This window comes from Cellulosimicrobium sp. MI9406 (assembly GCF_040595865.1).
Lineage (GTDB): Bacteria > Actinomycetota > Actinomycetes > Actinomycetales > Cellulomonadaceae > Cellulosimicrobium > Cellulosimicrobium funkei.
Map to the genome: position 1 here is coordinate 342,901 of NZ_JALIZI010000001.1, position 55,722 is coordinate 398,622.

52 protein-coding genes (2 of these 52 cut by a window edge) are annotated in these 55,722 nt (G+C 75.5%); 25 read left to right on the plus strand and 27 right to left on the minus strand.

From position 1 onward, the window contains the following. The 3 genes from MT994_RS01470 to MT994_RS01480 all read left to right on the plus strand — a co-directional run. A protein-coding gene (locus MT994_RS01470; RefSeq protein ID WP_354804792.1) for a phosphatase PAP2 family protein crosses the window boundary here: on the plus strand, positions 1 to 517 show its end. The gene continues 1,142 nt to the left of window position 1, outside the view; the window shows 517 of its 1,659 coding nt (coding positions 1,143-1,659); its start codon lies beyond the left edge, outside the window; the stop codon is at positions 515 to 517. A gap of 170 nt (positions 518 to 687) precedes the next feature. Further along, positions 688 to 987 (plus strand): hypothetical protein, encoded by a 300-nt coding sequence (locus MT994_RS01475; protein ID WP_354804793.1) that lies wholly within the window; start codon positions 688 to 690, stop codon positions 985 to 987. Between the two features lie 194 nt (positions 988 to 1,181). Then, complete coding sequence (locus MT994_RS01480) at positions 1,182 to 2,273, plus strand: LLM class flavin-dependent oxidoreductase (RefSeq protein WP_083711540.1); 1,092 nt, start codon at positions 1,182 to 1,184, stop codon at positions 2,271 to 2,273. A 55-nt stretch (positions 2,274 to 2,328) separates the two neighbouring features. On the opposite strand, the gene MT994_RS01485 is transcribed toward MT994_RS01480, so the two are convergent. Continuing rightward, positions 2,329 to 3,384: an NAD-dependent epimerase/dehydratase family protein gene (locus MT994_RS01485; protein WP_354804794.1), complete on the minus strand. Its 1,056-nt coding sequence runs from the start codon at positions 3,382 to 3,384 to the stop codon at positions 2,329 to 2,331. Positions 3,385 to 3,533: 149 nt separating this feature from the next. On the opposite strand from MT994_RS01485, the gene MT994_RS01490 reads away from it, so the two are divergent. Together MT994_RS01490 and MT994_RS01495 are read left to right on the plus strand one after the other, a co-directional pair. Beyond that, a complete protein-coding gene (locus tag MT994_RS01490) occupies positions 3,534 to 3,788 on the plus strand; it encodes a type II toxin-antitoxin system prevent-host-death family antitoxin (RefSeq protein WP_021483636.1) in 255 nt (84 codons plus the stop codon). Further along, positions 3,785 to 4,177, plus strand: coding sequence for a type II toxin-antitoxin system VapC family toxin (locus MT994_RS01495; RefSeq protein ID WP_061267944.1), 393 nt, complete (start codon positions 3,785 to 3,787; stop codon positions 4,175 to 4,177). The genes MT994_RS01490 and MT994_RS01495 overlap by 4 nt, the downstream gene beginning before the upstream one ends. Positions 4,178 to 4,190: 13 nt before the next feature. On the opposite strand, the gene MT994_RS01500 is transcribed toward MT994_RS01495, so the two are convergent. Then, positions 4,191 to 5,054: a siderophore-interacting protein gene (locus MT994_RS01500; protein WP_354804796.1), complete on the minus strand. Its 864-nt coding sequence runs from the start codon at positions 5,052 to 5,054 to the stop codon at positions 4,191 to 4,193. A 105-nt stretch (positions 5,055 to 5,159) separates the two neighbouring features. Next, a complete protein-coding gene (locus MT994_RS01505) occupies positions 5,160 to 6,299 on the minus strand; it encodes an epoxide hydrolase (RefSeq protein ID WP_354804798.1) in 1,140 nt (379 codons plus the stop codon). A 140-nt stretch (positions 6,300 to 6,439) separates the two neighbouring features. Between MT994_RS01505 and MT994_RS01510 the strand changes: the two genes are divergently transcribed. Together MT994_RS01510 and hrpA are read left to right on the plus strand one after the other, a co-directional pair. After that, entirely contained in the window at positions 6,440 to 7,390 is a 951-nt protein-coding gene (locus MT994_RS01510; protein ID WP_354804800.1) for a WYL domain-containing protein, read from the plus strand. Between the two features lie 378 nt (positions 7,391 to 7,768). Next, a complete protein-coding gene (hrpA, locus tag MT994_RS01515) occupies positions 7,769 to 12,403 on the plus strand; it encodes an ATP-dependent RNA helicase HrpA (protein WP_354805091.1) in 4,635 nt (1,544 codons plus the stop codon). A 58-nt stretch (positions 12,404 to 12,461) separates the two neighbouring features. On the opposite strand, the gene MT994_RS01520 is transcribed toward hrpA, so the two are convergent. Continuing rightward, on the minus strand, positions 12,462 to 13,310 hold the full coding sequence (locus tag MT994_RS01520) for an endo alpha-1,4 polygalactosaminidase (protein ID WP_354804802.1): 849 nt from the start codon (positions 13,308 to 13,310) through the stop codon (positions 12,462 to 12,464). A 282-nt stretch (positions 13,311 to 13,592) separates the two neighbouring features. Between MT994_RS01520 and MT994_RS01525 the strand changes: the two genes are divergently transcribed. From MT994_RS01525 to MT994_RS01535, 3 genes are all read left to right on the plus strand, one after another. Next, positions 13,593 to 14,798, plus strand: a complete 1,206-nt coding sequence (locus MT994_RS01525; protein ID WP_137280954.1) for a beta-ketoacyl-[acyl-carrier-protein] synthase family protein — start codon at positions 13,593 to 13,595, stop codon at positions 14,796 to 14,798. A 102-nt stretch (positions 14,799 to 14,900) separates the two neighbouring features. Continuing rightward, on the plus strand, positions 14,901 to 15,479 hold the full coding sequence (locus MT994_RS01530) for an O-acetyl-ADP-ribose deacetylase (RefSeq protein WP_354804804.1): 579 nt from the start codon (positions 14,901 to 14,903) through the stop codon (positions 15,477 to 15,479). Positions 15,480 to 15,572: 93 nt separating this feature from the next. Continuing rightward, complete coding sequence (locus tag MT994_RS01535) at positions 15,573 to 15,791, plus strand: PspC domain-containing protein (RefSeq protein ID WP_021482897.1); 219 nt, start codon at positions 15,573 to 15,575, stop codon at positions 15,789 to 15,791. 74 nt (positions 15,792 to 15,865) lie between these two features. Here MT994_RS01535 and MT994_RS01540 read toward each other — a convergent pair whose 3' ends face one another. Next, positions 15,866 to 16,846, minus strand: coding sequence for a hypothetical protein (locus MT994_RS01540; RefSeq protein WP_354804805.1), 981 nt, complete (start codon positions 16,844 to 16,846; stop codon positions 15,866 to 15,868). A gap of 600 nt (positions 16,847 to 17,446) precedes the next feature. Here MT994_RS01540 and MT994_RS01545 point away from each other — a divergent pair. Beyond that, on the plus strand, positions 17,447 to 19,708 hold the full coding sequence (locus tag MT994_RS01545; RefSeq protein WP_354804807.1) for a hypothetical protein: 2,262 nt from the start codon (positions 17,447 to 17,449) through the stop codon (positions 19,706 to 19,708). A 136-nt stretch (positions 19,709 to 19,844) separates the two neighbouring features. Here MT994_RS01545 and MT994_RS01550 read toward each other — a convergent pair whose 3' ends face one another. The 3 genes from MT994_RS01550 to MT994_RS01560 all read right to left on the minus strand — a co-directional run bounded on the left by MT994_RS01550 (position 19,845) and on the right by MT994_RS01560 (position 23,756). Next, positions 19,845 to 20,525, minus strand: a complete 681-nt coding sequence (locus MT994_RS01550; protein ID WP_354804809.1) for a hypothetical protein — start codon at positions 20,523 to 20,525, stop codon at positions 19,845 to 19,847. 71 nt (positions 20,526 to 20,596) lie between these two features. Next, complete coding sequence (locus tag MT994_RS01555; protein ID WP_354804810.1) at positions 20,597 to 22,315, minus strand: tetratricopeptide repeat protein; 1,719 nt, start codon at positions 22,313 to 22,315, stop codon at positions 20,597 to 20,599. A gap of 19 nt (positions 22,316 to 22,334) precedes the next feature. After that, positions 22,335 to 23,756, minus strand: a complete 1,422-nt coding sequence (locus MT994_RS01560; protein ID WP_354804811.1) for an ATP-binding protein — start codon at positions 23,754 to 23,756, stop codon at positions 22,335 to 22,337. Between the two features lie 160 nt (positions 23,757 to 23,916). Here MT994_RS01560 and MT994_RS01565 point away from each other — a divergent pair, with 160 nt between their 5' ends. The 4 genes from MT994_RS01565 (at position 23,917) to MT994_RS01580 (ending at position 26,947) form a co-directional block, all read left to right on the plus strand. Then, on the plus strand, positions 23,917 to 24,369 hold the full coding sequence (locus tag MT994_RS01565; protein ID WP_354804812.1) for a hypothetical protein: 453 nt from the start codon (positions 23,917 to 23,919) through the stop codon (positions 24,367 to 24,369). Further along, positions 24,366 to 24,722, plus strand: coding sequence for a transcriptional regulator (locus MT994_RS01570; RefSeq protein ID WP_354804813.1), 357 nt, complete (start codon positions 24,366 to 24,368; stop codon positions 24,720 to 24,722). Before MT994_RS01565 ends, MT994_RS01570 begins: the two co-directional genes overlap by 4 nt. Positions 24,723 to 24,808: 86 nt before the next feature. Next, on the plus strand, positions 24,809 to 25,447 hold the full coding sequence (locus MT994_RS01575) for a DNA-3-methyladenine glycosylase I (RefSeq protein WP_354804815.1): 639 nt from the start codon (positions 24,809 to 24,811) through the stop codon (positions 25,445 to 25,447). 57 nt (positions 25,448 to 25,504) lie between these two features. Further along, the gene (locus tag MT994_RS01580) at positions 25,505 to 26,947 is read left to right on the plus strand and encodes an L-serine ammonia-lyase (protein WP_354804816.1); all 1,443 of its coding nucleotides are present in this window, start codon (positions 25,505 to 25,507) and stop codon (positions 26,945 to 26,947) included. Positions 26,948 to 27,073: 126 nt separating this feature from the next. On the opposite strand, the gene MT994_RS01585 is transcribed toward MT994_RS01580, so the two are convergent. Together MT994_RS01585 and MT994_RS01590 are read right to left on the minus strand one after the other, a co-directional pair. Further along, complete coding sequence (locus MT994_RS01585) at positions 27,074 to 27,616, minus strand: DapH/DapD/GlmU-related protein (protein WP_354804818.1); 543 nt, start codon at positions 27,614 to 27,616, stop codon at positions 27,074 to 27,076. 20 nt (positions 27,617 to 27,636) lie between these two features. Next, on the minus strand, positions 27,637 to 28,941 hold the full coding sequence (locus tag MT994_RS01590) for a glycosyltransferase (RefSeq protein ID WP_354804820.1): 1,305 nt from the start codon (positions 28,939 to 28,941) through the stop codon (positions 27,637 to 27,639). Between the two features lie 152 nt (positions 28,942 to 29,093). Here MT994_RS01590 and MT994_RS01595 point away from each other — a divergent pair, with 152 nt between their 5' ends. From MT994_RS01595 to MT994_RS01610, 4 genes are all read left to right on the plus strand, one after another. After that, positions 29,094 to 29,744 (plus strand): helix-turn-helix domain-containing protein, encoded by a 651-nt coding sequence (locus tag MT994_RS01595; RefSeq protein WP_244985556.1) that lies wholly within the window; start codon positions 29,094 to 29,096, stop codon positions 29,742 to 29,744. Positions 29,745 to 29,783: 39 nt separating this feature from the next. After that, positions 29,784 to 30,383, plus strand: coding sequence for a sulfite oxidase-like oxidoreductase (locus MT994_RS01600; RefSeq protein WP_354804821.1), 600 nt, complete (start codon positions 29,784 to 29,786; stop codon positions 30,381 to 30,383). Then, positions 30,376 to 31,236 carry a ferredoxin reductase gene (locus MT994_RS01605; RefSeq protein WP_194521471.1) on the plus strand — a complete coding sequence of 287 codons (861 nt, stop codon included), beginning with the start codon at positions 30,376 to 30,378 and terminating at the stop codon, positions 31,234 to 31,236. Before MT994_RS01600 ends, MT994_RS01605 begins: the two co-directional genes overlap by 8 nt. A 115-nt stretch (positions 31,237 to 31,351) precedes the next feature. Next, positions 31,352 to 32,683 (plus strand): serpin family protein, encoded by a 1,332-nt coding sequence (locus tag MT994_RS01610; RefSeq protein WP_354804823.1) that lies wholly within the window; start codon positions 31,352 to 31,354, stop codon positions 32,681 to 32,683. On the opposite strand, the gene MT994_RS01615 is transcribed toward MT994_RS01610, so the two are convergent. Both MT994_RS01615 and MT994_RS01620 read right to left on the minus strand, forming a co-directional pair. Next, the gene (locus MT994_RS01615) at positions 32,664 to 33,242 is read right to left on the minus strand and encodes a pyridoxamine 5'-phosphate oxidase family protein (RefSeq protein ID WP_354804825.1); all 579 of its coding nucleotides are present in this window, start codon (positions 33,240 to 33,242) and stop codon (positions 32,664 to 32,666) included. The two genes, MT994_RS01610 and MT994_RS01615, sit on opposite strands and share 20 nt — an antisense overlap. Positions 33,243 to 33,336: 94 nt before the next feature. Then, positions 33,337 to 33,795 (minus strand): hypothetical protein, encoded by a 459-nt coding sequence (locus MT994_RS01620; RefSeq protein ID WP_340697866.1) that lies wholly within the window; start codon positions 33,793 to 33,795, stop codon positions 33,337 to 33,339. Between the two features lie 139 nt (positions 33,796 to 33,934). Here MT994_RS01620 and MT994_RS01625 point away from each other — a divergent pair, with 139 nt between their 5' ends. Beyond that, a complete protein-coding gene (locus tag MT994_RS01625; protein ID WP_354804827.1) occupies positions 33,935 to 35,005 on the plus strand; it encodes a phosphatase domain-containing protein in 1,071 nt (356 codons plus the stop codon). An 88-nt stretch (positions 35,006 to 35,093) separates the two neighbouring features. Here MT994_RS01625 and MT994_RS01630 read toward each other — a convergent pair whose 3' ends face one another. Further along, positions 35,094 to 36,299: a putative sulfate exporter family transporter gene (locus MT994_RS01630; RefSeq protein ID WP_194521475.1), complete on the minus strand. Its 1,206-nt coding sequence runs from the start codon at positions 36,297 to 36,299 to the stop codon at positions 35,094 to 35,096. Beyond that, a complete protein-coding gene (locus MT994_RS01635) occupies positions 36,299 to 36,463 on the minus strand; it encodes a hypothetical protein (protein ID WP_021483057.1) in 165 nt (54 codons plus the stop codon). The genes MT994_RS01630 and MT994_RS01635 overlap by 1 nt, the downstream gene beginning before the upstream one ends. 293 nt (positions 36,464 to 36,756) lie before the next feature. On the opposite strand from MT994_RS01635, the gene MT994_RS01640 reads away from it, so the two are divergent. Further along, entirely contained in the window at positions 36,757 to 37,614 is an 858-nt protein-coding gene (locus tag MT994_RS01640) for a hypothetical protein (protein WP_354804829.1), read from the plus strand. A 13-nt stretch (positions 37,615 to 37,627) separates the two neighbouring features. On the opposite strand, the gene MT994_RS01645 is transcribed toward MT994_RS01640, so the two are convergent. The 6 genes from MT994_RS01645 to MT994_RS01670 form a co-directional block, all read right to left on the minus strand. Next, positions 37,628 to 38,572 carry an aldo/keto reductase gene (locus MT994_RS01645; protein ID WP_354804830.1) on the minus strand — a complete coding sequence of 315 codons (945 nt, stop codon included), beginning with the start codon at positions 38,570 to 38,572 and terminating at the stop codon, positions 37,628 to 37,630. A gap of 33 nt (positions 38,573 to 38,605) precedes the next feature. Continuing rightward, a complete protein-coding gene (locus MT994_RS01650; RefSeq protein WP_354804831.1) occupies positions 38,606 to 39,022 on the minus strand; it encodes a MerR family transcriptional regulator in 417 nt (138 codons plus the stop codon). Between the two features lie 79 nt (positions 39,023 to 39,101). Beyond that, positions 39,102 to 40,271 (minus strand): hypothetical protein, encoded by a 1,170-nt coding sequence (locus MT994_RS01655; protein ID WP_354804832.1) that lies wholly within the window; start codon positions 40,269 to 40,271, stop codon positions 39,102 to 39,104. Between the two features lie 137 nt (positions 40,272 to 40,408). Next, complete coding sequence (locus tag MT994_RS01660; RefSeq protein WP_009864071.1) at positions 40,409 to 40,855, minus strand: MauE/DoxX family redox-associated membrane protein; 447 nt, start codon at positions 40,853 to 40,855, stop codon at positions 40,409 to 40,411. Between the two features lie 36 nt (positions 40,856 to 40,891). After that, a complete protein-coding gene (locus MT994_RS01665; protein ID WP_354804833.1) occupies positions 40,892 to 41,539 on the minus strand; it encodes a response regulator transcription factor in 648 nt (215 codons plus the stop codon). Positions 41,540 to 41,565: 26 nt separating this feature from the next. Then, the gene (locus MT994_RS01670; RefSeq protein ID WP_354804834.1) at positions 41,566 to 42,861 is read right to left on the minus strand and encodes a histidine kinase; all 1,296 of its coding nucleotides are present in this window, start codon (positions 42,859 to 42,861) and stop codon (positions 41,566 to 41,568) included. Between the two features lie 106 nt (positions 42,862 to 42,967). On the opposite strand from MT994_RS01670, the gene MT994_RS01675 reads away from it, so the two are divergent. Further along, a complete protein-coding gene (locus MT994_RS01675) occupies positions 42,968 to 43,717 on the plus strand; it encodes a ZIP family zinc transporter (RefSeq protein ID WP_034654794.1) in 750 nt (249 codons plus the stop codon). A 6-nt stretch (positions 43,718 to 43,723) separates the two neighbouring features. Here MT994_RS01675 and MT994_RS01680 read toward each other — a convergent pair whose 3' ends face one another. The 3 genes from MT994_RS01680 to MT994_RS01690 all read right to left on the minus strand — a co-directional run bounded on the left by MT994_RS01680 (position 43,724) and on the right by MT994_RS01690 (position 47,718). Beyond that, on the minus strand, positions 43,724 to 44,368 hold the full coding sequence (locus MT994_RS01680) for a lysophospholipid acyltransferase family protein (RefSeq protein WP_061268954.1): 645 nt from the start codon (positions 44,366 to 44,368) through the stop codon (positions 43,724 to 43,726). A 54-nt stretch (positions 44,369 to 44,422) separates the two neighbouring features. After that, on the minus strand, positions 44,423 to 45,940 hold the full coding sequence (locus MT994_RS01685) for an amino acid permease (protein ID WP_354804836.1): 1,518 nt from the start codon (positions 45,938 to 45,940) through the stop codon (positions 44,423 to 44,425). 143 nt (positions 45,941 to 46,083) lie between these two features. Further along, positions 46,084 to 47,718, minus strand: a complete 1,635-nt coding sequence (locus MT994_RS01690) for a nucleobase:cation symporter-2 family protein (RefSeq protein WP_083711527.1) — start codon at positions 47,716 to 47,718, stop codon at positions 46,084 to 46,086. A 222-nt stretch (positions 47,719 to 47,940) separates the two neighbouring features. On the opposite strand from MT994_RS01690, the gene MT994_RS01695 reads away from it, so the two are divergent. Beyond that, positions 47,941 to 48,438 carry a GNAT family N-acetyltransferase gene (locus MT994_RS01695; RefSeq protein WP_354804837.1) on the plus strand — a complete coding sequence of 166 codons (498 nt, stop codon included), beginning with the start codon at positions 47,941 to 47,943 and terminating at the stop codon, positions 48,436 to 48,438. Between the two features lie 51 nt (positions 48,439 to 48,489). On the opposite strand, the gene MT994_RS01700 is transcribed toward MT994_RS01695, so the two are convergent. Then, entirely contained in the window at positions 48,490 to 49,866 is a 1,377-nt protein-coding gene (locus MT994_RS01700; protein WP_354804838.1) for an 8-oxoguanine deaminase, read from the minus strand. A gap of 141 nt (positions 49,867 to 50,007) precedes the next feature. Here MT994_RS01700 and MT994_RS01705 point away from each other — a divergent pair, with 141 nt between their 5' ends. Beyond that, positions 50,008 to 51,330: a cation:proton antiporter gene (locus MT994_RS01705; RefSeq protein WP_354804839.1), complete on the plus strand. Its 1,323-nt coding sequence runs from the start codon at positions 50,008 to 50,010 to the stop codon at positions 51,328 to 51,330. Positions 51,331 to 51,390: 60 nt separating this feature from the next. Here MT994_RS01705 and MT994_RS01710 read toward each other — a convergent pair whose 3' ends face one another. Both MT994_RS01710 and MT994_RS01715 read right to left on the minus strand, forming a co-directional pair. Continuing rightward, a complete protein-coding gene (locus tag MT994_RS01710; protein ID WP_354804840.1) occupies positions 51,391 to 52,698 on the minus strand; it encodes a family 16 glycosylhydrolase in 1,308 nt (435 codons plus the stop codon). 224 nt (positions 52,699 to 52,922) lie between these two features. Continuing rightward, positions 52,923 to 53,492 carry a TetR/AcrR family transcriptional regulator gene (locus tag MT994_RS01715; RefSeq protein ID WP_137281287.1) on the minus strand — a complete coding sequence of 190 codons (570 nt, stop codon included), beginning with the start codon at positions 53,490 to 53,492 and terminating at the stop codon, positions 52,923 to 52,925. A gap of 110 nt (positions 53,493 to 53,602) precedes the next feature. Here MT994_RS01715 and MT994_RS01720 point away from each other — a divergent pair, with 110 nt between their 5' ends. Then, positions 53,603 to 54,445: an alpha/beta hydrolase gene (locus MT994_RS01720; RefSeq protein WP_354804842.1), complete on the plus strand. Its 843-nt coding sequence runs from the start codon at positions 53,603 to 53,605 to the stop codon at positions 54,443 to 54,445. 94 nt (positions 54,446 to 54,539) lie between these two features. Here the strand turns inward: MT994_RS01720 and MT994_RS01725 are convergent, their stop codons facing one another. Then, on the minus strand, positions 54,540 to 55,722 hold the 3' portion of the coding sequence (locus MT994_RS01725; protein WP_354804843.1) for an NYN domain-containing protein. 89 nt of this gene lie beyond the right edge of the window; 1,183 of the gene's 1,272 nt are visible here — the last part of the coding sequence; its start codon lies off the right edge, out of view — the gene reads right to left on this strand; its stop codon occupies positions 54,540 to 54,542.

Consider the following 55,722-nt stretch of genomic DNA (forward strand, 5'->3'; position numbering starts at 1 on the left):
CGCGCACCGGGTGCGCATGGAGGTGGACGGGCACGAGGGCGAGTACTGGTCGCTGTTCGCGGGCGTCAACCGCTACTACCCGCAGAGCCTCGCGCCGGTCGAGCGGCACCGCCTCGACGACGGCGTGCTCGACGTCCGCACGGCCCGGGCCGAGCGGCGCGCGAGCCGGCTGCGCACGTTCCTCGAGGTCGCGGCGGGCGACGCGGGGACCCGCGTCGCGCGGCGCGTGCCCGGGGTGCGGGGTCACCTCGTGGTCGACGCGACGTCCGTCCCGGCCCTGGAGCTCCGCTTCCCCGCGCGCGGCGCGGTCGTCGGGCCCGACGGCGAGGCCGTCACGACGGACCGCTCCCCCGACGCCGAGCACGGGCACCCCGGGTCGCCGCCCGTGGTGCTCGCGCACGACGGCGAGACGCTCTCGCTCGACGACGTCGCCCCCACCGGGCCGGTCACCGTCCGTCTCACCATGCGGCGCGGAGCGCTGCGTCTCTACGCCCCGAGCGACCCGACGGCGGGTTGATCCGCCCGGCCTGTCCGGTATGTCCCGTGTTCACGGCACCCGGGGAGAACTCCCCCTGTTCACGCACAGGCGTCATGCCCCACAATGAGCCCCGCAGTCGCGCGGACGGCACCCCGTCCGCGCCCCGTCCGGACTCGACCACGTCGGCCCCACCAGAAAGCAGAAGAACCATGGCCCAGCAGTACCCCGCCGCCCCGCAGGCCCCCGCCGGCTACTCGGCCCCGATCGAGGACCCGGGCAAGACCCTCGGCATCGTCGGCTTCGTCCTCGCGTTCGTCTTCGCGGTCGCGGGCATCGTCGTCAGCGCGATCGCGCGCAAGAAGAGCAAGGAGGCGGGCTTCGACAACCAGCTCGCCAAGTGGGGTCTCATCCTCAGCATCATCTTCACCGTGCTCGGCGCCATCGGCTTCGTCATCTACATCGTCGCCATCGCAGCGCTCGTCGCGAACGGCGACGTCGCGACGTACTGACGTCCCCGCCGGCCCGCCGGCGCGGCACCGACGGCCGCCGTCCCACCCGGGGCGGCGGCCGTCGTCGTCCCTGCCGGCCGCCCGCGGACGGGTCGCGGAAGATCCGCGGACCGGGCACGGTTGAGACGCGCACGACCGCGCCACCGGTGAGAGCACCGGTCCCCCCGACGGTCGCCCGACCGCAGGAGCAGATCATGACCGACGAGACGACCTCCCCGATCCCCACCGAGAGCGCGACGGCCGAACCGGACCCCGCGACGGTCGAGCTCGGGCTCGACACCTTCGGCGACGTGACCGCCGGGCCGGACGGCGTGCTGCTCAGCGGGGCGCGCACGATCCGCGACGTCGTCGAGGAGGCGGAGCTCGCGGACCAGGTCGGCGTCGACTTCTTCGGCGTCGGGGAGCACCACCGCGCGGACTTCGCCATCAGCGCGCCCGAGGTGGTGCTCGCCGGGATCGCGACGCGGACGTCGCGCATCCGCCTCGGCTCCGCGGTGACCGTGCTCAGCTCCGACGACCCGGTGCGCGTCTTCGAGCGGTTCTCCACGCTGGACGCGCTGTCCGGCGGGCGTGCGGAGGTCATCCTGGGGCGCGGGTCGTTCATCGAGTCGTTCCCGCTGTTCGGCTACGACCTCGCCGACTACGAGGTGCTGTTCGAGGAGAAGCTCGACCTGTTCGTCCACCTGCTCGACGAGGGCCCGGTCACGTGGTCGGGCACGACGCGCGCCGGGCTCGCCGACCAGGAGGTCTGGCCCAAGACCGAGAGCGGGCGCCTGCGCACGTGGGTCGGGGTCGGCGGCTCGCCCGAGTCGGTCGTGCGGACCGCGCGGCACGGGCTGGGCCTCATGCTCGCGATCATCGGCGGCGAGCCCGAGCGGTTCCGCCCCTACGTGGACCTCTACCACCGCGCGGTCGAGGAGCTCGGCACCCCGGTGCTGCCGATCGGCGTGCACTCGCCCGGCCACGTCGCCGAGACCGACGAGCAGGCGCAGGAAGAGGTCTACGAGCACTTCGCGGCGATGAACAACCGGATCGGGCGCGAGCGCGGCTGGCCCGCGTACCACCGCGGGCGGTTCGCCCACGACGTGCGCGACGGCTCGCTCTACGTCGGCTCGCCCGAGACCGTGGCCCGCAAGATCGCCCGCACCGTCCGCCTCCTGGGCGCGGGCCGGTTCGACCTCAAGTACTCGACCGGCACGCTCCCCCACTCGACGATGCTGCGCAGCATCGAGCTGTACGGCACCCAGGTGATCCCCCGCGTCCGCGAGCTCCTCGCGGAGCACTGACCCCCCACTGATCGCTGCGCGGCCAACCCCCTCGCCGACGAGCCGCGTCGGCGGGTCAGCCGCGGCCGGCGGCGCGCAGCGCGGCGGCCTCGAGGTCCGGCGGGAGCCCGACGGCGGGGCGGTCCGCGCGCTGCGGCGTCGTCTCTCCCGTGGCGTCGAGGGCGCAGAGCCATGCCCACGTGTCGCGCACCGTCTCGCGCACGTCGCGCGTGCGCAGGCCGAGCGCCGCCGCGCGCGACGTGTCGGAGCCGTGGAGCGCGTCGTGCAGCTCGCCCGGCGGCAGCCAGACCGGGAGCTGGGTCCACGGCTCGATCCCGGCCGCGAGGACGGCCTCCGGCTCGACCCACACGAGCTCGGCGGGCGGGTCGCCCGCCGCTGCCGCGTCGTCGGCGGTCGCCTCGACGCACGCGGCGAGCAGCTCGCCCATGGTCGTGTGCCCGGGAGCGCTGACGACGTCGACCGGCCCGGACGCGCCCGCGAGCGCCACGTCGAGCGCGAACGCCGCGAGGTCGCGCGCGTCGACGTACTGCAGCGACAGGTCCGCGGGCCCGGGGGCGAGCACCGGGCCGCCGCGCGCGACGCGCCGCAGCCACCACGGCAGGCGGCCGACGTTCTCCCGCGGCCCGAGGACGAGGCCCGCGCGCAGCAGGATCGCCCGGTCGCCGAGCGCGTCGGTCACGGCGATCTCCGCGCCGCGCTTGGCGCGGGCGTAGTCGTCGGAGGTCGTGTCGTCCGGGTCGCCGTCGACGAGCTCCGACGTCTCGTCGGCCCCGCGCGGCCGCGGGAACGGGTACACCGAGCGCGACGACACGTAGACGTACCGGTCGTCGCCCGGCACCCGGCCGGCGAGGAGCCGGGCGGCGTCGCGCGCCGCCGCGGGCGCCCAGGACCACGTGTCGACGACGACGTCCCACTTCTGCGGGACGTCCTCCGCGCGCAGCGCGCCCAGGCCGTCGGGCCGGGTGCGGTCGCCCACGAGCTGCCGGACGCCGTCGGGCACGGGCGTGGTGCCCCGGTTGAGGACGGTGACGTCCCAGCCGCGGGCGAGGGCGTCGTCGACGACGGCGCGCCCCACGAAGTCGGAACCGCCGAGCACGAGGAGTCGGGTCATGGGCCCACTGTGGCGCGCCGTCGGTCCGCTTGCAGCCCGTTACGCCGCCCGCAGACGCCCGCGGGAGGGGACCTCACGGCCCTCGCGAGCCTTCCGCAGAGCACCCTGGCCAGGTATCCTGGCCAGGATACCCGACCCGAGGAGCGGCGATGCAGGTCAACGTGCTGGAGGCCAAGAACAACCTCTCTCAGCTCGTCAATCGAGCCGCAGCCGGCGAGGACGTGGTCATCGCGCGGCGTGGCGTCCCGCTCGTGCGGCTCGTGCCGGTCCGGGCCGACCTCGCGCACGGGACCGGGGCGGCGATCGTCGAGTGGCTCGACGACCACCCGCCGTCGCGACGGACCGCCCGCTCGGCGAGCCAGATCGACGCCGACATCGAGGCCGCGCGCGAGGGCTGGGAGTGATCTACCTCGACACGTGCCTCGTCATCTACCTGGTCGAGGACGCCGAGCGCGGCCCGCACGTGCGCGAGCTGCTGGCCCGGCACGGGCACGAGGAGTTCGCGATCAGCCCGCTCGTCCGGCTGGAGTGCCTCGTGGGACCGTTGCGGTCCGGAGACCCGGAGCTCGAGGACCGGTACCGGGGCGCGCTCGACCTGTTCGTCGGGCTTCCCCTCGACACGGCGGCCTTCGAGCGGGCGGCACGCCTGCGCGCCTCCTCGTCGCTCCGGACGCCCGACGCGCTGCACCTCGCCGCCGCGCAGGTCCACGGGTGCTCCGCCCTGTGGACGAACGACTCGCGGCTCGCCGTCGCCGGACGCGGGCTCGCCGTCGACGTCCTGCACGGCAGGTGACCCGGGCGCGGGGTCAGTCGGGGTCGGTCGGGTCCAAAGGAGCCTCGGGGTCGAGGTTGACGACGCCGCGGCGCCAGTAGCCGTGGACGGCGAGCTGGTCGGGCCGTGCCCCGGAGCCGCGCAGCGCGTGGCGCACCGCGACGAGGTCGGTCGCCTCGCCCGCGGCGAACACGTACTCGTCGGCGTCGAGCGGACCGAGCGCGCGGACGGCCTCGGCGAGCTGCCCGGGCCCGTCGGTGCGGTAGAGGAGCTCGGTCGTCGCGCGCCCGAGCTCGTCCTCGACGAACGCCTCGTCGACGTCGTCGCCGATCTCCACGATCGCGGTCACGGGCACGTCGGCCCCGACCGCCTCCACCCAGCGCGCGAGCGCAGACAGGCCCGTCTCGTCCCCGGCGAGCAGGAGCCGCCCGACGCCGTCCGGCGCGGCGCGGCTCGTCGTCGGGCCGGCGAGCACGACCTCGTCGCCCACCGCCGCCCGTGCGGCCCACGCCGACGCCGGGCCACCCTGGCCGGTGGGCGGCGCACCCGGGCCGGTGCCGCCGTGGAGCACCCAGTCGACGTCGACCTCCGGAACCCCGTCGACGGTCCGCGTCGCCCGGACGGTCAGCTCGCGCGAGATCGACACGACGCCTGCCGGGCGCTGGAGGGCGCCGTCGTCGGTGAGCGTCGGGGCGTGCAGGACGCCGGTGGCCGGGTCCGGGAGGAACACCTTGACGTGGTCGTCGGGGCCGGGCGCGCGCAGCGTCGCGAGCGAGGCGTCGCCCGGGGCGGCGTCGCGGAAGGTGAGGCGGCGCAGCGCGCCGGACGTCTCCCGGACGGCGTGCACGCGGACGCGGCGCGGGACGAGGTCGAGGCGGGTCACGGGTCGGGAGAACACCGCCCCATTCTGCGCCGAGCACGACGTCGCCGTCGTCATCGGCCGGATGACGACGGCGACGTCGTGGTCGAGCGCGCGGTACCCCGTTCTCGAAGGCCGCGGGCCTCAGGCGAAGAAGATCCGGAGGTCGGCGACGACGTCGAGCGGGACCTCGAGCGCCGCGTAGTGACCGCCGCGCGGGTGCTCGGACCAGTGCTCGATCCGGGCGTTGTCGCGCTCGGCGAACGCGCGGATCGTCTGGAAGTCGTCGGCGAAGACCGCCACGCCGATCCGACCCCGGCTCACGACCGGCTCGGCGCCCGAGCGCTGCTCCGCGTAGTGGTAGCGCGCGGCGGTCGCGTAGGAGTTGGTCAGCCAGTAGAGCGTCGCCTGGGCGAGCACCTGGTCGGCGCTCACGAGGCTCGTCCCGTTGCCGAAGCTCTCGAACAGCTCGTGGTAGGCGAGGACGGCGACGGGCGAGTCGGCGAGGCCCGCGGCCATCGTCTGCGGCCGCGACGCGTTCATCGTGTTGTAGGCACCCACCGACTGGAACCACTGGAGGTGCCCGAGCGCGGCGAACTCCTTCTCGCCGAAGCCGTCCATCTCGCCGGGAGCGCCCGACGGGAAGGAGAAGAGCTGGAGCACGTGGGCGCCGAGGAAGCCCTCGGGGTCGAGGACCGCGAGCTCGCGGCCGACCATCGCGCCGCCGTCGCTGCCGTGGATCCCGTAGGAGTCGTACCCGAGGTCGCGCATGAGGACGTCGTAGGTGCGGGCGACGCGCGCCATCGTCCAGTCCGTGTCCCCGACGACGGGCGTCGAGAATCCGAAGCCCGGCATGGAGGGGATGACGAGGTGGAACGCGTCCTCGGGCCGGCCGCCGTGGGCGACGGGGTCGACGAGCGGGTCGATCATGTCGAGGAAGTCGAGGAACGAGCCCGGGTAGGTGTGCGCGAGCAGCAGCGGCGTCGCGTCGTCGTGCCGGGAGCGCACGTGGAGGTAGTGGATCGGCTGGCCGTCGATCTCGGTGCGGAAGCCCGGGTACGCGTTGACCCGGTCCTCGACGGCCCTCCAGTCGAAGTTCGTCCAGCGCCCGACCATGTCGCGCAGGTAGGACTCGGGCGTCCCGTAGTCCCAGGAGTCCCCGGGGGCGGCGGGCGCGAACCGGGTCCGCCCGAGGCGCGACCGGAGGTCGTCGAGGTCGGCCTGCGGGACGGCGACGGAGAACGGGCGGTGCTCGAGGGACGGGGAGAGGTGTGACGCGGTCATGGTGGTCTCCTCGGTCGGGCGGGGCCTCGTGCCCTGCTCTGCTCCCGACTCTAGGAAAGGTTCAGGAACGGTTCATTCCGTTATTCTGGCGGTGCTCCGAGAAGTTCTCCCGCGTCGTCCGTCGACCCCAGGAGGGACCCGTGGCCTCCACCTCGGCCCGCATGCTCGCGCTGCTCGGCCTGCTCCAGTCGCGCCCCGACTGGTCGGGCGCCGAGCTCGCCGAGCGCCTCGACGTCAGCGACCGCACGGTCCGCAACGACGTCGCCCGCCTGCGCGAGCTCGGCTACCCCGTCGACGCGGTGCGCGGCCCGGGCGGCCGGTACCGGCTCGGCGCCGGGGCGCGGCTGCCCCCGCTCCTGCTCGACGACGCCGAGGCCGTCGCGGTCGCCGTCGGGCTGCGGGCCGCGACCGGCACGGCGGGCTTCGAGGAGTCCGGGGCGTCCGCGCTCGCCAAGCTGGAGCAGGTCATGCCGGACCGCCTGCGCCGTCGTCTCGCCGCGCTCCGGTCCGCGAGCGCCGCCGGCCCCGCGAACACGGACTCGAACGTCGAGGACCCGGTCGTCGACCCGGACACGCTCACCGCCCTGGCCGACGCCGTGCGCGACCACCAGGGCCTGCGCTGCTTCTACCGCGACGAGCCGCTCGAGCTCGAGCCCTACCGCCTCGTCGCGTGGCAGCGCCGCTGGTTCCTCGTGGCCCGCGACCCGGCGACGGGCGCGTGGGCCCCCTACCGCGTCGACTGGCTCGTGCTGCGCGTGCCGGGTGGGCGGCGGTTCGCGCCGGTGGACTTCCCCGGCGACCTGACCGACTTCGTCGTGCGCGAGGTCGCGCGCGCCGGCTGGGCCGTGCACGCCCGGATCGTCGTCGACGCGCCCGCCGACGAGGTGCTGCGGCGCATCAACCCGACGGTCGGCACGGTCGAGCCGCTCGCCGACGACCGCTGCGTCCTCGTCACCGGCGGCGACAGCGTGGAGGTCGTCGCGGTGTGGGTCGGGATGCTGGGCCTCGACTTCCACGTGGCGGAACCGCAGGCCCTCGTCGACCACGTGCGCACCCTGGCCACCCGCTACGCCCGCGCGACCCCGCCGTGACCCACCCCACCCCCGCTCCCCTCCCCCCTCCCCCCGACCGGCATCGAACACGGGGTTGGAGACCTGTTCTCGACGAGAACGGTCGCTGATCCCGTGCTCGGCGCCAGTGGGCACCGTTCGGTCAGCACCCCGGAGCAATGAAGTTGCGACGGGTTGAGAGAATGGACCGTCGTGAGTACCGAGCCCGCAGCGAACCAGCCTGACGCGCGCCCTCCCCAGCGGGACGGCGCCGCCGAGGGCACCCCGCGCGAGGGCCGCCGACGCCGAGGGAACCGCCGCGGGCGCGGTCGGGGCGAGCGGACGGCGTCGGGCACCTCGACGACCACGGAGCCGACGCGTCGCGGGCGGGGCGCGCGGACGACGTCGGGCCCGCGGCAGGTGAGCCGGGCGCAGCTCGACCGGGCCGCGCAGGCGCGCGAGAACGTGACGGTCCCGCCCATCACGTACCCCGAGCAGCTCCCGGTCAGCGCCCGACGCGCGGACATCGCCGCCGCGATCCGCGACCACCAGGTCGTCATCGTGGCGGGCGAGACGGGCTCCGGGAAGACGACGCAGCTCCCCAAGATCGCGCTCGAGCTCGGCCGAGGCCGCTCGGGTCAGGTCGGGCACACGCAGCCCCGCCGCATCGCCGCGCGCACGGTCGCCGAGCGCATCGCGGAGGAGCTCGGCACGGAGCTGGGCGGCGTCGTCGGGTACCAGGTGCGGTTCACCGACACCTCCAGCGAGGACACGCTCGTCAAGGTCATGACGGACGGCATCCTGCTCGCGCAGATCCAGCGCGACCCGGAGCTCCTCGCGTACGACACGATCATCGTCGACGAGGCGCACGAGCGGTCCCTCAACATCGACTTCCTGCTCGGCTACCTCGCGCGGCTCCTGCCGCGCCGCCCCGACCTCAAGCTGATCATCACGTCGGCGACGATCGACTCCGAGCGCTTCGCGCAGCACTTCTCCCCCGCGCACCTCGCCCAGCTCGGCGGCGCGCCGGACTACGTGGTCGACGCGCTGCCCGACGCCGCGCCCGTCGTCGAGGTGTCCGGCCGCACCTACCCGGTCGAGATCCGGTACAGGCCGCTGTCCCCGGACGTCGACCCCGGCGCCTCCACCGGCAGCGCCACGAAGGCGAAGGGCCGCGCGAGCGCCGAGGAGAAGGACCTCGTGACCGGCATCGTCGACGCGTGCGACGAGCTCATGCGCGAGGGGCACGGCGACATCCTCGTGTTCCTCTCCGGCGAGCGCGAGATCCACGACGCCGCCGACGCGCTCACCGGCCACCTCAAGGACCGCGTCACCGACCCGAAGCACCCGCAGCGCGTCGAGATCCTGCCGCTGTACGCGCGGCTGTCGTCAGCCGAGCAGCACCGCGTGTTCCAGGCGCACTCCTCGCGGCGCATCGTGCTCGCGACGAACGTCGCCGAGACGTCGCTCACCGTGCCGGGGATCCACTACGTCGTCGACCCCGGCACGGCCCGCATCTCGCGCTACTCCAAGGCGACCAAGGTCCAGCGCCTGCCCATCGAGCCCGTCTCGCAGGCGAGCGCGAACCAGCGCTCCGGCCGCTCCGGGCGCGTCGCCGACGGCATCGCGGTGCGCCTCTACTCCGAGGACGACTTCCTCTCCCGGCCCGAGTTCACCGAGCCGGAAATCCTGCGCACCTCCCTCGCGTCGGTGCTGCTCCAGATGATCTCCGTCGGCGTCGTCGAGACCCCCGACGAGGTCGCGCGCTTCCCGTTCGTCGAGCCCCCGGACACGCGCGCCGTGCGCGACGGCGTCCAGCTCCTCACCGAGCTCGGCGCCCTCGCCACGTCCGACGGCGTCACGCGCCTCACCGAGGTCGGCCGCGTCCTCGCCCAGCTCCCCATGGACCCGCGCCTCGCCCGCATGATCTGGGAGGGCTCGAGGCTCGGCGTCGCGCGCGAGGTCGCGATCATCGCCGCCGTCATGTCGATCCAGGACCCGCGCGAGCGCCCCGCCGAGGTCCGCGCGCAGGCCGACCAGGCGCACGCGCGCTTCACCGACCCGCACTCCGACTTCCTCACCTACCTGAACGTCTGGGAGTACGTCCGCGAGCAGCAGCACGAGCTCTCGTCGTCGGCCTTCCGCCGCCTGTGCAAGGCCGAGTACCTCAACTTCCTGCGCATCCGCGAGTGGCAGGACGTCGTCGCCCAGCTCCGCGAGATGTCCAAGCCCCTGGGCATCGACATGTCGTACAAGCCGCGCGCACGCGGCGCGGCCGGTGACGACGCGCGGCGAGCTCCAGGACGAGCGGCGGCTGCGCCCGAGGATGCGAAGGGCGTGGCGGGCCTGGCGGGAGCGACGCGAGGAACGAGCGGCGCGGATGGTAGCCCGAGCACCTCGGGGGCAGCCGCCGCGGACCCGACCACCGCCCCCGACGCGACCCCCGACACCCAGGCCTACAAGCGCGCCTGGGACGGCGACACGATCCACAAGGCGCTCCTGTCCGGCCTGCTGTCGCAGATCGGGATGCAGGACACGGGCGAGGTGAAGGCGTCGTCGGTCGCGCACCTCAAGGGCGAGGCCCGCGCCAAGGCGTTGCGGCGCGCGCAGAAGCAGGCCCGCAACGAGTACACCGGCGCGCGCGGCGCGCGGTTCGCGATCTTCCCCGGCTCGCCGCTGAGCAAGAAGCCGCCGGCGTGGATCATGGCGGGCGAGCTCGTCGAGACGTCGCGGCTGTGGGCGCGCGACGTCGCCCGGATCCAGCCCGAGTGGGCCGAGGACCTCGCGGGCGACCTCGCGCGGCGCACGTACTCCGAGCCGCACTGGTCGACCAAGCGCGGCGCGGCGATCGCGACCGAGAAGGTGCTGCTGTACGGCGTGCCGATCGTCGCGGACCGCAAGGTCCTCTACGCGAAGGTCGACCCCGAGGCCGCGCGCGAGATGTTCGTGCGGCACGCGCTCGTGCAGGGCGAGTGGACGACGCACCACCGGTTCTTCCACGACAACCGCAAGCTCCTCGCCGAGGCGGAGGAGCTCGAGGCGCGCTCGCGCCAGCGCGGGCTCGTCGTCGACGACGACGTGCTGTTCGACTTCTACGACGAGCGCGTGCCCGACGACGTCGTGTCCGCCGCGCACTTCGACCGCTGGTGGAAGACGGCGCAGCGCCGCGACCCCGACCTCCTCACCTTCACGCTCGAACAGCTCGTGCCCGACGCCGAGCAGGTCGACACGTCGCAGTTCCCGGAGACCTGGCCGCAGGGCGAGCTGACGCTCCCGCTCACGTACCAGTTCCAGCCCGGGACCGAGGCCGACGGCGTGACCGTGCACGTCCCGATCTCCGTGCTCAACCGCGTCGTCCCCGACGGGTTCGACTGGATGGTGCCGGGCCTGCTCGACGAGCTCGCCACGGCGACGATCCGCTCGCTGCCCAAGCCGGTCCGCGTCCAGCTCGTGCCGGCACCGGACGTCGCGCGCGACGTCGTCGCCTGGCTCCGCGAGCACACGCCCGCCTGGGAGGACATGGCTCGCGCGGGCGACATGGCCGAGCCGTTCCACGTCGCGTTCACGCGCGCCGTCCGGGCGCTGCGCGACGTCGTCATCCCCGACGACGCGTGGGGCCCCGAGCAGGAGGCGCGGCTGCCCGCGCACCTGCGCATGACGTTCCGCGTCGAGGACACCCGCGGGCGCGGCGGCTCCGTCGTGCTCGACGAGTCGAAGGACCTCCTCGCGCTCCAGCGCCGTCTCGCCGCCCAGAACCAGGCGGCGGTGCGGGCAGCGGTGAAGGGCGCGGTGGGGGCGGCGCTGCGCGAGGCTGCCGCGGGGTCCGGATCGGAGCTCGCGGGGTCGGGTCCGGCGGCGGAGGGGGCGTCGGTGCTCGGGCTACCGTCCGCGCCGCTCGTTCCTCACGGCGCTCCCGCCAGGCCCGCCACGCCCTTCGCATCCGACGCCCCCTCCCCCGCCTCTGCGTCCGGCTCACCCGGGCGAGGTGCAGGACGAGCGGGCGGCGCGTCGTCGGGCGCGACGGGCGTCGAGGCCGCGCACGGACACCGACGGCCGACCGCACCAGGTGACGGCGCGGTCGGTCCGAGCACCGACGGCGCACCGCCCGCGGGCTCGACCACGAGCCTGGTGAGCGAGCGCACCGACCTGACCACCTGGCCCGACGACCTCACCGACGGGCGGCTGCCAGCGACGGTGTCGACCGACCTCGGGGGTGGGGTCGTGGTGCGGGGGTACCCGGCGGTCGTCGAGGAGCAGGACGCGAAGGGCAAGCCGGTCGTCGCGCTGCGCGTGCTGGCCGACGCGACCGCGCAGGCGCGGGAGCACGCGCGGGGCGTGCGGCGTCTGCTGCTGACGGAGACGGCGCTGCAGACCGGGCGCATCACGAGCCGGTGGAACGGCACGCAGTCGCTCACGTTGGCGGCTAGCCCGTACCGGAACACGGACGCGCTCGTCGCGGACCTGCAGCTCGCCGCGGTGATCGCGCTGACGAGCGGGGGCAGCGGGCAGCCGGACGCGGCGACGGTCCGCGACGCCGAGGCCTACGCGGCCGCGCGCACGTTCGTCCGCGCGCACCTGGAGGAGCACGTGCACCAGGTGGTCGGGCACGTGGTCGCCGCGCTCACCGCGTCGCGCACCCTCGACGCGGAGATCCGCGCGTCGAACAGCCTCGCGCTGCTCAACACGCTCACCGACCTGCGCGACCAGGCCGCGGGTCTGATCCACGACGGCTTCGTCTCGCAGACCCCGCCCCGACGCCTGCCGCACCTGACGCGCTACCTGCGGGCGGCGTCGTACCGGTTGGAGAAGGCGCAGTCGAACCCGAACCGCGACGCCGAGCTCGCGTGGCGCGTGCACGACGTCGAGGACGCCTACCAGCGCGCCCGTGCCGCGTACGCCCAGGGCCCGGCCGACCCGGTCCGCGCCGCCGACCTGGCCGAGGTGCGGTGGCTGATCGAGGAGCTACGCGTGTCGCTGTTCGCGCAGCAGCTCGGCACCGACGGCCCGGTGAGCGAGAAGCGCATCCGCAAGCTCCTCACGCCCGACGGCTGGTGACGCGCGGCGCGGGAACCCACGGTCACGCTCGTGAAGAACGGGCGCTCGTGCCGCGCCGTCAGCAGACGTCGTAGGCGTAGCCCGGCTCGTCCGGGCCGACGAGGTCGCGGTCGCGCAGGACGGTGAGCGGGGCGCGGTCGTCGCGGGCGCAGACGTCGTCGAAGGTCAGGCCGGCGTCGGCGAGCGCGTCGGGGTACTCGACCTCGAGCACGTGGTCGCCGTAGACGTCGGTGTACGCGGCGCACTCGTCGAAGACCGCGCACTCCTCGGTGACGGCGAGGTCGAAGCCGAGGTCGTCGTGCGCGACGGTCGCGATCTCCGCCGCGTTCTTCTGCGCGACGGCGAGCCCGGCGTCGTGCGCGAGGTCGACGTACGCGCGGGCGAGGGCGTGGGCGCCGTCCTCGTCGATGGCGTCGAACCGCGTCCAGGTGTCGAGGTTGTCGAGCTCGACGGCGTCGAAGCCCTCGTCGGCGCAGCCCGTGACGACGGGCCCGAGGATCGCGAGGATGCCGTCGCGCTGCTCGGGCGTGGAGGGGTCGAGGACGTGCTCGTCCGGCCAGTCGGGGTCGACGACGAGCGTCCCGTCGGCGTCGTGCAGGAGCAGGTCCTCGTGGCCCTCGAGCCACCGGTCGGCCTCTCCGGGCTGGGTCTGGAAGCCGTTGACGTAGCAGACCGAGTACGCGCCCGGCAGCGGTGCGGCGGTCGCGTCCCGCACGACGACGTCCGGCCGCACGGGCCCGTCCCCCGCGTCGACCTCGTCGTACGCGGCGCCGAGCTGGTAGTCGAGCACGCCGTGGGTGGGCGGCAGGGCGGGCGTCTCCGCCCGGGCAGAGGTCGCGGGCGCCGGGGGCGCGGGCGCGGTGCACGACCCGGTCCCGAGCACGACGACGCCCACGGCGACCGCCACCACGGCGCGGTGCGCGCGCCGTCGGGCAGCAGGCCCTCGCGTCCCCGCACGTCGCACCGTCGCTCCCCCGCCCTCGTCCCACGGCCTCCCCGACGGCGGCCGCTGTGCCGACCGTACGCGGCCGGCGGGCGCCCGCGGGAGTCGTCCGCCGCTGCTGCCGGGATGTGGGCGTGCGCACCGTCACACCTGCGAGGGCGACAAAGGCCGCCGCGATGACTTGGAATAAGACCCATCGACCACACCCGTCGCCGTTCTCGGCGGCTCGGCTGCAAGGGGCACACCATGACACGAGTCGTCGTCAGCGGGTACGGGGCGGTGACCCCGGTCGGGCGCACCGCCCCCGACACGTGGGAGGCGCTGCTGCGCGGGGAGCCGGGCGTGCGGGCGATCGACGACGACTGGGCGGCCGAGCTGCCCGTGCGCATCGCCGCGCGCGTCGACGACGCCTTCGCCGAGGCGCTCTCCGTCCGGGAGCGGCGTCGCACCGACCGGGCGGAGCAGCTCACGCTCGTCGCGGGCCGGGAGGCGTGGGCGTCCGCCGGGTCGCCCGACGTCGACCCGACGCGTCTCGCCGTCGTCGTCGGCTCCGCGAACGGCGGGATCGCGACGACGCTCGACCAGTCGCGCGTCCTGCACGAGCAGGGCCACCGGCGCGTCTCCCCGCACACCGTGACGATGCTCATGGCCAACGGCCCGGCCGCGTGGCTGTCGATCGACCTCGGCGCCAAGGCCGGCGCGCGCGCCCCGATCAGCGCGTGCGCGGCGGGCTCTGAGGCGATCACGATGGGCCGCGAGATGATCCTGGCCGGCTCGGCGGACGTCGTCGTGTGCGGGGGCGTCGAGGCGGGCGTCCAGCCGTTCTCGCTCGCGGCCTTCGCCGCGGCCCGCGCGATGTCGACCCGCAACGACGAGCCGGAGCGCGCGTCCCGGCCCTTCGACGTGGACCGGGACGGGTTCGTCATGGGCGAGGGCTCGACGCTCCTCGTGCTCGAGCGCGAGGACCACGCCCGGGCCCGCGGGGCGGTCGTGCACGGCGTCGTCTCGGGTGCGGCCCTGACGTCGGACGCGTACGACATCGTCGGCGGCGACCCCGAGAACCAGGCCCGCACGATCACGATGGCGCTGCGCTCGGCGGGCCTCTCCCCCGAGGACGTCGGGCTCGTCCACGCGCACGCGACGGCGACCCCCGTCGGGGACGTCAACGAGGCGGACGCACTGCGCGCCGCCCTCGGGATGCCGCCGCCCGTCACCAGCACGAAGGGCGCGACGGGCCACCTCCTCGGCGCGTCGGGCGCGCTGGGCGTCCTCGTCGCGCTCCTCGCCCTGCGCGACGGCCGCGTGCCGCCCACGCTCAACGTCGACACGCTCGACCCCGCGATCGACCTCGACGTCGTGCGGGAGGCGGCCACGACGTCGGCCCGGCACGCGCTCGTCGACGCGTTCGGGTTCGGCGGGCACAGCTCGAGCGTCGTGGTCTCGCGCGACTGACCGGGATCGCCGAGCACGAGGTCGCCGTCGAGAAAGGCGGCCAGGCCGCCACGGACCCCGTGGTCGACGGCGAGCGACCCCGTCCCCGGGCACGATGGAGCGATGGACCTCGACGCACGCCTCGCCGACATCACGACGCTCGACGTCGACGCGATCGTCAACGCCGCGAACTCGTCCCTGCTGGGCGGCGGCGGGGTGGACGGCGCGATCCACGCCGCGGCCGGGCCGCGGCTCCTGGAGGAGTGCCGTCGGCTCCGGCGCACGACCCTCCCCGACGGCCTGCCCGTGGGCGACGCCGTCGCCACCGACGCCTACGACCTCCCCGCCCGCTGGGTCGTGCACACCGTCGGGCCGAACCGCTACCGCGGCGAGACGGACCCCGCGCTCCTCGCGTCGTGCTTCGCCCGCTCGCTCGACGTCGCGGACGACCTCGGCGCCACGACCGTCGCCTTCCCCGCGATCAGCGCGGGCGCGTACGGCTGGGACGTCGAGGAGGTCGCCCGCGTGGCGGTGGACGCCGTCCGCGGCTGGTCCGCACCCGACCTCTTCGACGAGCCCGCCGACCCGGCGGCAGCCCGGGACCGGGACGGGTCGCGCCGCGGGCCGGGCGTCGCCGCCGTCACGTTCGCCCTCGCGACGCCGCGGGCGCTCGCGGCGTTCCAGGCCGCCCTCGCCCGCTGAGCCCCGACCCTCGGGGTCGCCGCCCCGAGGATCAGGGTCGGGTCGGGGGACCTCCGGATACCGGGGCGCCCGGGACGCTCGTACCGTCGAGGCATGAGCACCTCAGACGCCTCCACCGCCGCGTACCGCCCGACGCTGTCCCGCCCGCGCCACGGCCGGATGATCGCCGGCGTGTGCGCCGGGATCGCCCGCCGGTTCGGCTGGGACCCGACCGTCGTCCGCATCGTCGCCGCGGTCTCGATCCTGCTCCCCGGCCCCCAGGTCATCGCGTACCTGGTCCTGTGGGCCCTCATGCCGAACGACCGCGACTGACCACGGTCCACGCGCCGGTCGGGCAAAGCCCCTGGCGGTCGTTCGACCGACTCGTCCCGGCGGGCCGGGACGCCTCAGTCGAGCTCGACGACGACGGCGCCGGACGGGTCACGCAGCACGGTGCCCTCGACCCTCACGGTGACCTCCAGCGGGCCCTGCGGCCATCGAGCACTCACCGTGTACGGGGCGGACGCGCGCACCTCCTCGCCAGCCACGAGGGAGAGCGGCTCCGCCTGGACCCAGACGGCGGACGCCACGTCCACCCCTGCGTACCCGCGGAAGATCCCGTCCGCGACGCTCTGCGGGCAGTCGTCGCCCGTGAGCCCGGCGGCGGTGCACGAGGCGAGCAGCTCGTCGATGCGCGCCTCGGCCTCGGTGGCCACCTCGGCGCGGAGCACCGGGTCGACGTGCAGCATCTGCGAGCGCAGCTCCGCTCCCGGAGGAGGCTGGATCGCGTCCGGGTCCACGGGGAACTCCACCGTGAACGGCTCGCTGTCGCCGCCGTCGGGATCGATCGTCGTGAGGTCCTGCGGCCCGGCGAGCTCGAGGTCGTAGATCCCGGGAAGCAGCCGCAGGGGCCCCGACGTCGCGAGGTCGAACGCGCCCGACCCCTCGACCACGATCTCCACCGGGACGCCCGGATGGACGACCGGGAGCCCGTGGTCGGACCAGAGCGCGACCCTCGGCTCCCCTCCGACGGTCTCCGTGCTGACCACGAGGGTGCGCGTCTCCTCCTCGCCGTCGAGCCGGTACTCGACGTCCACCGAGGACTCCGGGCCCGACCCGGTCACGGAGGTGACACGGGCCTCGACGGGGCGCACCGCCTCGGCGTAGACCGCGTCGTCGAGCGCGACCGGGCTGACCACCGACGGATCGCTCAGCAGCTCGCCCGCGCCCGTGGCGTCGCCGTCGACGAGGCGGTCGAAGAAGGTCGTGACCACCTGCTCCGCAGCCCTCTCCTCGGAGCTCTGGAACGAGCACCCCGCCACCGCCAGCGGGACGACCGCGGTCGTGAGGCCGGCGGCCCACCGCGCCGCGCGTGACGACGCCCTCACCGGATCACCGCCCCTGCTCGCGGACGGCTCCGGAGCCGTCGACGGTGGTCCCGGGCTCGGCGTCGGTCTTCCACGCCCTTCCCCGGAGGGACGACACGCCGGTCGGCGCACTGCACTCCATGCTGTTCCTCTTCCCCTTCTGCCCTACCCTCGTTCCGCCCCGGTCCCAGCACCGTCCGGAGCGTCACCGTCGAGCCCCGCTGGTCGGGCGCGTCGTCGAGCACCGCCCTACCTTCGCCGATGAGCGCCGAGATCGCCTCATGAGCGGCGCGGCTCCCGCTCCGGACGGCAGCGCTCGGGCTCGTCTCCGGCGCCCCGGACGGGCGGCCGTTGCTCCGAGCGACGGACTCGCGCACGGAGTACCTGATACTTCGGACCCGTGACCGAATCGTGACGGCGAAAGTACCTAGTACTCGCTGTCCGTGGTGTCCGGGGCGTTGCTAGCGTCGCTGGGGATCTACCTGCTACTCCACGTCCCGCCAACGGTGGCGGGCGCACCGGCGCACTCCCGCGCCGAACAGACCGGTACCCGCCTCTCCCGCAGCTCTCCCCTCGTGCCGACCGCCCCGCGACGACGCCGGGCGTGAGGAAGGACGACAGATGACGCAGCACGCTCTCCGACCGTCACGCACGCACACGGTCCTCACCTCCGTCGCGCTCGCCGTGCTCGCCCTCGCGGTCGCCGGCCTGGTCGCGTTCCTCCTCGTGTACAACGGCAAGGTCGCCGACGGCGCGACCCGCCTCGACGACGGCGCGGCCGAGCTCGACGCGGGCGCCGCGACCCTCGCCGACGGCACGACCGAGGCCCAGGCCGGCGCGCAGCGTCTCGCCGCCGGCGCGGACGACCTCGAGGCCGGCGCGGGCGACCTCTCCGCCGGGGCGCGGAAGGCGTCCGACGGCGCCACCCAGCTCGCCACGGGCGGCGCCACCGCGCTGGACGGCGCGACCGAGCTCGCCGCCGGGGCGGACGAGCTCAACGCCGGGGCGGCACGCCTCGCCGCCGGGGCGGGCGACGCCGCGAGCGGCGCGGCCCGGCTCGCCGCGGGCAGCAAGGACCTCGACTCCGGGGCGGCACGCCTCGCCGCGGGCAACGCCCGGGCGGCCGACGGCGCGTCCCAGATCGCGGCGGGTGCGGGCACCCTCAAGGACGGTGCGGCCGAGCTCTTCGCCGGGAACGCGACGGCCGCGCAGGGTGCCGGGCTGCTCGCCGAGGGCACCTCGGCGCTCGCCAGCGGCGCGTCCGACCTCGCCGACGGCACGGCACGGCTCGCCGTCGGGGCGAGCACCGTCGCGGACGGCGCGTCGACGGTCACCACGGGACTCACCGGCGCCGCGTCCGGCGCGCGCGATCTCGCGACCGGGGCGAGCAGCGTCTCGGCGGGCGCGTCGACCCTGCGCGACGGCGTCGCCGCCACCGCCCGGGGCGCGGGCTCGCTCGCACCGGGCGCGGCGACGGTCGCGGCGGGCGCCGAGCAGCTGTCCGCCGGAGCGAGCTCGTTGCAGGCCGGCACGGCGCTCCTGGCGCCGGGCGCGCAGCAGGTCGCGGCGGCGTCCGCCCAGCTCCGGGACGGCGCGACCGGACTCGCGGCGGGTCTGTCCACGGCTCGCGACGGCGCCGTCCGCCTGGCCGACGGGACGCGTTCCGTGGCCGAGGGCGCCGACCGGGTCCACGCGGGAGCGGACTCCCTCGCCGCACAGCTCCAGGGCCTGGCCGCGGCGACCGACGACCCGGCCCTCAAGGCGAGGCTCGACGCGCTCGCGGGTGCGGCGGGCTCGGTGCGCGACGGTGCGGCGAGGGTCGACGCCGGCGCAGGAGGGCTCGTCGCCGGCGCGTCCGCCCTGCGCGACGGGCTCGCGGGCGACTCCGGCGCCGCGGCGGGAGCGGCCCGGCTCGAGGCGGGTCTTCGGGACCTCAGCACCGGAGCCGCACGGGTGTCCACCGGCGCCCAGGAGGCGGACGCGGGCGCGACGCGGCTCGCGGAGGGCGCGGCCGGGCTCGCCACCGGCGCCGCCGCGGTCTCCGGCGGGGCACAGAGCCTCGCCGCCGGGACGGCGCAGCTCTCCGGAGGGGCCGACGCTCTCGCTGCTGGCGCGAGCACGGTCTCGGCCGGCAACGCCTCGCTCGCCGGGGCGACCCGCGCCCTCGCCGACGGCGCCGCGAAGGTGTCGGGCGGCGCGACGACCTTGGCCGCCGGGAACGCGGCGTCGGCAGACGGCGCCGCCCGTCTCGCCGCCGGGAACACCGACGCGGCCGACGCCTCGGCAGCGCTCGCCGAGGGCACGGCTCGCCTGGCCGACGGCGCCTCGCGGGTCGCTGGCGGCAACGCCCAGCTCGCCACCAAGACCTCCGAGCTCGCCGCAGGCGCGTCGGAGCTCGCGTCCGGCGCCGCCGACCTCAAGGCCGGGACGGCGAGGGCCGCGACCGGCGCGAGCGACCTCTCCGCCGGCACGGTGCGGCTGCGCACGGGCGCGGGCGACCTGTTCGGCGGGACCACGCGGCTGGAGGACGGGACGCTGCGCCTGCAGAACGGGCTCACGACCCTCTCGACGGGCGCGACGACCCTCGCGGCGGGCAACGCGGCGCTGGCCGAGGGTTCCGCGACGCTGCACGCCGGCACGACGACGCTCGCCGACGGCGCGTCCGACCTGCACGACGGCAGCACCCGCATCGCCGACGGCGCGGCCACGCTCGCGGACGGCACGGGCACCCTCTCCGACGGCACGACGGAGCTCAAGGACAGCGTCGAGAACAGCCCCGTCGGACGGGTGTCGCTCGGCATGTCGGCGCTGGTCGGCGGGTCCGTGCTCGCGGGCGTCGCGGGCGTCGGGCTCGGGCTGCGCCGTCGGCTCGCGGCGGTCTGACGGACCGACGCGCACGGCCGGGCGGCGTCCTCGCCGCCCGGCCCTCGGCTCGGGGGCGGCCTCACGTCGACGGTGCCGCCCTCGCGGGCGGCGGTCCCGGTGGACAGGACTCCGGGGTCGCCGCCCTTTTCTCTCGCTACCGGGCTGCGGGCCCGCCGCCACGGCGCGCGGCCGCGTAGCCGCGAGCGCGCAGCGCGTCCTCCCAGCCATACGTGCCGAGGTGGCGCGGCGCGTGACCGGTGGGGTCGAAACGCACCTCGGGGTCGTCGCCGTCGTGCGCGGACCCCGTCTCGGGTCCGTGCAGCTCGACCGCGCCGAACCGGTGCCAGGCGCCGAGCGGGGTCGCCTCGAGCACCTCGAGCACCGGCGTGCCGACGACCCGCGCCGCGTCGCGGTCCGGCCGCAGGGCGAGCACGCGGGGACCGTGCGGCGACCGCAGCGGCATGAGCGTCGACAGCCAGCCGCGCAGCAGCGCGCGGCGCGGCACGAGGAGGAAGCGCGTGAGCCGCCCCCTCCCCGAGGAGGCGAACAGGACGTCCTGGGGCACGCCGTCGTCGGTCCAGCGCACGGCGATCCCGACGACGTCCGGGAGCCCGCTCGGGAGGCCTGCCCCGAGGGACACGCGCACCGTGACGGGCGTGCGGCCCTGCGGGACGCTGACCGCGCCCGCCTCGTCCTCCGCGACGACGAGCGTGCCGCGGAGCAGCACGCCGCGCGCGTGCATCGGGCGGCCGCCGCGCAGGCGCGCGACCGTGCCGGTCACGGCCGCGAGCGCCGCGCCGACGGGTCGAGAGAGCGTCTCCACGAGTCCTGCCACGCGGCCACGGTCGCACCGCCCCGGGCCACCCGCACGGCCGCGGGCTCGTCACCCGCCCGGGGTGCCGGGGATCAGGGGGTCTGCTGCCCCGTGGAGCCCGGCGCCTGGAGATCCGAGAGATCCGGGAGGTCCGGCACGTCGAACGTGGGGACGTCGATCGTCGGGACGTCGAGCTCACCCATCCGCTCCTGGAGCTCCTCCTGGCGGACCCGGTTGTTCTCCTGGAGGCACGCGAGGCGCGCGGCGGGGCGCCCGGTGCACTCCTGCACGGCCGAGCCCGGGTCGCGCGGGGCGCGCTCCTCCTGGGCGTAGCGACCGTCGGCGTCGTGCTCGTCGGGGGCGACGGGCAGCGCGGCGAGCGCGGCCGCCTCGGCGAGCAGCAGCAGGACCGTGACGAGGACGAGGACGGCGCCGCCCAGCCCCGCGCGGACCGCGGCGGCCGTGCTCACGGGCGGGCGCTCGTCGGACACCGCGCGCTGCCGGGCCGCGACGCGCCACGCGGCCCACATCCCGACGACGAGCGGCAGCACGTACGCCACCGCGGCGAGGGCCGCCACGGGCCGGGCGTCCTCGCGCGCGACCGCGCCCGGGCCGATGCTCCCGACGACGACCGCGACGATCCCGAGGACGACGGCACGGCGCACGACGGCGCCCCGCAGGCTCGCGCGCAGGGCCGCGATCCGCACGGCTCCCGCCGTCCCGGCCGGCAGGTACCCGAGCTCGCGCGCCTGCGTGAACATCGCCGCGTGCAGCACGGCCGAGGTCACGGTCGTCAGGGCCAGCACCACCCCGAGCCCGACGAGGAACCAGCGGACGGCGACGGCGTCGCGCACGACGTAGAGCAGGGCGAGGCCCGCGAGGACGCCCGCCCACCCGACGGCGATCGCCACGACGGTTCCGTCGCGGAACGGGGTCCGGTGCAGGGTGCGGCGCAGCAGCCCGCGCGGGACCTGGAGCAGGACGGGCAGGACGCGCAACGCGGTCACGCCCGTCCACAGGAGCACGACGACCCCCCAGACCGGCACGCTGCCCACGTGGGCGTCGCTCATCGCGAAGGCGACGACGAGGGCGACCGCCCCGACGAGCAGGACCGGCATCTCGACGAGCCGCAGCACCTGCTGCCACACGCTGAGGTGCAGCAGGTACCCGGCCTCTGCGTGCTCGGGGTTCATGGCGAGGACGCCGCTGTACCCCTGGGCGCTGCGGCTCGCGTCGAGCGCGAGGGCCGCGTCGAGGTAGAGGAGGTCCTCGTGCTCCGGCGCGACGGCGAGCCCCTGCCGCACCAGGGCGCGCGCCCGGTCGTCGTCCCCGAGGCGCGACCACAGCCGGGCCGCCTGCGCGAGCCGGTCCGGGGCCTCGGGGGCGAGCTCGAGCGCCGAGGCGATGCGCTCGCGCGCGAGCCGCCGGTCGGCGCCGCGCACGCGCCCCGAGAGAAGGGCGTCGGCGAGCTGGAGGTGGTAGCGCGCGTCGTCGGGGTCGAGCTCGAGCGCGCGGCGTGCGGCGTCGCGCGCGCCCGGGACGTCACCGGTGTTCTGGCGCGCGACCGACAGCAGGTAGAGCGCGCCGTCGGCCGCGGGCTGGGCGGCGACCACCTGCTCCAGGAGGGGCAGCGCGTCGGCGGAACGCTGGAGGTGCAGCCGCACCCACGCGGCGGCGAGGAGGAGCCGCGGGTCGTCGGGGACGGCCGCGAGCGCCTCGTCGACCTCGTCGAGCGCGCGCTCGGGCCGCCCCATCTGGACGAGCATCTCGACGCGCGCGCCGACGGCGCGCGGGTCGGTGGTCGTGGTCACCGTCGGCTGCCTCACCCTCTCAGAGCATGCGCCGCGCGCGCAGGTACGCGGCGAGCTCGTCGTAGCGGCCGTCGTTGTTCGCGAACGTCACGACGTTGCGCGCGGACTGGAGCCACGCCGTCGTGGACGGCCGCACGTCCGCGAGCGCCGACTCCATGTCGGCCATCGTGACGGGCCGCACCTGGCCGGACGCGATGGAGTCCATCATCGCCTTCTCGGCCGCCGTGGCCGCCAGGTGCTCCAGGTCCGCACCGGAGAATCCCTCGGTGCGCCGCACGACGGCGCCCAGGTCGATCCCGGCGACGGGCCGCCCCGCGAGGTGGTGGCGCAGGATGGCCTCGCGCGCGGGCTCGTCGGGCGGCAGGACGAGCACGACGCGGTCGAACCGTCCCGGGCGCAGGAGCGCGGTGTCGACGTCCCACGGGTGGTTGGTCGCGCCGAGCACGAACAGGCCGTCGTTGTCGGAGCCGATGCCGTCCATCTCCTGGAGGAGCTGGTTGACGACCGTCCGCATGCCCGACGAGCCGGAGTACTGCGCGCGCCTGCCGCCGATCGCGTCGACCTCGTCGAGGAACAGGACGGCCGGCGCGAGCTGCCGCGCCCGCTGGAACAGGGCGTGGAGGTTCTGCTCGCTCTCCCCGATGTACTTGTCGAGGATGTCCGCGAGCGTCACCGTGAGGAACCGCGCGCCGAGCTCGCCCGCGACCGCGCGCGCCATGTACGTCTTGCCGGTGCCGGGCGGCCCGTAGAGCAGCAGGCCGCCGCGCAGCGACTTGCCGAACGCCTGCGCGATGGCCTGGTGGCGCATCGGCTCCAGGAACGCCTCGCGGATGCGCTTCTTCACCGGCTCCAGGCCGCCGACGTCGGCGAGCGTCACCGTCTCGCGCGAGACCTCGAGCAGGCCCGACCCGTCGTCGGGGACGTCGTCGCGCGCGGGCACGAGGAACGGCTGCCCGCCCCCGGGTGCGGGGTCGGCGCCCTCCTGCGCGGGCGTCGGGCCCGGGTCGGCGGGAGCGGGGGCGACGGCCGGTTCCTCGACGAAGGGCGGCGGGACGCGCACGTCGAGCTCGTCCTCCAGCCGGTCCCAGTCGATACCCGACGCCGGGCTCCCCGGCCCGGCGGGAGCGCCCTGCCCGGGGTGGTCGGGCGGCGCCGGGTGGTCGGACGACGCAGGGTCGCCGGACGGCGCGGGGTCGCCCGGCGCGTGCCCGGGCGCGGCGTCCGCCGGTCGCGACGCCGCCGCAGCGGACGCGGCCGCCTCCTGGACGAGCCGCAGCGCCTCGCCGTCGGCGGGGTCGATCCGCAGCCCGGCGCTGGCCTGCTCGAGCGCCTCGACGGGACGCCCCGCGGCGAGCAGGAGGCTCGCGTAGTGCACGCGCAGCGGTGCGCTCGCGGGCGCTGCCGCGACGGCGGCGGCGAGCGCGGCCAGGGCGTCGGACATGGGTGCTCCTCGGGGACGGCGGTCGGGACGACGGCGTCGTGCGGCCCGGGGCGGGGCACGGCCGGGACCAGTGTGCACGGGACCGGTGACGCGCACGATAGGGAGAGGTCCCCATGGAAACCACTTGCCATGATGGCAAGTAGATGCTTCGATGGCATCCATGAGCACCGACGACACGACCTCCCTGGCGCCCCTCGACGCGGCAGCCGCTCTCGACCGTGCCGACCGCCTCGCCGGCGCCACCCGGGCGCGCGGGTGGCGGTGGGTCCGGCTCTACCTGACGGGGTGGGCCGTCGCGAGCATCGGGCTGGTGCTCGCGATCGGGCTCGGCGGCCGGGTCGGCTTCGTCGTCGGCATGGCGGCCTGGGTCGCGATCGTCACCGTCGGCGCCACGTGGGCGGCGCGGCAGGGCGCCCTGGCCGTCGGCACGCGACGCCGGATCGCCGTCGGCGCCGTGTCCTGGGCCGTGGTCTACGGGGCCGTGCTCGTCGCCGGGCTGGTGGTGTGGCCCGGCTCCGTGGCGTACTGGGTGCCCGCGGCGCTCGTGAGCGCCGTCCCGCTGCTCGTCGCGGCGTGGCGGCCCGCCCCGCGGGACGCGGCGGTGACGGCGTGACGACGCGCCGTCCCCCGGCGGGCGACGGCTCCGCCGTCGACCACCACCCGCGCCACACGCTCGACGAGGTGATCCACTCCCCCGTGCGCCTCTCCGTCGTCGCCGCGCTCTCGGGCGTCGAGAAGGCGGACTTCCGGACCCTGCGCGACACCATCGAGCTGTCCGACTCGACCCTGTCGAAGCAGCTCACGGTGCTCGAGGACGCCGGGTACGTCGAGATCAGCAAGGAGCGCGCCGGACGGCGCACGCGCACCTGGGTGCGCCTCACGCCCGCCGGCGCCGCCGCCCTGTGCGCGCACCTCGACGCGCTGCGCGCGATCGCCGAGGTCGCACTGCCCCCGGCCGACGCCTGACCACAGGCGCCTCGGCGCACGCGCCCGGACACTCGCCGTCCACAGGGACCTCGTGGGTGTCGGCGGGGGGCGGCAGAGTGGGGCGCATGACGACCGAGACCGACGCGTCCACCCCGCTCGCCGTGCCCGACGACGCGCCGCCCGCGCCGCGCCCCGGCGCCCGCTGCTTCGGCGACGGCGACCCGCTCTACGAGGAGTACCACGACACCGAGTGGGGGGTGGCGGTGCACGGGGACACCGCGCTGTTCGAGCGCCTGGTCCTCGAGGGCTTCCAGTCCGGGCTGTCCTGGATCACGGTGCTGCGCAAGCGACCGGCCTTCCGCGAGGTGTTCGCGGGGTTCGACCCCGAGGCGGTCGCGGCGTTCGACGAGACCGACGTCGAGCGGCTCCTGACGGACGCCCGCATCATCCGCAACCGCCAGAAGATCACGGCGACGATCGACAACGCGCGGGCGCTCCTCGCGCTGCAGTCCGGCGGCGGCTCGCTCGACGAGCTGGTGTGGTCGTTCGCGCCGCCCGCGCGCTCCGGCCGGCCCGCCACGTGGGGCGACGTCCCGAGCACGAGCCCGGAGTCGGTCGCCCTGTCGAAGGCGCTCAAGAAGCACGGCTTCCGGTTCGTCGGGCCCACGACGGCGTACGCGGCCATGCAGGCGTGCGGCCTGGTGGACGACCACCTCGCGACCTGCCCGGTCGCCCTGAGCCGTCCCGCGCCCACGCGCTCGTGACCGATTCGCTATAGCAAAATCCGCCCGCATCGTGGACGAGGTGCGACCATGGTGGGCATGAGCGCCTACGTCTCGGTCCTCGACCTGTTCTCCGTCGGCGTCGGCCCGTCGAGCTCGCACACCGTCGGGCCGATGCGCGCGGCGAAGGCGTTCGTCACGACCCTGGCCGCGGACGACACGCTCGGCAGCGTCGCCGGCCTGCGGGTCGTGCTGTGCGGCTCGCTCGGCGCGACGGGCGTCGGCCACGGGACCCCGGACGCCGTCGTCGCGGGCCTGCTCGGCCTCGACCCCGAGACGTGCGACCCGGCGCGCGTGCCCGGGTCGTGGGAGAAGCTCGGCGACGGCGCGCCCGTCACGCTCCTGGGCCGCCACCGCATCACCATGACCAGCGACGACGTGCGCCTCGCGCCGCTGACGCGCATGCCCGGCCACCCCAACGGGATGCGCTTCACCGCGCTCGACGCCGACGGCGCGACGGTCGCCGAGGAGGCGTACTACTCCGTCGGCGGCGGGTTCGTCCTCACCGCGGCCGAGCTCGAGGCAGCCGCCGCGAACGAGGCCGCCCAGGTCGGGGCCGAGCTCGCGGGCGAGGCGATCGACCCGCGGACCGAGCCGGTCGGCGTGCCGTTCCCGTTCGCCAACGCGGCCGAACTCCTCGCCGTGTGCGAGCGCGAGCGGACGTCCATCGCCGCGGTCGCCTGGGCCAACGAGACCGCGCTGCGCCCGGCGGCCGACGTCGAGGCGGGCGTCGACCGCATCTGGGACACGATGAGCGCGTGCGTCGACGCCGGGCTGGAGCGCGACGGCGTCCTGCCCGGGCGGCTCAAGGTCCGGCGTCGGGCCCGTGCGCAGCGCGAGCGCCTCGAGCTGGCCGACGAGCGCGGCGCCGACACGACGATCGAGTGGCTCCAGGCCTTCGCGATGGCCGTCAACGAGGAGAACGCCGACGGGCGGCGCGTCGTGACCGCCCCGACGAACGGCGCGGCCGGGATCATCCCGGCCGTCGGGCGGCACTTCCTGCGCACGCACCCGGACGTCGCCGCCGACCCGGCCCGCCGTCGTCGGGCGATGCGCACGTACCTGCTCACCGCCGCCGCCATCGGCGCGCTGTACAAGCGCAACGCGTCCATCTCGGGCGCGGAGGCCGGGTGCCAGGGGGAGGTCGGGTCGGCCTGCTCCATGGCCGCCGGCGCCGTCTGCGCGGTGCTCGGCGGGACGCCCGCCCAGGTCGAGAACGCGGCCGAGATCGCGATGGAGCACAACCTCGGCCTCACGTGCGACCCGGTCGGGGGGCTCGTCCAGGTCCCGTGCATCGAGCGCAACGCCATCGCCGCGTGCACCGCCGTCTCCGCCGCGCGCCTCGCGCTCCAGGGCGACGGCTCGCACGTCGTCTCGCTGGACACCGTCATCGAGACCATGCGCCAGACGGGCGTCGACATGTCGACCAAGTACAAGGAGACCTCGACGGGTGGCCTTGCGGTCAACGTCGTCGAGTGCTGAGCCGGAGCGCAGCGGAGCAAGCACAGGCTCCAGCACGACCGAGGGCACGAGTGCTGAGCCGGAGCGCAGCGGAGCAAGCACAGGCTCCAGCACGACCGAAGGCACACGTGCTGAGCCGGCGGCCCCTCACCAGGTGCGGCGGACGTCCGCCCGCGGCCCGGTCACGAGGCTGCGTGGCGGCACGTCGTCGGTGACGACGGCGCCCGCGGCGACGACGGCGTCGCGACCGATGGTCACGCCGGGCAGGATGGTCGCTCCCGCGCCGATCCACACGTTCTCGTGGACGTCGATCGGGCCGCCGGTGAGCCAGACCTTGCGGTCGTCGGTGTCGACGGGGTGCCCGACGGTGATGAACGTGACCCGCGGTGCGACCAGCACGCGGTCGGCGAGCCGGATGCCGGCGTAGTCGAGGAACGTGCAGTTCTGGTTGACGAAGACCCGCTCGCCGAGGTCGAGGTGCAGACCGTGGTCCGTGAAGAACGGCGGGTAGATCGTCGTGCGCGGGGGCAGCGGTCGCCCGAGGATCTGCTCGAGGAGCCGGGCCTTGCCGTCCTCGTCGTCGAACGGGAGCACGTTGAGCCGCGAGGTGAGCGCGGTCGCCTCCAGCACGCGCTCGGACACGGCGCGGAACTCGGGACCGTGGATGCGCATGAGCAGGTCGCTGGGCATCCCCCGATCCTCCTCCCCCGTCAGCGCGCGGCACGGGGCGCGGCGCGCCGGGCGACGACCTCCTCCACGACCGCGACGACGCCGTCCTCCCCCGGCGCGACGGCGATGCGCTCGCCGACGCGCGCGGCGGCCCGGGCGTACGCGGGGTCGTCGAGCAGGCGGCGCACCGCGCGTCGCACCTGGGCGGGTCGCGGCGTGCTGGTCCGCAGCCGCACGCCCGTCCCGGTCCACGCGACGCGGGCCGCGACCTCCGCCTTGTCCTCCGTCTTCCCGGCGACGACGACGGGCACGCCGTACCGCAGCGCGTGGTGCACGCCCCCGTAGCCGCCGTTCGTCACGAGGACCGACGTGCGCGGGAGCAGCGCGTCGTACGGGAGGTACTCGGCGGCGCGCGCGTTCACGGGCAGCGTGCCGAGAGTCTCGACGGGCCGTCCGCCGGTGGCGGCGACGACGAGCACGTCCTCGTCCGCGAGCGCGTGCAGGGTCGGGACGAGGAGCTGGTGCGGGTCCTCGTTCGCGACGGTGCCCTGCGTGACGTGGACGACGGGGCGGCGGGTGCCGAGGTCGTCCCACCAGGCGGGGAGGTCGCCGTGCGCGGCGACGGGTCGCGGCGGGCCGACGAACCGGACGGGCGTGACGACGTCGGGCCGCGGGTACTCGAGCTCGGGGACGGTGAGCTGCACGACGGCGTCCGCGTCGGCGGGCCAGCCCAGGAAGAACGTGTCGCTCGGGGTGGCGCCGGTCGCGCGCACCATGTCCTGCGCGGCGCGCTGCGGCGCGGCGAACGCGACGCCCTCGACGAAGCGGTGCAGCGCCCGGTTGCGCAGCACCCCGAGCGGCCCGCGCGCGGGCAGCACGCCGAGGCCGAACGGTGCGGTGAGGTCGCTCTTCAGCCCGAGCGGGAAGATGCCCAGCGCGAGCACGGGTGGGCGTCGGTCGGCCGGGGTGGCGACGAGCGCCATCGCGCCGAGGAACAGGGGCTCGACGAGCACGACGTCGGCCGGGCGCGCTGCGAGGGCGTCGACGACGGCGCGGTGCTGCGCGGCGCCCGGCCGGACGAAGATCTCGAGCATGTCGTGCCGGATCGCGTCGAGACCGGTGCGGCCCGCGCGACCCGGGAAGGCGGCCGCGAGGTCGCGGTCGTCGAAGTCGGCGGCGGCGGGCAGCGGCACGTGCTCGGCGCCGGCCGCCTCCACGGCCGCGGCGAAGCGCGAGCCGGTGAGGAACCGGACCTCGTGGCCGTGGGCGACGAGCGCGCGCGTGACCGCGAGCAGCGGGGTGACGTGGGCATGCACGGGGGTGGAGCAGAGCAGGACGGTGGCCATCGGTGTGCCTCTCTCGGGCGGCGCGGGACGCGCCGGTCGGACGGGAAGGCGCGGGACCGGGCCGTCCGCGCGAGGACGCCGAGGGGGGAGGCGGCGTGTGAGAAGATCGGTAACCGTCAGGAGTATTCATCACCCTAGAGGGGTAGTCAATAGTGGTCCCCCGCGCCTACACGTCCGACCTCCGCGCCGAGCAGGCCGCGCGCACCCGCGAGCGCGTCGTGCGCGCGGCGGCCGAGGAGCTCGCCGAGCGCGGCTACGAGCGCACGACCCTCGCGCGCGTCGCCGAGCGGGCGGGCGTGTCCCTCGAGACCGTCAAGGCGCACGGGCCCAAGCGCGCCCTGCTCCTCGCGGCCTTCGAGGTGACGTTCGCAGGCTCCGAGGGCCAGGAGTCGCTCGCCGCCCGGCCCGAGGGCCGCGCCGTCGCCGGGACCACCGACCCCGAGGCCTTCCTCGACGGGCTCGTCGCGCTCGTGGCGGCGGCGAACGAACGCGTCGCGGCCCTGTGGTCGGCGTTCACGTCGGCGGCCCGCTCCGACGAGGCCGTCGCCGCCGAGCTCGCGGCGCTCCTCGACCGCCGTCGCGCGGACCTGCGCGCGAGCGTCGACGTGCTCGCGGACCACGGGTTCCGGCTGCGCGCGCCGCGGGACGAGGCCGCCGAGACCCTGTCCTACCTCCTCGCGCCGGAGGGCTGGACGCACTTCGCGGCCGGTGCGGGCTGGTCGCGCGAGCGGTACCGCGCGTGGCTGCGCGACGCCGTCGTGCGCCTCGTCGCCGCACCGCCGCCGGGCGACGCGGACGCCTGACCCCTGGCGCGGCCTGGCGGGCCGCGCCTACCGTGAGCCATGAGCACCCTCACCCCCGGCTTCCAGGGCCGGCCACGCCCGCAGGGCGTGGCGCTCCCGCCGGGCCAGTACGTCGAGACCGGGTTCCCCGTGCTCTCGGCAGGGCCCACACCGCGCGTCGACACCGCGACCTGGCGCTTCGACGTCACCACCGAGACCGGCGTGACCCGCTCCTGGTCGTGGGCCGACCTCCTGGCGCTCCCCCAGGACGAGCCGACCGTCGACATCCACTGCGTCACCCGCTGGTCGAAGTTCGGCACGTCCTGGCGCGGCGTCTCGCTCGACACGCTCCTCGGCGAGGTCGAGTCCACGGCCGACTTCGCGATGATCGGCTGCTACGGCGGCTACACGACCAACCTCCCGGTCGCCGAGCTGCTCGGCGGCAAGGCGTGGGTCGTGCACACGTTCGACGGCGCTCCGCTGCACCCCGTGCACGGCGGCCCCGCGCGGCTCCTCGTGCCGCACCTGTACTTCTGGAAGTCGGCGAAGTGGGTCAACAGCATCACCCTCATGCCCATGGACCGGCAGGGCTTCTGGGAGCGGCTCGGCTACCACGACCTCGGCGACCCGTGGCGCGAGCAGAGGTACCAGGGTGACTGAGGCGCCCGTCCGCCTCGGCGCGCGGTACGCGACGCCGTCGGGCTGGCAGGTCGCGACGCTCGTCGACGCGTGGGCCGAGAGCCCGTCCGCGCGGACGCTCGTCCTCGAGGTCCCCGCGTGGCCCGGCCACCTCGCCGGCCAGCACGTCGACCTGCGCCTCACCGCGCCCGACGGCTACACCGCCGAGCGCAGCTACTCGATCGGCAGCGCCGCGACGCGCACCCCCTTGCCCGACGACGACCCCTCCCCGGGCAGCCCGCCCGCCGTCCGGCAGGACGGCGCGGTGCCCGACGGCGTCGCCCCCGCCCGCGTCGAGGTCACCGTCCAGCGGGTCCCCGGCGGCGAGGTCTCGACCTACCTCACCGACGTGTTCGCCGTGGGTGACGCGATCGAGCTGCGCGGGCCCGTCGGCGGGTGGTTCGTCTGGTCGCCGGAGCGCGACGCCGGGACGCCCGTGCTGCTCGCGGCGGGCGGCTCGGGCCTCGTCCCGCTCATGGCGATGCTCCGCACCCGGCGCGACGCCGGCGACCGCACGCCGTTCCGGCTCGTGTACTCGGTGCGGCGCCCCGAGGACATGCTGTACGTCGACGACCTCGACCGCCTCGCGGCCGCGCACGACGGGCTCGACGTCCACGTCGTCCACACCCGTTCGACCCCGCTCGGCTCGATGCGCGGGCCCGGCCGCGTCGAGCGGCGCGAGCTCGCCGCGTGGGGCTGGCCGCCCGAGATCGAGCCCGCGTGCTTCGTGTGCGGGCCGACGGGGTTCGTCGAGGCCGTCGCACGGCAGCTCGTGGCGCTCGGCCACGACCCGGCGCGGATCAAGACCGAGCGCTTCGGGCCAGCGGTCGACTGACCGCGGCGGAGCGCGTCAGAGCCGCAGCGGTACCGCTGCGCAAGGATCGCGCTCCCGCCGACACAGTCGGAGAGAGGGCGGCGGGCGCGCCGCCCCCCGACGGCCGGGGGGATCGATGACGACGACGACCGCAGGACCGCACCGGGAGCCGAGCCCGCCGCGGCGCACGCTGACCGCCCTGGCGACGACGGCGGCGCTGGCCGCGCTCACGGCGTGCGCGGGCGGCGTGCCGGCAGGCCCGGACCTGCCGCTCGCCACCGCCGACACCGCGCGGGACGTCGTGCGCGTGACCGACGCCGGCGCGACACCCCGCGTCGTCGACGCGACCGAACGGCTCGGCCTGACGATGCTCGCCGCGGCACCGCGCGACGGGAACGTCGTGGTGTCGCCCGCGAGCGCCGTCGTCGCGCTCTCGATGCTGGCCGAGGGCGCGCGGGGCGACACGGCGCTCACCCTCGACGACGTGCTCGGCGCGTCCGGCCAGGACCGGACGGACGCGGTCAACGCCCTCCTCGCGTCGCTCGACGCCTACGACGGCGACCCGGCGCAGGTCCGGGCGGACGAGCTCCCGGAGAAGCCTCTCGTGCACGTCGCGAACCAGGTCGTGCTCGACGACGAGGCCGAGGTCCACGAGCCCTACCTCGAGTCGCTCGCGGCCGGGTACGGCGCCGGGGTGCTGCACACGGACCTCGGGACGTCGTCGGGCATGGTGCCGCTCAGCGAGTGGGTCCGGTTCCACACCGGCGGGCTGATCGAGGAGAGCGCCATCGAGCCCGACGTCGACCTGCGCCTCGTGCTCCAGAACGCGGTCCTGTTCGCCGCCCGGTGGGAGGCACCGTTCGACGTGGGCGACACGGTGCCCTCGCCCTTCACGCTCGGGGGCGGCGACACGGTGGACGTGGAGTCGCTGCGGCTCACGGAGACGTGGGCGTATGCCCAGGACGACGGGTGGCGCGCGGTCCGGCTGCCGTACGTCGAGGGGTTCCACGCCGACGTCGTGCTTCCGCCCGAGGGAGTCGATCCGGCGTCCGTCGCGCCGGGGCGGCTCGTCGCGCTGCGGGAGACGCTGGACACGGCACCCCGGCTGACGGTCGCGCTCATCCTGCCGACGCTCGACGTCCCCGCCGAGGAACCGCTGGACCTCCGGCCCGCGCTCTCCGCCGCCGGGCTGGGCGGGCTCCTCGACCCGGCCACGCCGCCAGACCTCGGCGGCATCAGCGACGAGGAGCTCTACGTCTCGCAGGCGTGGCAGCAGGCGCTCCTCCAGGTCGACGCCGAGGGCACCGTCGCGGCGGCCGTCACCGAGGTCGGTGTCGGGGCGGTGTCGGCGGAGGCCGTGGCCGAGATCGTCACCTTCCGCGTGGACCGGCCCTACCTCTTCTCGGTGTCCTCCGACGACACCGGCTGGCCGCTCGTCACCGCGGCGATCAGGGACCCGCGGCACTGACGGCGCGGGGGCCCGGGCCGAACCGCCACCGCATCGCCGCGTGCTCGGACGTGCGCTCGTACGCGAACACGACCTCGGGCCGCACGGCGAAGACGAGCGCCGGGTCGCCGTCGTGGAGGAACACGCCGTCCCCGACGTCGAACGCCCAGTCGTCGCCGTACTTGCAGCGCCACCGCTCGGCGAGGCGGTGCAGCGCGGCGGCGTCGGTGACGCGCGCGGCGGTGCCCTCGACGACGACGTCGAGCGCGTCCTCGTAGGCGTTCGTCCCGGTCGTGAGGACGACGCGCGCGTTCTCGGCCAGGTTGCGGGCCTTGCGCTCGTCGGGCCCGGTGGTCACGTGGAGGCGGCCGTCGGCGACGACCGTCATGAGCGGCGTGACGTGCGGGCGCCCGTCGGGGCGCACGGTCGAGATCCACGAGATCTCGGCCCGTTCGAGCGCGCTGCGCACCGTCTCCCACGGGACGGGGCGCGCGCCAGGAGAGCTGAAGCCGGGGACGAGCGTGCCCTGCGGTGCGTCGGGGTCGGCGGGTCGGGCGGCCGGCTGGTCGGCGGTGGTCATGGAGATCCCTCTCGTCGGTCCTGCCCCTGGGACCGACGAGCGCGCCCGGACTCATCGGTCGCGCGGCCTCGGTCCTGCGCCGACCGGCGGGGTGTCACCGCACGTCGTCGGGGCCGGCCTCATGACCGGGGCGGCCCGCCGTGCGCCGGTCCTGCTTCATCCGCGCCTCGAACAGGTGCCGTGCGCCGCCCGCGAGCTCGTCGCGCGCGGCGCGCTCGTGCTCCCGGAACGCCGACCAGTAGCCGTCGTCGTACTCCTCGACGAGCTGGAACGTCCAGCGGCCGGGGACGACGTTGCGGCCCACGAGGTCCGTCTCGATGCGGTCCGCGACCTCGGCGTGCCCTGCGGCGCGCAGCTTCTCGACCGCGTCACCGAGGGCGAGGTCCGCCTCGCCGGTGAGCTGGTGGAACGTGTAGAGGTGCCCGCGCGCGCGTTCCGTCGTCTCGAGCGCCTCGCTCAGGGCACCGAGCGCCTCGACGGTCGCGTCGGTCACGCCGTCGGGCACGGGACGGCCGGGCAGGTCCGCAGGGTTCCGGGAGGTCTCGTCGCTCACGCGGCCACGCTAGGCACGGCCCGCCGGGCCCGCACGCGCTCGCCGGCGACGACCGCCGCCCCGAGCGACACCCCGCGCGCGTGGGCAGGCTGTGACAGGGTTGACCCGCCACCCCCGACCGAGGACAGCGCCGCGAGCCATGCCACAGACCGCACCCGTACCGACCGTCACGAGCGAGCCCACCCCGAGCCAGCGCCCCCACCGGGCCGCGCGGCTCGAGGACCGGTGGCGCGCCGTCGTCTCCCGCTTCCAGAAGGCCCGCGGGTGGCGCCCGCGCGTCGAGCCGTTCGCCGGCTACGGGAGCCCGCGCCGCGTGCGCGTGCTGGGCCGGGTGCTGCTCGCGAGCCCCGCGTTCGACCCGGCGCTGCACGAGCGCGAGTCCGCGGACCGCCGCGGCTGGCGCTACTTCTTCACCGCCCCGGCCCCGCGCGAGGAGGTCCGCGTGCGGGTGGGCGGCACGACGGTCGACCTCGTGTCCGACCGCGGCGGCTACCTCGACCGGGTGATCGACGTCGACCTCGCGCCGGGCTGGCACGACGTCTCGTTCCGCACCTCGGCGGGCGCGACGGCGACCGGCCGGGTGTTCGTCGTGGCCGACGGGCGCCGGCTCGGCGTCGTCTCGGACATCGACGACACCGCGATGGTGACCGCCGTCCCGCGCCCGTTCATCGCGGCGTGGAACACGTTCGTGCGGCACTCGAGCGCCCGCGTGCCGGTGCCGGGCATGGCGGCGCTGTACCGCGGCATCGCGACGTCGCGGCCCGGCACCCCGTTCGTCTACGTGTCGACGGGCGCGTGGAACACCGCCGCCAACCTGCGGCGCTTCCTCCAGCGCCACGGCTTCCCGCCCGGCCCGCTGCTGCTCACCGACTGGGGCCCCACGAACACGGGCTGGTTCCGCAGCGGCCCGGAGCACAAGGACACGTCGCTCGACCGGCTGTTCCGCGAGCTGCCCGACGTCGACTGGCTGCTGATCGGCGACGACGGCCAGCACGACCCCGACATCTACGCGCGCGCCGCGCGGCGCCACCCGGGCCACGTGGCGGCCGTCGCGATCCGCGAGCTGACGCCCGCGCAGCAGGTCCTCGCGCACGGCTCGCCGCTGCCCGCGCCGGGCAGCCTGCCGGGCGACGTCGGGGGCGTCCCGACGGCGCACGGGCCCGACGGGGACGCGCTCACCCGCTCGCTCGCCCGGGTCCTGCGCCGCTGACCGTCCGGCGCCGCTCGGGGCCGCGCACCACGAGGTAGAGGCGCGGTCCGAGGACCACGCCTCTACCTCGCGCGTCAGGACTGGCGTGTCAGACCTCCAGGTTCGCGAACAGCACGCTCGCGAGGGCGAGCCCCACCACGAGGTTGAACACCGTCGCGGACCCGAACACGACGAGCGGCTTCCAGCCCGCCTCGCGCACGGCCGTGACCTTGAACTCCAGGCCGATCGAGACGAACGCGACGATGAAGAACACGGTGCTCAGCGACTTGAGGACCGCGATCTGGTCCGCCGACGCGTCGGCGCCCACGGCGCCGACGTACACCGTGGCGGCGACGGACGCGGCGAGGAAGCCGAGCACGAACTTCGGGAACCGCGTCCACAGCTCGCGCACGCGCGGGGCCGAGGCTCCCGGCGTCCGCTCGACCTTGAACGCGAAGTACGCGGTGAGGGCGACGGCGACGACGCCGATGAGCGCGTTCTGGGTCGCCTTGACGATGGCCGCGACCTGGAGCGCCTCGTCTCCCGCGAGGGCGCCCGCCGCGGTGACGGCCGCCGTCGTGTCGATGTTGCCCCCGATCCAGGCGCCCGCGACGGCCGGGCTGAGGCCGAGCGACTCCGCCAGCGCCGGGAGGACGAAGATCGACGGGAGCGCGAAGAGGATGACGACGCTCGCCGTGTACGCGAGCTGCTCCTTCTTCGCCTGCACCGCACCGGCCGCGCTGATCGCGGCGCTCACCCCGCAGATCGACACCGCGGACGCGAGCAGCGCCCGGAGCCTGTCCTCGATGCCGAGGCGCCCGCCGAGCCACCACGTGAACCCGAACACGAGCGTGATGAGCAGGAACGCCTGGGCGATCGCCGGGCCTGCCGCGGACACGATGAGCGCCAGGTTCACCGTCGCGCCGAGCAGGACGAGCCCGGTCTTGATGAAGAGCTCGGTGCGGAACGCGGCGGAGAGCCGGTCGCGGAGCCCGAGCGCGGTGAGCACGAGGTTGCCGAGCAGGCCGAGCGCGATCGCGTACACCGGGTACTCGACCGCCTTGGCGATGCCCGCCAGCGACGTGCCCGCGAGCCAGTCGGGCACGTGCTGCTCCAGGTAGCGGACCGACCATGCGAGGCCGAGGAGGACGACGACCCCGGCGACGACGTAGCCCGCCCCGGGGTTGCGCCCGTCCTGGACGACGGACTCCTCCAGGCTCGTGCCCGACGTCGGGCCGCGCCCCTCGGGGTCCGTCGCCGGGTCGGTGGTCGGCGTGGTGCTCGTCGCCGCGGAGGGCGGGGTGGAGGCGCTCATCACGGCACCAGCCCTTCGGGGATCAGGCCGAGGAGGCCGAGGGCCACGATCAGGAGGCCGACGCCGGTCGCGAGCCAGTCCTCGGAGAGGTGGACGCGGCGGACGGTCTCGACGGTGACGGGTGGTTCGACGCGCGCGGCGCCGGGGGTCTCGTGCTCGCTCATGGTGGTCCTGTCGCAGGGAGTCGGGGGGTCGGCGGTCCGGGCAGGGGCGACGGACGGCCGCGCGACGACCGCGAGAGCGCGGCCTACCTCGCGACGTGTCGGGGTCCGTCGCCCCGTCGACACAGCGCGCCGGGGCGCGGGGCGCGCTCCGCGGGAGGTCGGGTGCCGGTCATGGCGACATGGTCCTCGGGCCGGGCGGTCGACCGGAAGCGGGTTCTCGCATCTCGGGCGGACGTGACGCAACGTGACGCGTCCGGGGTGCCGTCCCCCGTGCGTGGTGGTTGCCTGGGGACATGACCACGCCCGGAGATCCCTTCCCCACGCCCGACCCCGAGCCCGCGCCGACGCGCCGCACGTGGCCGTGGATCGTCGTCACGGTCGTCGCGGTGCTGGTGATCGCGCTCGTCGTGTGGCTGGTCAACCGCCCGACGGACGACGGCCCCGCCGTCGAGACGCCCGCGCCGTCGACCAGCGCTCCCGCGAGCCCGTCCCCCACCGACGCGGCGTCGCCCACCGACGGCGCCTCGACCCCCGCCGCCGAGGGGTGCCCCGCGACCGGCGACGGCGTCCCCGCCGGGGCGGGCACGCACGAGATCGTCGACGTCGACGGCGACGGCCGCCCGGACACCGCGTGGCTCACCGGCGGCGCGGACCGCACGTTCGGCATCACGACGGCGTCGGGCGCCACGTTCTCCGCACCCGTGGAGTCGGCGAGCCCGCGGCCGGCGAGCGCGATCGTCCAGCTCGTCGCGGCGGGCGACGGGACCGCACCGATCGCGCTCGTGGACACCGGGCGCGAGGTCCTGCTGCTCTCGGCCGCCGACTGCGCCCTGACGCCGACGCAGAACGCGCAGGACGAGCCCTACACGTTCGACAAGGGCTTCACGGGCTTCGGCACGGGCGTCGGCTGCACCGAGGTCGACGGCACGCTGCGCCTCGCGGGCTTGAACGCCGTGCCCGACGACGGCTCCACCTTCACGGTGTCGCGCACCTTCGTCGACCTCGACACGGGCGCGAAGGTCGCGACGAACGGCGAGGAGGAGACGGTCGCGCAGGGCGCCGCCGCCGACGACCCGGTCGTCACGACAGCCCAGGAGACGAGCTGCGGCGACCTCGTGGCCGGCCAGGACGGCCCCGTCGAGCCGCAGTAGCCCCGCCGAGGGGTCAGCGGGCGTCGGCGAAGCGGTCCAGCTGGCTCGGGGACAGCGTGACGTCGCGCGCGGCCATCGCCTCGTCGACCTGCTCGATCCTGCTCGCCCCGACGATGGGCGAGATCCCCTGGCTCATGAGCCAGGCCAGGACGACCTGGTTCGGCGTCGCGCCGGTCTCCCGGGCGACCTCGTCGAGCACGCGGAGCACGCGCTCGGTCCCGGGGTGGGCGTAGCCCGCGGAGAACGGACGGTCCGCGCGGGTGTACCCGCCCATCATCAGGGGCGTGTAGCACCACAGGTCGAGCCCTTCCGTGCGGGCGTGGTCGAGGTCGTCCGGGGCCAGGAGCTTGTGGCCCGCCTCCGGGACCGTCGTGCCCGGGCGGGGCTGCACGAGGGAGTGCCGGAGCTGCAGCGCCGACCACGCGGCCACGCCCTGCCGACGCGCGAGGTCACGCGCCTGCTGCACCCGCCACGACGCGTGGTTGGCCGCGCCGATCCGGGTGGCACGCCCCTCGGCCACCGCCTCCCCGAACGCGGCGACGGTCTCGCCGAGGTCGACCGTGCGGTCCTCCGCGTGCGCCCACAGCAGGTCGACGTGGTCGACGCCGAGGCGCTCGAGGCTCCCGTCGAGCCCGGCCCGGACGGCGGACGCGGAGAGCCCCTCCGCGCTCGCGGGCCACGCGTGCGCGACCAGCGGGTCCTGACGGACCTTGGTCGCGAGCCCGACGGCCGAGCGCGCCCCCGGGTTCGCCCGCAGCCACGCGCCGAGCACGCGCTCGCTGGCGCCACCCAGCCCGCTCGGGTCGGTCCAGAAGGCGTAGCAGTTGGCGGTGTCGAGCCAGTGGCCGCCGGCCTCGACGAAGCGGTCGAGCAGCCGGAACGCGGTGGTCTGCTCCACGCGCGTGCCGTGGTCCATAGTCCCGAGGACGATCTGGGGGGCGTGCTGCTGTGCGGTCATGCCCCGATGCTCGATGCTGGAGCGCGCTCCAGGTCAAGCGGTGCGCGACGGCGGAGCCGGCTCCCCCTCGACGCTCGACCCCGGGGCCTCTCCCGCCTGCTCGCGGTAGTACGCGATCTTCTCGTCGAGCACGCCGAGCGCGAGGTCGATCCGCGCCCTCCGCTCGTTCAGCTCCCGACGATGGCCCTGGAGGAATGCGACGCGGTCCGCGGGGCTCCCCTCACGGCGGAGGAGCGAGGTGAACTCGCGGAGCTCGGAGATCCCCAGCCCGGCGTCCCGGAGGCACGTCACCAGCCCGATCCAGAACAGGTCGTCCCCGTCGTAGGCCCGGTGCCCGCCGGCCGTCCGGGCGATCGGCCCGATGAGCCCCTCCCGCTCGTAGTAGCGGAGCGTGTCGAGGCTGACGCCTGCTCGGGCGGCGGCGGCCTGCGGCGTGAGCGTGTCGGACATGCGGAGCCTCTCTCTGCGCGATCGGTACCCGCTCCTGATTCTGGGTCCTGGTGCGCGCTCCAGGCCAACGCCTCCCGGCTCAGCCGCGCCCGCACACCCGGCACGCGCCGCGGCGGCGGAGCCAGTAGGCGTAGGTCGCCGCGCCGAGCGCGAGCGACCAGACCGGCCACAGGAGCGTCGGCCCGACGGCGCCCCACGAGTCTGCCGTCACGGCCAGCCGGCTCTCGCCGAACCCGAGGACGATGAGCGAGAGCCCCGCGGGGAGCACCGCGACCGCGACGACCGTCGCGGGGACCACCGCGAGCCCCACCGGCACGCGGCGTCCCGCGAGCCCGACCGTCCAGCGCGGGAAGACCTCGCCCCAGCGCTGGAACAGGCCGAGCGTGAGCACCGCGCCGACGAGCGCGAAGCCGCCCAGCCCGAGCGCCGCGACCCAGCCGTCGTCCCCGGCGAGCTGCGCGACGTCGTCGGGCGAGAAGCCGAGCGGGATGCCGAGCACCCAGGCGATGCGCGTGATCGCGTAGAAGGTGGGGATCGCGGCGGCGACGAGCGCGGCCGTCCGGCCCCAGCGCGCCGCGGCGGCGGGCGTGGTCCACGCCGGGTCGCGGCCGTCGTGGCGGCGCCCGCAGGACGCGCACGCCCCGGCCCCGCGGCGCACGAACCGCCACGTCGAGGCGACGAGCAGGGCGCCGCCGCCGAGGAGCGCGAGCTGCGTGAGCGGGCCGGCGCCGAGGAAGTCCTCGAACGCGGCGCGGATCACGGGGTCGAACGGCGCCATGACGAGCGTGACCGGCAGGTACCCGAGCCGGGCGAGGATCGACGCGTCGGTGAGGGCGAGCACCCCGGCCGAGACGACCGCGGTCGCCGCGACGGTCAGCGCGCGGTCCGCCCGGGCGACGGGACCGCGCCGTCCGCCGAGCCACGCGCGCAGCGCGGTGGCCGCACCGACGATCGCGAGGACCGCGACCCACGGCGTGAGGGTCGCGCCCGGGACCCTGCTCAGGGCGCCGAACGACAGGTCGTTCGCGGCACCGACCGCGAGCGTGCCGCCGGTCAGGGTGACGACGAGCGCGACGACGCCGCCGAGGGTCCACCACGCGGCTGCGGCGGGGGCGACCCAGCGACCTCGGGACGCCCGCCCGGGACGGGCGGGTGGCCCGCCGCGGGTCGACGGTCCACGGTCGCGGCCCGACGGCGCGGGTGCGGGCGTGCGGTCGGACAGGGGCGGGTGCGGTGTCGAGGTGCTCATGCCTCGACGCTCCTGGACCCCGCCCGCCAGCGGATCCCCCGGCACGGCGAGCCCGCTCCCCCGCGCGGGTGACCGCGCTCCGGCGCGAGCGGTCCGACAGCGACGGTCCGGCAGCGACCGGCCGGCGCGTCAGGGGATCAGTCGCGCGGGCGCGCCCGACGCAGCGCCCGGAGGGCGCCCGTGGACCACAACGCCCACGCCACGAGCACGGGCTGGAAGAACAGGCGCCCGAACCGCTTGGCGTCGGTGTCGAGGCCGAACCCGTCCTGGTGCTCGAGCCACTGCCCGACGTTGCCCGGGAAGATCACCACGAAGAACGCGGCGGCGACGAGCCCGACGGCGACGCGCCACCGGGACAGCACGACGAGCGACCCGCCGAGCGCGATCTCGACGGCGCCCGACGCGAGCACCGTCACGTCGTCGTCCACGGGGAACCAGGACGGGACCTGCGCCTGGAACTCCTCGCGCGCGACCGTGAGGTGGCTGATCCCGGCCCCGACCAGGGCGAGCCCCAGCGCGACGCGCGCGACCGTCGCGACGGGCGGCACGGGCGGGGCGGGGCGGGTGAGCACGGAGAGGTCCATGGCGCGATCGTCGCACCGGGGCGGTCGGCGCGCGCGTCAGCCCGCCCGCACGAACCCCGACTCGTACGCGCGCACCACGGCCTGCGTGCGGTCCCGGACGCCGAGCTTGGCGAGGACGTTGCCCACGTGCGTGCGCACGGTCTCGACGCCGAGGTAGAGCTCGGCCGCGACCTCCGCGTTCGACAGCCCCTGCGCGACCAGCCGCAGCACCTCCCCCTCCCGCTCGGTCAGGCGCGCGCCGCGCAGCGCGTCGCCCGTGGGCGGGTGCGCCGTCGCGAGGCGTCGCACGGCGTCGGGGAAGAGCAGCGACTCGCCGCGCGCGACGACGCGCACCGCCTGCGCGACCTCCTCCGGGCGAGCGCGCTTGAGCAGGAACCCGTGCGCCCCGGCCCGGAGCGCGTCGAGCACGTGGTCGTCGTTCTCGAAGGTCGTGAGCACGAGGACGCGCGGTGCGCCGTCGCGCGCGAGCAGCGCCCGCGTCGCCGCGATCCCGTCGACGCGCGGCATCCGCACGTCCATGAGCACGACGTCGGGCCGCGCCCGCGCGACGACGCCCGGCACCTCCGCGCCGTCCCCCGCCTCGCCGACGACCTCCAGGTCCGGCTCCGCGTCGAGGATGACGCGCAGCCCCGCGCGCACGAGCGGCTCGTCGTCGACGAGCACCACGCGGACCGTCCCCGTCACGGGACCGCTCCTGCCCGGGCCCGCGCTCATCGCGACGACCCCGCGCGCGGGAACGTCGCGCGCACGACCCAGGCGCCGCCGTCGGGCGCGGGACCGGCCGCGACCTCCCCGCGCAGCAGGTGGGCCCGTTCGCGCATGCCCGCGAGGCCGCGGTGCTCGCGCGCGCCGCCGTCGGGTGCCCGACGCCGTGTCCCCGCCCCGAGCGGGTTGCGCACCTCGACGACCAGCGCGTCACCGGGACCGGGCGCCACCTCGACGGCGACGGGCTCGCCGGGCGCGTGGCGCAGCGCGTTGGTCAGCGCCTCCTGCACGACCCGGTACGCCTCCTGCGAGACGGCGCGCGGGACGTCGGGCAGCGCGGCGCCGTACCGCGCGAGCCGCACGTCGGCGCCCGTGCCGCGCGCGTCGTCGAGCAGGGCGTCGAGGTCGGCGAGCGTGCGGGCCGGGGCGCGGGGCGACGCCCCCGGGACGTCCGCGCGCAGGAGGCCGAGCACGTGGTCGAGGTCCGCCATCGCGCTGCGGCCCGTCTCCTCGATCGCGGCGAGCGCACGACGTGCCGCGGGCGGGTCGGAGTCCAGCAGGCGTGCCGCCGCGGCCGCCTGGAGCGTCGTGACGGTCAGCGCGTGGCCGACCGAGTCGTGCAGCTCGCGCGCGAGCCGGCCCCGCTCGGCCGCACGGTCTGCGGCCGCTTCCAGCTCCGCGATCTGCTCCGTCTGGTCCGGGCCGAGCAGCGGGAGGGCCGCCTGGCGCAGCACGGCGCGCGCGAGCACCACGACGTACGGGACGGCGAGCAGCACGAGCACCGCGGTGAGCAGCCACGTCCACGCAGGCAGCGCCTCCCACGGTCGCCAGTCGGCGAGCAGCACCGGCTCGACGCCCGTCGCGGACAGCACGAGCTGCGTCGCGACCGGGACCCCGAACAGCACCACGACCACGACCGCCGCCCCGAGGGCCAGGTGCAGCGCGTACCAGGCCGCGGCCCGCCAGCGCGTCGCCGCCCCCGGCGGGGCGGCGCCGACAGCGGGGAGCGGCACGTCGACGTCGAGGAACGTCCGCGCCGCCGCGATCTCGAGCGTCCGCACGGGCGCGAGGAACGGGGGCGCGCTCGCGAGGACCGCCGTCACGAGCGCCAGGACGACCGTCGCGACGCGCGGCGTCTGGAGGGACGCGAACATCTGCACGAACCCCGCGACGAGTGCCGCGTACGCCCCGGCGACGACGCCGCCGACCACGAGGAGCACCCCGGCGCGCACGGTGGCCGTGCTGCGCAGCGGGGCGAGCACCCGTCCCCACCCTCGCGGCGGGCGCGCGTCGGTCGTCATGGCCCCCAGTCTCACCGCGCCGCCCGCCCAGCACATCCCCTCGACGGGGGAACCGCGACGTGCGCGACGCCGCGCGCCCCGGCACGCCCGCTGGTCCAATGGGAGCGTGATCGGGTTCTGGTGGGGCCTCGTCGGGGCGTCGTCGCTGCTCCTCGGGGCCGCGCTCGTCTTCTGGCGCCCGCCGGGCCAGCGGCTCGTCGGGCTCGTCATGGCGTTCGGCTCGGGCGTGCTCATCAGCGCGGTCGCCTACGACCTCGTGGAGGACGCGTCGACCCGCGCGAGCGGGCTCGTCCTGCTCGCGGGTCTCGCGGGCGGGGCGCTGACGTTCTTCGTCGGCGACCGGATCATCGACCGGATGGGCGGCGAGGGCCGCAAGCGCTCCACGGGCGTGCAGAAGGAGTCGGTCCAGGCCGCGGGCGGGACCGGCGGCGCGGCGATCGCGCTCGGCACCGTGCTCGACGGCATCCCCGAGTCCGTGGTGCTCGGCGCGACGCTCATCGGGGGCGGCGGGGTGAGCGTCGCGATGCTCGCCGCCGTCTTCGTGTCCAACCTGCCCGAGGCGATGTCGGCGACGGCGGGGCTGCTCAAGGCCGGCACGAAGCCGTCACGGCTGTGGGTGCTGTGGGGGTCGACGACGCTCGTCTCGGCGCTCGCGGCCGGGATCGGCTACCTCGCGCTCGACGGCGCGTCGCCCGCCGTCGTGGCGGTTACCCAGGCATTCGCCGCGGGGGCGCTGCTCACCATGCTCGTCGACACGATGATCCCCGAGGCGACGGAGTTCGGCGGCCCGGTCACCGGGCTCGTCACCGTGCTCGGGTTCGCGACGGCGTTCGGCCTGAGCTCGATCGGCGGCTGACCGCCGTCAGGCCGCGAGGTCCTGGCCGCTCATGCGGTGGATCGACGCCATGACCTCGTCCGTGAGCTCGCGGCGCGCCTGCGCCGGCTTGGTCCCGGCCGTGATCTGGCGCTGCGGGTCGATGGGCTTGCCGAAGTGCACCTCGACGCGGTGCAGGCGCGGGATCCGCTTGCCGACCGGCTGGACCTTGTCCGTGCCGCGCACGGCGACGGGGACGACGGGCGCGTGCCCGGCGAGCGCGAGCCACGCGACGCCCGTGCGGCCCGGGTGCAGCTTGCCGTCGCGCGAACGCGTGCCCTCGGGGTAGATCCCGAACGCGCCGCCGCGCTGGAGCACCTCGAGCGCGTCCTCGAGCGAGCGCTGCCCCGCGCGCGGGTCGTCGCGCTGGACGGGGATCATGCCGATCGTCGTGAAGAACCACCGCGACAGGCGTCCCTTGATCCCGCGGCCCGTGAAGTACTCGGCCTTGGCGAGGAACGTCACGTGCCGCGGCGCGACGATCGGGATGAGCAGCGAGTCGATGAACGACAGGTGGTTGCTCGCGAGGATCACCGCGCCGTGGCGCGGGATGTTGTTGCGTCCTGTCACCTGGGGCCGCAGCAGCACGTAGGCGAGCAGCGACAGGATGAGCCTCAGGACGCGATAGGTCATCCGTTCATTGTGCACCGTCCGGGGCGCACGTCCGTGCACGCCGTGGACGACGGCTCACCCGTCGGCGCGCGCCCCCGCCGCCGCACCGCGCCGCGCCCGGCCCCGCCGGGTGACGAGGTACACCGCGAGGATCACGACCACGAGCCCCGCGGTGGACACGAGCTGGGCGCGCGCGGCGGCGTCGGTCAGCATGAGGACGGCGAGCGCCGCGAGACCCACGAGCACCGCCCACGTGAGCCACGGGAAGCCCCACATGCGCAGCGTCAACGGCTCGCCCGACGCGCGGGCCTGCGCCTCGATCCGACGGCGGAGCCGCAGCTGCGAGACGGCGACGAGGACCCACACGACGAGCAGCGCGGCGCCCACGGCGTTGAGCAGGATGCCCAGCAGCGCCTCCGGCAGGAGCCAGTTCAGCCCGACCGCGACGAGCGCGAAGAACACGGAGACCAGCACCGACACCCAGGGGACGTCGCGCCGCGACACGCGCCGCAGCGCGCGCGGGCCGTCGCCGCGCCCGGCCAGCGAGTAGGCCATGCGCGACGTGCCGTACACGTTCGCGTTGAACGCCGAGAGCAGCGCGACCACGACGACGACCTCCATGACGCGCGCCGCGCCCGGCAGCCCGGCGAGGTCGAGCACCGCGACGAACGGGCTCTCGGCGAGCAGCGGCGAGTCCCACGGGAGCACGAGCACCATGATCGCGACCGAGCCCAGGTAGAACACGAGGATCCGCCACACGATGCTGCGCGTCGCGCGCGCGACGGCGGTGCGCGGCTCGCGCGCCTCGGCGGCGGCGATCGTGACGATCTCGATGCCGCCGAACGCGAAGACGACGACGAGCAGCCCCGCCGCGATGCCGCCCCACCCCTCCGGGGCGAAGCCGCCCTGGCCGAGCAGGTTCGACGTGCCGACGGGCTCCGTCCCGGGCAGCAGGCCGAGCACGAGCAGCACGCCGACGACGAGGAACCCGACGATCGCCGCGACCTTGACGAACGCGAACCAGAACTCGAGCTCGCCGAACTGCCGCACGCCCCACAGGTTGATCACCGCGAACACGACGACCACGGCGAGCGCGACGCCCCACTGCGGCACGTCGGGGTACCAGCCGGTGACGATGCGCGCGGCCCCGGTGATCTCGGCGCCGAGCACCATGACGAGCATGAACCAGTACAGCCAGCCGAGCAGGAACCCGGCCCACGGCCCGAGCGCCTCCTCCGCGTAGACGGAGAACGACCCGCTCGCGGGGCGCGCGCTCGCCATCTCGGCGAGCATCCGCATCACGAGGATGACGACGACGCCCGCGATCGCGTACGACACGAGCACGGCCGGGCCGGCGGTGGCGATCCCGACGCCGGAGCCGAGGAACAGCCCGGCGCCGATCGCGGAGCCGAGGCCCATCATCGTCAGGTGCCGCGTGCGCAGCCCGCTGCCCAGGTGGTCGGCGCTCGGGTCGGCGCCTCGGTCGGCGCTCGGGTCCGCGCCGCTGTCGACGGTCGCGTCGCCGGTCGGCCCGGTCGTGGACGGGGCCCCGCTCGCAGACGGTGCCGGGCGTTCGGGCGTGGGGGTGCTCATGGTGCGGTCCTGCGGTCGGGGTCGGGACGCCGTGCTCGACGCCGACCCACGACGCTACACGGCCCGGGCGCGACGACGCCCCGCACCCGGCGTGAGGGACGCGTGGGGTGCGGGGGGGCGTCGGGCACGACGCTGTGCCGTCGCTACGGGGTCGCGGTCCGCGGGAGCGGGGCGACGGCGTGCTGGCGCGGCGCGGCGGTGCCGTCGCCCGGTGCGGCCGGGTCGTCGGCGCGGTCGCCCGCTCCGGCGGCGGTGCCGGTCTGTCGTCCGTCGCCGTCCGGTGCCGGGGCGTCGGGCGTCGGCGCCGCGGCGTCGACGGCGACCGGTCGGCGCGTCGAGCCGTTGAGGACGCCGTCGTCCTGGAGGTCGTCGAGGTCCTCGTCGTCCACGGCGTTCGCCCCGTGCTCCGCCCCGGCGGCGAACACCGACGGGTCGGGCGGCGTGCCGAACTTCAGGTGGTTGAAGAGCAGGTTGAGCAGGATCGCCATGACCGCGGCCGAGCTGATGCCCGAGTGGAAGATGATCCCGAACCACGTGGGGAACTGGTCGTAGAAGTCGGGCTTGGCGATGGGGATCATGCCGAACGAGATCGACGCCGCCACGATGATGAGGTTCATCGGGCGCGAGTAGTCGACCTTGGCGAGCGTGCGGATGCCCGACGCCGCGACCGAGCCGAACAGGACGACGCCCGCGCCGCCGAGGACCGGCGTCGGCACCGCGGCGACGACGCGGCCGAGGACCGGCAGCAGGCCGAGGATCACGAGGATCGCGCCGCCCGCCCCCACGACGAACCGCGACTTCACGCCCGTGATGGCCACGAGGCCGACGTTCTGCGCGAACGCCGACTGCGTGAAGGAGCCGAAGAACGGCGACACGATGGACGACGCCATGTCGGCCCGGAGACCGTCCGCGATGCGCTTGCGGTTCACCTTGGTGCCGACGATCTCGCCGACGGCGATGATGTCGGCCGTCGTCTCGGTGAGGGTCACGAGGATGACGATGAGCATCGAGATGATCGCGGCGATCTCGAACGTCGGCGCCCCGAAGCCGAGGAACGACGGGAACGCGGCGACGGGGCCGTCGCCCACGCCGGAGAAGTCGGCCTTGCCGAGCGCGAGGGCGATGAGCGTCCCGACGACGATCGCGATGAGGATCGACAGGCGCGAGATCGTGCCGCTGCCGACCTTGGACAGCAGGATGACGATCGCGAACGTCAGCGCGGCGAGGCCGATGTTGCTCACCGAGCCGTAGTCGGGCGCGCTCGCGTTGCCACCCATCGCCCAGTTGGCTGCGACGGGCATGAGCGTGAGGCCGATCGTCGTGATGACGACGCCCGTGACCACCGGTGGGAAGAACCGGATGATCTGCGCGAAGAAGGGCGTGATGAGCAGGCCGATCACGGAGGCGACGAGCACCGCGCCCAGGACGCCCGGGATCCCTCCGCCGCCGTTGACGATCGCGACCATCGTGGACACGCCCGCGAAGGACACGCCCTGGACCAGCGGCAGCTGGGACCCGAAGAAGGGGATGCCCACCGTCTGCAGGATCGTCGCGAGGCCGCCGATGAAGAGGGACGCCGCGACGAGCATCCCGATCTCGGCGCCGGTCAGGCCCGCGGCGCTCCCCACGATGAGCGGCGGAGCGATGATGCCGCCGTACATCGTGAGCACGTGCTGGAACCCGTACCCGAACGTCGACCCGATGGGCAGCCGCTCGTCCTCGGGGCGTGCCGGACGCCGTTCGGCGCCGTCCGTGGCCCTCGTGGCTCGCGCATTCATAGCGGACCTCCTCGTCAGCTATCGTTCCGCTTGGCGGAAAACTACTTCCACTATTCGAACGCCTCGTGTGACCTGTGTCAAGTCCCGCCCTCCAACTCGTGCGTGGCCAGCGGGGACGGTCGCGACCGTCCGACATCGCCCGCCCGACGTCACCCGTGACGCCGCCCGCGCGACGCGGCAAAGCGCTGGCACCACGCCGCGCGCCCTCCCTACGCTCCAGCGGTGACCACCACCACCCTGCGGCCCTACCGCCCCGCCGACCTCGACGCGGTCGTCGCGCTGTCGCTGCGCGCGTGGGAGAGCGCGTTCGCCTCCTGGCGCGAGATTCTCGGGGAGCGCCTCTACGACCTCGCCTACCCCGACTGGCGCCGCAGCCAGGCGGCGGAGGTGCGGGGCGCGTGCGAGAAGCACCCCGCGACGACGGTCGTCGCGGAGCGCGACGGCCGGGTCGTCGGGTTCGCCACGACGGTGCTCGGCGAGCCCGCGCCGGAGGGCGCGCGCACCGCCGACCTGGAGATCATCGCCGTCGACCCCGACGTGCAGGGCGACGGCATCGGCCGCCGGCTCGTGGACGCTGCCCTCGCGCTCATGCGCGACGCCGGGTGCGCCTACGCCAACGTCTGGACCGGCGGCGACCCGGGCCACGGGGCAGCGCGCGCCCTGTACGAGTCGAGCGGCTTCACCGCCCTGCCCGTCGTCCACTACTACCGCGAGCTCTGAGCCGACGGGGACGTCCGGGCGTCGGCCCGGCCCGTCCCCGCCGGCCCCGGCTCACCCCGCGACGAGGCGCCGGGCCGCCGCCGAGTGCTCGGCCGCGAGGGCGCCGAGGTCGAGCCCGGGGATCGCGCCGTCGACGACGCGCCACGCGCCGCCCACCATGACGCGGTCCGCGCGGTCGGCGCCGCACAGCAGGAGCGCGGCGACCGGGTCGTGCGCGCCGGAGAAGCGCAGCTCGTCGAGCCGCCACAGCGCGAGGTCGGCCTGCTTGCCGACCGCGAGCACGCCGACGTCGTCCCGCCCCAGCACGCGCGCCGACCCGCGCGTGCCCCAGCCGAGCGCGCGCGTCACGGGGATGTCCGCGCCGTACCGGAGGCGCTGGAGGTAGAGCGCCTGGCGCGCCTCGAGGATCATCGTCGAGGCGTCGTTCGACGCCGAGCCGTCGACCCCGAGCCCGACGGGCGCGCCCGCGTTCTCCAGCTCCACGGCCCGGGCGATGCCGGACGCGAGGCGCATGTTCGACGTCGGGCAGTGCGCGACGCCGGTCCCCGCCGCCCCGAGGCGGCGCACCTCGTCGTCGTCGAGGTGGATGCCGTGGCCGAGCCAGGCGCGGTCCGTGAGCCAGCCGACGGACTCCAGGTAGTCGACCGTGCGCATCCCGAAGCGCTCGCGGCAGAAGTCCTCCTCGTCGATCGTCTCGGCGAGGTGCGTGTGCAGGCGGACGTCGAGCTCCTCCGCGAGCGCCGCGCTCTCGCGCATCGCGTCGGTCGTCACCGAGAACGGCGAGCAGGGCGCGAACGCGATCTGCACCTGCGCCCCGGCAACCCGCTCGTGGTACGTGTCCACGAGCCGCCGCGAGTCCGCGAGGATCGTGTCGAGGTCCTGGACGACCGACTGCGGCGGCAGGCCGCCGTCGTCCTGACCGAGCGTCATGGACCCGCGCGTGAGGGTCGCGCGCATCCCGAGCCGCCGGACGGCGGCGACCTGGAGGTCGATCGCGTCGTCGAGACCGGCGGGGAAGACGTAGTGGTGGTCGGCCGCCGTCGTGCAGCCGGAGAGCAGGAGCTCGGCGAGGGCGACGGTCGTCGCGAGCTCGTGGTCGCGCGGCGTGAGGCGCGCCCAGACCGGGTAGAGGCGCTGCAGCCAGGGGAAGAGCGGGGCGTCGGCGACCGGCCCCCAGGCCCGCGTGAGCGTCTGGTAGAAGTGGTGGTGCGTGTTGATCAGGCCCGGCGTGAGCACGTGCTGCGACGCGTCGAACGTCTCGTCGACGGGAGCGGACGGCTGCGCGCCGGCCGCGACGAGCTCGACGATCACCCCGCCCTCGACGACGAGGCCGCCGCGCGCGTCCGGGGCGCCCGGGGAGTCGTCGGCGGTGAACACGCCGAGCGGGTCGCGGACCCACGTCCTGGTCGCTGCGTCGGTGCTGGTCATGGTGCCTCCTGGTGGCTCGTCTCTCACCGGGGCGCGGATCCGGCGCCACGGTGCGCCGGCTCAGTGGTCCTGTCTGCCGATCCAGGTGCCGCGCGTCACGCGGCCCGGCCGACGCTAGGCCGGGCCGCGACCGCCGTCAAGATGCGCCCGCCGCTTCCCGCGCGCGACCTCGGCCGCTGCGCCATCCTGGTGCTCGCCGCCGCCGACCACCGGGAGCCGTCCGTGAACGTCTACGCCCCGCTCGTGCCGGTGTTCGTCGTCGCCCTGCTGGCGCCGCTGCTCACGGGCCTCATGCCCGTGCGGTCGCGCGTCCCGCAGGTCGTCGTGCTGCTGCTGGGCGGCATCCTCGTCGGGCCGTCCGCGCTCGACCTCGCCACGCCCGACGACGTCACGCTCCTCTCGGACCTCGGCATGGGCTTCCTCTTCCTGCTGGCCGGGTACGAGCTCGAGCCGAGCCTCCTGCGCGAGCGCGTCGGACGGCGGGCCGGAGCGGCGTGGCTGACGTCGCTCGTCGTCGGCGCCGTGCTCGTCCTCGCGATCGTCGGTCACGACTCGCCGCACGCCGTCGCGGCGGGGGCGATCGCGCTCACGACGACGGCGCTCGGCGTGGTGCTCCCCATCCTGCGCGACGGCGGTCAGCTCGGCTCGCGGCTGGGCCGCGCGGTGCTCGTGGTCGGGGCGGTGGGCGAGCTCGGCCCGATCGTCGCCATGGCCGTGCTGCTCGGGACGCGCGAGAGCGGGGTCGCGGCGATCCTGCTCGTCCTGTTCGCGGTCGTCGCGGTCGCGCTGTCCGCGCTGCCGGGCCGGCTGGGGCGCCTCAAGGCCCTCGGCGGCGACCGCCTCTTCAGCGCGGCGGAGCACGGGACCGGCCAGAGCACGCTGCGCCTCACGGTGCTGCTGCTCGTCGTGCTGCTCGCGCTCGCCGCGGGGCTCGGGTTCGACGCGGTGCTGGGCGCGTTCGTCGGCGGCATGGTGCTGCGACGCTGGGCGCCCGGCGACGTCGAGGCGCTGGAGAAGAAGCTCGACGCGGTCGCGTGGGGCGTGTTCGTGCCGGTGTTCTTCGTCAGTTCCGGCATGGGCCTGGACATCGACTCCATCGTCGCGTCCCCGCTGCTGCCGCTGACGTTCTTCGCGCTCATGGTGGTCGTGCGGGGCGGCCCGGTGCTCCTGTGGTTCCGGCGCGAGCTGCCGTCGGTCGAGCGCGTCCAGACCGCGCTCTACGCGGCGACCGCGCTGCCGCTGCTCGTCGCGCTCACGGAGATCGCCGTCGAGCAGGGCGCCATGACGTCGCAGGTCGGGGCGGCGCTCGTCGGCGCGGGCGTGCTGTCGGTGATCGTGCTGCCGATGGTCGCGAGCCGGCTCGGCTCGCGCGAGCCGGGCGGCCGCCCATCCGGACCGGGCGAGCAGGGCGAGCCGGGCCCGCGCGTCGACCCGCCCGACGACGCGGCGACCGCGCGCGGGTGACGCACCCCGGGGTGCCCCGCCCGCGCGGCCGGTCGCCGCGGTCGCCAGGTCAGCCGGGTGTCAGAGCGTCCACTGCTGGGCGGTCGTGCCGTTGCACGTCCAGGTCTGCAGCCGCTGGCCGTCGTGCAGGGGCGCGCCGCCCGTGGCGTCGAGGCAGAGCCCGGACTGCGGGTTGCGCAGCGCCTTGCTCCCCGCGTCGTATGCCCACTTCTGCGCGCCCGTCCCGTTGCACGTCCACACCTGCACCGCCGCGCCGCGCGTCGTCGCGCCGTCGCGCACGTCGAGGCACTTGCCGAGCGCACGGACGGTCCCGTCGGAGCCGCGCGTCCAGGTCTGCGCGGCGTTGCCGCTGCACGTGACGATCTGCACCTGGTTGCCGTCGGTCGGGTCCGCCCACGGGACGTCGACGCACATGCCGTTCGCGGCGCGCACCGCGCCGGTCCCCGTGGGCAGGCCGGTGCCGGGGTTCCCCGGGTTCGACGAGCCCGAGCCGTTGTCGTAGACGCGCACGTAGTCGACCTTCATCTGCTGCGGGAGCTGGGTCGTGCCGTCGGGGTAGCCGGGCCATTGCCCGCCGACCGCGACGTTGAGGATGAGGAAGAACGGCTGGTCGAACACCCAGGCGTTCGCGCCGACGCTCGCGCGCGTGACGCGGTGGAACTGCTGGCCGTCGACGAACCACGTGATCTCCCCCGGCTTCCAGTCGACCGCGAACGTGTGGAACGTGTCCGCGAACGACCAGCCCTGCGGGTGCTGGTACATGCCCGTGATGCCGGAGCCGCCGGAGTACCCCGGGCCGTGCACCGTGCCGTGCACGCGGTGCGGCTCGAACCCGACGTTCTCCATGATGTCGATCTCGCCCGACGACGGCCACGGCGTCCCGGGGAAGCTCCCGCCGAGCATCCAGAACGCCGGCCAGATCCCCTGGCCGCGCGGGATCTGGATGCGCGCCTCGATGCGCCCGTACTGCGGCTGGTACTTGCCCTGGGTCGTCATGCGGGCCGACGTGTACGACCCGTCGCCCTCGCGACGCGCGGTGATGACGAGGTTGCCCTGGCCGTCGAGCGCGGAGTTGGCGCGCGAGGCCGTGTAGTTCTGGAGCTCGGCGTTGCCCCACCCGTGCGCACCGGTCTCGTGGTTCCAGACGGCGGGGTTCGGCGCCGAGCCCGCCGCGCCGTCGAACTCGTCGGACCACAGGAGGTCGCCGGGTGCGGCGGCGGCCGACGTCGCGGGCACGGTGGCGGCGAGCGCCGCGGCGGCCGCCGTGAGCGCGGCGACGAGCGCGCCCGCGAGGCGCCGCCGGGTGCGGGGTCGGGGCCCGGCCGGGGTGCGGGGCGGTGTCAGGGAGCGGTGACGTGCGAGGTCCATCGTTCCTCCAGGTCCGGCGGCGGTGCCGCCTGCGTCTCGCCACGGTGCGCGACGTGCTCTCGGCGCGACTCTGCACCGGGACGGGGGCCGTTCCTCGGCCCTCCGTCGCGAACCTACGACGGCGGGATCACGCCGAGCAAGCGCTCTCTCGGCGTGTCGTGGGATCGCTCCCATCTTTCGATCCCTCCCGGTGCCCGGAGCCCGGGCCCGACCACCCAGGGACGTCAGGCCGTCGCGGGGACCGCCGCGTCGAGGATCGCCTCGGCCGCCCGGCGCGCCTGGCGCGCGACGTCGAGGTCCTGCGTGATGGCCGCCGTCGTCTGCGCACCCTCGGCGAGCAGCACGACCTGGAGCGCGACGTCGTCGGGCAGGCCCGCCTCGCGCACGACGTCGCGCGCGTACCGCTGGAACGACTCCTTGTGCTCGCGCACCGCGGCGGCGACCCCGGGCGACGTCGCGCCCAGCTCGCCGAACGAGTTGATGAACGCGCACCCGCGGAAGCCGTCCTCGCGGAACCACGTGTCGAGGAAGTCGAACACCGCGAGCAGGCGGTCACGGGGCGTGGCCGCTCCCGCGGCGGCCTGCGCGATCCCCTCGTCCCACCGGCGCGTGCGCTGGCGCAGGACGGCGACGACGAGGTCGTCCTTGGACGGGAAGAGCGAGTAGATGCGCTTGAGCGACACCCCGGCCTCGGCGCGGACGGCGTCCATCCCGACGGACTGCACGCCCTGGGCGTAGAACAGCCGGTCGGCCGCGGCCACCACGGCCGCACGGGCGCTCGCGTCGTCGAGCATCGCTCATCTCCTGTTCACGTCGTACCGCTTGCGCGGAGAACCATCGTTCTCTAGTGTAGCGACTCACGGGAGAACGACCGTTCTCCCGACGCCGCGAAGGGAGCACGACCATGGGGTACATCACCGTCGGGCAGGAGAACTCCACCGACATCGAGCTCTACTACGAGGACCAGGGCACCGGGCAGCCGGTCGTCCTCATCCACGGCTACCCGCTCGACGGCCACAGCTGGGAGCTGCAGAAGCGCGAGCTGCTCGACGCCGGCCACCGCGTCATCACCTACGACCGCCGCGGGTTCGGCGCGTCGAGCAAGGTCGGCAGCGGCTACGACTACGACACGTTCGCAGCCGACCTCGACACCGTCCTCGAGACGCTCGACCTGCGCGACGTGATCCTCGTCGGCTTCTCCATGGGCACCGGCGAGCTCGCCCGCTACGTGAAGAACCACGGCCACGAGCGCGTCGCCAAGCTTGCGTTCCTCGCCTCGCTCGAGCCCTTCCTCGTCCAGCGCGACGACAACCCGGAGGGCGTCCCGCAGTCCGTGTTCGACGGCATCGTCGAGACCGCGCGCTCCGACCGCTACGCCTGGTACACGCAGTTCTACAAGGACTTCTACAACCTCGACGAGAACCTCGGGACCCGCATCAGCGAGGACGCCGTGCACGCGAGCTGGATCACCGCGATCGGCTCCGCGCCCGTCGCCGCGTACGCGGTCGTGCCGACCTGGATCGAGGACTTCCGGGCCGACGTCGAGGCCGTCCGCGCGGCCGGCAAGCCGACGCTGATCCTGCACGGCACGAAGGACAACATCCTGCCGATCGACGCGACCGGGCGCCGCTTCCGCCAGCTCGTGCCGGATGCCGAGTACGTCGAGGTCGAGGGTGCTCCCCACGGCCTGCTCGTCACGCACGCGGCCGAGGTCAACGAGGCGCTGCTCGCCTTCGTCGGTCGATGACCGCGACGCTCCTCGCGGGAGCGGTCGCCCGTCCGAGCGCCGCGACCGGGCGCCGGGGTGGTCCCCGGCGCCCGGCGCCACGGCCGAGTGAGCGTCAGGCGACCGTCACGCGGTAGTCGTCGGCGTCGTCGTCCCAGGCGAGGTCGACGGCGCCGGCGGCCTGCGCCGCCTTGCAGAACTGCAGGAACCCGCGGTACCCGAGCGCCTTCTCGCTGAAGTCGGGGCGCTTCTTGCGGATCGCGTTCTTCAGCCCGGACAGGACCGTCGAGCCGCCCTCCTCGCGGACCACGTCGCGCACGAGCGCGAACGCCTGGTCCGTGTCGCCCTGCGCGGGCAGCGACACCTCGGGGTCGCCCGTCGCGGGGCCGGGCGCGAGCTCCACGAAGCTCCGGTCGGCGAGGAACCGCAGGAACTCGCCGAAGTTGCGGAACCCGTAGTCCGCCTCGCTGAACGTCGGGTCCTTGCGCAGCAGCGTGCGCTTGAGCACCGACGCGGTGACCGGGCCGCTCGTGGACGCCTCGAGGTCGGCCAGCGTCTGCGCGACGCGCACCTCCATCGGGACGTCCTCGCCCGACGGCGCGTCGTCGTCGGCCTCGGGGGTCGTCGCGACGAGCGCGGGCTCGTCGGCCGGCTGCTCGACGGGCGTCGTCTCGCCGTCGACCTCGGCGTTCTCGGTCACGACGGGCTCGCCCCGGCGCGACGAGCGCCCGACGGCCTCGCCGAGCTCCGCGAGCGCCGCCGCGGCCGGGGTCTCGACCTCCGGCTCGGCGATCTCGGTCGCCTTGCGGCGCCCGGACGTGCGACCCCCGGTGCGCTTCGCCTTCGCGCCGCCCGACGCCGCCCCGGCGCGCCCGCCGCGGACCGAGCGGGGCTCCGGCTCGTCGGGGACGTCGACACCCTCGAGCCGGTCGTAGAACAGGAACTCGTCGCACGCGGGCGGCAGGAGGCGGGACGTCGACTTCTCGACGCCGACGCCGATGACGCGCTTGTTCAGCTCGCGCAGCTTGTGGACGAGCGGGGAGAAGTCGCTGTCCCCCGTGCACATGACGAACGTCGAGATGTAGTCGCGCTCGAACGCCATCTCGATCGCGTCGACGACCATCTTGATGTCGGCGGCGTTCTTGCGGGACGCCCCCATGCGCTGGGGCATCTCGATGAGCTCGACCTGGTGCCGCGTGAGCGAGCGACGGTCCTCGTCGAAGTACGACCAGTCCGCGTACGCCCGCCGCACGACGACGCGCCCGCGCACGGCGAGCGCGTCGGCGATCGGGCCGAAG

Excerpts from the sequence above, each read along its gene's own strand:
- MT994_RS01475 (WP_354804793.1), top strand. The coding sequence starts at position 688 with ATGGCCCAGCAGTACCCCGCCGCCCCGCAGGCCCCCGCCGGCTACTCG.
- MT994_RS01480 (WP_083711540.1), top strand. The coding sequence starts at position 1,182 with ATGACCGACGAGACGACCTCCCCGATCCCCACCGAGAGCGCGACGGCC.
- MT994_RS01485 (WP_354804794.1), bottom strand. The coding sequence starts at position 3,384 with ATGACCCGACTCCTCGTGCTCGGCGGTTCCGACTTCGTGGGGCGCGCC.
- MT994_RS01490 (WP_021483636.1), top strand. The coding sequence starts at position 3,534 with ATGCAGGTCAACGTGCTGGAGGCCAAGAACAACCTCTCTCAGCTCGTC.
- MT994_RS01505 (WP_354804798.1), bottom strand. The coding sequence starts at position 6,299 with ATGACCGCGTCACACCTCTCCCCGTCCCTCGAGCACCGCCCGTTCTCC.
- MT994_RS01525 (WP_137280954.1), top strand. The coding sequence starts at position 13,593 with ATGACACGAGTCGTCGTCAGCGGGTACGGGGCGGTGACCCCGGTCGGG.
- MT994_RS01530 (WP_354804804.1), top strand. The coding sequence starts at position 14,901 with ATGGACCTCGACGCACGCCTCGCCGACATCACGACGCTCGACGTCGAC.
- MT994_RS01535 (WP_021482897.1), top strand. The coding sequence starts at position 15,573 with ATGAGCACCTCAGACGCCTCCACCGCCGCGTACCGCCCGACGCTGTCC.
- MT994_RS01545 (WP_354804807.1), top strand. The coding sequence starts at position 17,447 with ATGACGCAGCACGCTCTCCGACCGTCACGCACGCACACGGTCCTCACC.
- MT994_RS01560 (WP_354804811.1), bottom strand. The coding sequence starts at position 23,756 with ATGTCCGACGCCCTGGCCGCGCTCGCCGCCGCCGTCGCGGCAGCGCCC.
- MT994_RS01565 (WP_354804812.1), top strand. The coding sequence starts at position 23,917 with ATGAGCACCGACGACACGACCTCCCTGGCGCCCCTCGACGCGGCAGCC.
- MT994_RS01575 (WP_354804815.1), top strand. The coding sequence starts at position 24,809 with ATGACGACCGAGACCGACGCGTCCACCCCGCTCGCCGTGCCCGACGAC.
- MT994_RS01580 (WP_354804816.1), top strand. The coding sequence starts at position 25,505 with ATGAGCGCCTACGTCTCGGTCCTCGACCTGTTCTCCGTCGGCGTCGGC.
- MT994_RS01585 (WP_354804818.1), bottom strand. The coding sequence starts at position 27,616 with ATGCCCAGCGACCTGCTCATGCGCATCCACGGTCCCGAGTTCCGCGCC.
- MT994_RS01590 (WP_354804820.1), bottom strand. The coding sequence starts at position 28,941 with ATGGCCACCGTCCTGCTCTGCTCCACCCCCGTGCATGCCCACGTCACC.
- MT994_RS01600 (WP_354804821.1), top strand. The coding sequence starts at position 29,784 with ATGAGCACCCTCACCCCCGGCTTCCAGGGCCGGCCACGCCCGCAGGGC.
- MT994_RS01610 (WP_354804823.1), top strand. The coding sequence starts at position 31,352 with ATGACGACGACGACCGCAGGACCGCACCGGGAGCCGAGCCCGCCGCGG.
- MT994_RS01615 (WP_354804825.1), bottom strand. The coding sequence starts at position 33,242 with ATGACCACCGCCGACCAGCCGGCCGCCCGACCCGCCGACCCCGACGCA.
- MT994_RS01625 (WP_354804827.1), top strand. The coding sequence starts at position 33,935 with ATGCCACAGACCGCACCCGTACCGACCGTCACGAGCGAGCCCACCCCG.
- MT994_RS01630 (WP_194521475.1), bottom strand. The coding sequence starts at position 36,299 with ATGAGCGCCTCCACCCCGCCCTCCGCGGCGACGAGCACCACGCCGACC.
- MT994_RS01635 (WP_021483057.1), bottom strand. The coding sequence starts at position 36,463 with ATGAGCGAGCACGAGACCCCCGGCGCCGCGCGCGTCGAACCACCCGTC.
- MT994_RS01640 (WP_354804829.1), top strand. The coding sequence starts at position 36,757 with ATGACCACGCCCGGAGATCCCTTCCCCACGCCCGACCCCGAGCCCGCG.
- MT994_RS01645 (WP_354804830.1), bottom strand. The coding sequence starts at position 38,572 with ATGACCGCACAGCAGCACGCCCCCCAGATCGTCCTCGGGACTATGGAC.
- MT994_RS01650 (WP_354804831.1), bottom strand. The coding sequence starts at position 39,022 with ATGTCCGACACGCTCACGCCGCAGGCCGCCGCCGCCCGAGCAGGCGTC.
- MT994_RS01655 (WP_354804832.1), bottom strand. The coding sequence starts at position 40,271 with ATGAGCACCTCGACACCGCACCCGCCCCTGTCCGACCGCACGCCCGCA.
- MT994_RS01660 (WP_009864071.1), bottom strand. The coding sequence starts at position 40,855 with ATGGACCTCTCCGTGCTCACCCGCCCCGCCCCGCCCGTGCCGCCCGTC.
- MT994_RS01670 (WP_354804834.1), bottom strand. The coding sequence starts at position 42,861 with ATGACGACCGACGCGCGCCCGCCGCGAGGGTGGGGACGGGTGCTCGCC.
- MT994_RS01680 (WP_061268954.1), bottom strand. The coding sequence starts at position 44,368 with ATGACCTATCGCGTCCTGAGGCTCATCCTGTCGCTGCTCGCCTACGTG.
- MT994_RS01685 (WP_354804836.1), bottom strand. The coding sequence starts at position 45,940 with ATGAGCACCCCCACGCCCGAACGCCCGGCACCGTCTGCGAGCGGGGCC.
- MT994_RS01690 (WP_083711527.1), bottom strand. The coding sequence starts at position 47,718 with ATGAATGCGCGAGCCACGAGGGCCACGGACGGCGCCGAACGGCGTCCG.
- MT994_RS01700 (WP_354804838.1), bottom strand. The coding sequence starts at position 49,866 with ATGACCAGCACCGACGCAGCGACCAGGACGTGGGTCCGCGACCCGCTC.
- MT994_RS01705 (WP_354804839.1), top strand. The coding sequence starts at position 50,008 with ATGCGCCCGCCGCTTCCCGCGCGCGACCTCGGCCGCTGCGCCATCCTG.
- MT994_RS01710 (WP_354804840.1), bottom strand. The coding sequence starts at position 52,698 with ATGGACCTCGCACGTCACCGCTCCCTGACACCGCCCCGCACCCCGGCC.
- MT994_RS01715 (WP_137281287.1), bottom strand. The coding sequence starts at position 53,492 with ATGCTCGACGACGCGAGCGCCCGTGCGGCCGTGGTGGCCGCGGCCGAC.
- MT994_RS01720 (WP_354804842.1), top strand. The coding sequence starts at position 53,603 with ATGGGGTACATCACCGTCGGGCAGGAGAACTCCACCGACATCGAGCTC.